Annotated in this window: 50 protein-coding genes, 2 tRNA genes and 1 pseudogene (2 of these 53 only partly in view); 32 read left to right on the top strand and 21 right to left on the bottom strand. The window is 64.7% G+C overall.

The genetic code is table 11. The features are described 5' to 3' along the window. Nucleotides 1-483, bottom strand: partial view of a response regulator gene (locus tag DOM45_RS04330; RefSeq protein ID WP_110598303.1) — the 5' portion only. Its footprint begins 165 nt before the window's first position; only the first 483 of its 648 coding nucleotides appear in the window; its start codon is at nt 481-483; its stop codon lies beyond the left edge, outside the window. A gap of 382 nt (nt 484-865) precedes the next feature. Between DOM45_RS04330 and DOM45_RS04325 the strand changes: the two genes are divergently transcribed. From DOM45_RS04325 to trpC, 5 genes are all read left to right on the top strand, one after another. Continuing rightward, nucleotides 866-941, top strand: a tRNA-Ala gene (locus tag DOM45_RS04325). Nucleotides 942-1,197: 256 nt separating this feature from the next. After that, nucleotides 1,198-1,554, top strand: a complete 357-nt coding sequence (locus DOM45_RS04320; RefSeq protein ID WP_110598302.1) for a hypothetical protein — start codon at nt 1,198-1,200, stop codon at nt 1,552-1,554. A 356-nt stretch (nt 1,555-1,910) separates the two neighbouring features. Continuing rightward, complete coding sequence (locus tag DOM45_RS04315; protein WP_110598301.1) at nt 1,911-2,498, top strand: anthranilate synthase component II; 588 nt, start codon at nt 1,911-1,913, stop codon at nt 2,496-2,498. A 22-nt stretch (nt 2,499-2,520) separates the two neighbouring features. Further along, on the top strand, nt 2,521-3,540 hold the full coding sequence (trpD, locus tag DOM45_RS04310; RefSeq protein WP_110598300.1) for an anthranilate phosphoribosyltransferase: 1,020 nt from the start codon (nt 2,521-2,523) through the stop codon (nt 3,538-3,540). A 34-nt stretch (nt 3,541-3,574) separates the two neighbouring features. Continuing rightward, nucleotides 3,575-4,387, top strand: coding sequence for an indole-3-glycerol phosphate synthase TrpC (gene trpC / locus DOM45_RS04305; protein WP_110598299.1), 813 nt, complete (start codon nt 3,575-3,577; stop codon nt 4,385-4,387). 102 nt (nt 4,388-4,489) lie between these two features. Here trpC and DOM45_RS04300 read toward each other — a convergent pair whose 3' ends face one another. The 4 genes from DOM45_RS04300 to ydiJ all read right to left on the bottom strand — a co-directional run bounded on the left by DOM45_RS04300 (nt 4,490) and on the right by ydiJ (nt 10,890). Then, on the bottom strand, nt 4,490-6,289 hold the full coding sequence (locus tag DOM45_RS04300; protein WP_110598298.1) for a cation:proton antiporter: 1,800 nt from the start codon (nt 6,287-6,289) through the stop codon (nt 4,490-4,492). A gap of 86 nt (nt 6,290-6,375) precedes the next feature. Next, the gene (gene trxC, locus DOM45_RS04295; RefSeq protein WP_110598297.1) at nt 6,376-6,819 is read right to left on the bottom strand and encodes a thioredoxin TrxC; all 444 of its coding nucleotides are present in this window, start codon (nt 6,817-6,819) and stop codon (nt 6,376-6,378) included. 190 nt (nt 6,820-7,009) lie between these two features. Continuing rightward, nucleotides 7,010-7,633: a LysE family translocator gene (locus DOM45_RS04290; RefSeq protein WP_110598296.1), complete on the bottom strand. Its 624-nt coding sequence runs from the start codon at nt 7,631-7,633 to the stop codon at nt 7,010-7,012. 110 nt (nt 7,634-7,743) lie between these two features. Then, entirely contained in the window at nt 7,744-10,890 is a 3,147-nt protein-coding gene (ydiJ, locus tag DOM45_RS04285) for a D-2-hydroxyglutarate dehydrogenase YdiJ (protein WP_110598295.1), read from the bottom strand. A 318-nt stretch (nt 10,891-11,208) separates the two neighbouring features. Here ydiJ and serS point away from each other — a divergent pair, with 318 nt between their 5' ends. From serS to DOM45_RS04265, 4 genes are all read left to right on the top strand, one after another. After that, complete coding sequence (gene serS / locus DOM45_RS04280) at nt 11,209-12,486, top strand: serine--tRNA ligase (RefSeq protein ID WP_110598294.1); 1,278 nt, start codon at nt 11,209-11,211, stop codon at nt 12,484-12,486. A 555-nt stretch (nt 12,487-13,041) separates the two neighbouring features. Then, nucleotides 13,042-13,869: a uroporphyrinogen-III C-methyltransferase gene (gene cobA, locus DOM45_RS04275; protein WP_342588714.1), complete on the top strand. Its 828-nt coding sequence runs from the start codon at nt 13,042-13,044 to the stop codon at nt 13,867-13,869. A gap of 180 nt (nt 13,870-14,049) precedes the next feature. Next, the gene (locus DOM45_RS04270; RefSeq protein ID WP_110598292.1) at nt 14,050-16,002 is read left to right on the top strand and encodes a DUF294 nucleotidyltransferase-like domain-containing protein; all 1,953 of its coding nucleotides are present in this window, start codon (nt 14,050-14,052) and stop codon (nt 16,000-16,002) included. Further along, on the top strand, nt 15,999-16,724 hold the full coding sequence (locus DOM45_RS04265; RefSeq protein WP_110598291.1) for a 3'-5' exonuclease: 726 nt from the start codon (nt 15,999-16,001) through the stop codon (nt 16,722-16,724). Before DOM45_RS04270 ends, DOM45_RS04265 begins: the two co-directional genes overlap by 4 nt. A 96-nt stretch (nt 16,725-16,820) precedes the next feature. Here the strand turns inward: DOM45_RS04265 and DOM45_RS04260 are convergent, their stop codons facing one another. Next, nucleotides 16,821-18,452, bottom strand: a complete 1,632-nt coding sequence (locus DOM45_RS04260) for a BCCT family transporter (protein ID WP_110598290.1) — start codon at nt 18,450-18,452, stop codon at nt 16,821-16,823. A 373-nt stretch (nt 18,453-18,825) separates the two neighbouring features. On the opposite strand from DOM45_RS04260, the gene DOM45_RS04255 reads away from it, so the two are divergent. The 15 genes from DOM45_RS04255 (at nt 18,826) to DOM45_RS04185 (ending at nt 33,475) form a co-directional block, all read left to right on the top strand. Continuing rightward, complete coding sequence (locus DOM45_RS04255) at nt 18,826-20,625, top strand: acyl-CoA dehydrogenase C-terminal domain-containing protein (RefSeq protein ID WP_110598289.1); 1,800 nt, start codon at nt 18,826-18,828, stop codon at nt 20,623-20,625. A 339-nt stretch (nt 20,626-20,964) separates the two neighbouring features. Beyond that, entirely contained in the window at nt 20,965-22,272 is a 1,308-nt protein-coding gene (gene urtA, locus DOM45_RS04250) for an urea ABC transporter substrate-binding protein (RefSeq protein ID WP_110598288.1), read from the top strand. 85 nt (nt 22,273-22,357) lie between these two features. After that, the gene (gene urtB / locus DOM45_RS04245) at nt 22,358-23,992 is read left to right on the top strand and encodes an urea ABC transporter permease subunit UrtB (RefSeq protein ID WP_110598287.1); all 1,635 of its coding nucleotides are present in this window, start codon (nt 22,358-22,360) and stop codon (nt 23,990-23,992) included. Then, nucleotides 23,989-25,080, top strand: a complete 1,092-nt coding sequence (gene urtC / locus DOM45_RS04240; protein WP_110598286.1) for an urea ABC transporter permease subunit UrtC — start codon at nt 23,989-23,991, stop codon at nt 25,078-25,080. The genes urtB and urtC overlap by 4 nt, the downstream gene beginning before the upstream one ends. Next, the gene (gene urtD, locus DOM45_RS04235; protein WP_110598285.1) at nt 25,077-25,934 is read left to right on the top strand and encodes an urea ABC transporter ATP-binding protein UrtD; all 858 of its coding nucleotides are present in this window, start codon (nt 25,077-25,079) and stop codon (nt 25,932-25,934) included. The genes urtC and urtD overlap by 4 nt, the downstream gene beginning before the upstream one ends. Next, entirely contained in the window at nt 25,934-26,644 is a 711-nt protein-coding gene (urtE, locus tag DOM45_RS04230) for an urea ABC transporter ATP-binding subunit UrtE (RefSeq protein WP_110598284.1), read from the top strand. Before urtD ends, urtE begins: the two co-directional genes overlap by 1 nt. Next, nucleotides 26,641-27,576: an urease accessory protein UreD gene (locus DOM45_RS04225; protein WP_110598283.1), complete on the top strand. Its 936-nt coding sequence runs from the start codon at nt 26,641-26,643 to the stop codon at nt 27,574-27,576. Before urtE ends, DOM45_RS04225 begins: the two co-directional genes overlap by 4 nt. A 109-nt stretch (nt 27,577-27,685) precedes the next feature. Continuing rightward, complete coding sequence (locus DOM45_RS04220) at nt 27,686-27,988, top strand: urease subunit gamma (protein WP_110598282.1); 303 nt, start codon at nt 27,686-27,688, stop codon at nt 27,986-27,988. 131 nt (nt 27,989-28,119) lie between these two features. Then, on the top strand, nt 28,120-28,479 hold the full coding sequence (locus tag DOM45_RS04215; protein WP_110598281.1) for an urease subunit beta: 360 nt from the start codon (nt 28,120-28,122) through the stop codon (nt 28,477-28,479). After that, complete coding sequence (gene ureC, locus DOM45_RS04210) at nt 28,479-30,185, top strand: urease subunit alpha (RefSeq protein ID WP_205909391.1); 1,707 nt, start codon at nt 28,479-28,481, stop codon at nt 30,183-30,185. The genes DOM45_RS04215 and ureC overlap by 1 nt, the downstream gene beginning before the upstream one ends. A gap of 92 nt (nt 30,186-30,277) precedes the next feature. Beyond that, nucleotides 30,278-30,892: an urease accessory protein UreE gene (ureE, locus tag DOM45_RS04205; protein WP_110598280.1), complete on the top strand. Its 615-nt coding sequence runs from the start codon at nt 30,278-30,280 to the stop codon at nt 30,890-30,892. Between the two features lie 6 nt (nt 30,893-30,898). Next, complete coding sequence (locus DOM45_RS04200) at nt 30,899-31,582, top strand: urease accessory protein UreF (RefSeq protein WP_110598279.1); 684 nt, start codon at nt 30,899-30,901, stop codon at nt 31,580-31,582. Nucleotides 31,583-31,605: 23 nt separating this feature from the next. Beyond that, nucleotides 31,606-32,268, top strand: a complete 663-nt coding sequence (gene ureG, locus DOM45_RS04195; RefSeq protein ID WP_110598278.1) for an urease accessory protein UreG — start codon at nt 31,606-31,608, stop codon at nt 32,266-32,268. Between the two features lie 32 nt (nt 32,269-32,300). Then, entirely contained in the window at nt 32,301-32,906 is a 606-nt protein-coding gene (locus tag DOM45_RS04190; protein WP_110598277.1) for a HupE/UreJ family protein, read from the top strand. 131 nt (nt 32,907-33,037) lie between these two features. Continuing rightward, nucleotides 33,038-33,475 carry a hypothetical protein gene (locus DOM45_RS04185; protein WP_110598276.1) on the top strand — a complete coding sequence of 146 codons (438 nt, stop codon included), beginning with the start codon at nt 33,038-33,040 and terminating at the stop codon, nt 33,473-33,475. Between the two features lie 273 nt (nt 33,476-33,748). On the opposite strand, the gene DOM45_RS04180 is transcribed toward DOM45_RS04185, so the two are convergent. The 4 genes from DOM45_RS04180 to DOM45_RS04165 all read right to left on the bottom strand — a co-directional run bounded on the left by DOM45_RS04180 (nt 33,749) and on the right by DOM45_RS04165 (nt 36,938). Continuing rightward, nucleotides 33,749-34,573: a DUF1206 domain-containing protein gene (locus DOM45_RS04180; RefSeq protein ID WP_110598275.1), complete on the bottom strand. Its 825-nt coding sequence runs from the start codon at nt 34,571-34,573 to the stop codon at nt 33,749-33,751. 93 nt (nt 34,574-34,666) lie between these two features. Further along, nucleotides 34,667-35,413: an amino acid ABC transporter ATP-binding protein gene (locus DOM45_RS04175; protein ID WP_110598274.1), complete on the bottom strand. Its 747-nt coding sequence runs from the start codon at nt 35,411-35,413 to the stop codon at nt 34,667-34,669. Continuing rightward, the gene (locus DOM45_RS04170) at nt 35,410-36,084 is read right to left on the bottom strand and encodes an amino acid ABC transporter permease (RefSeq protein WP_110598273.1); all 675 of its coding nucleotides are present in this window, start codon (nt 36,082-36,084) and stop codon (nt 35,410-35,412) included. The genes DOM45_RS04175 and DOM45_RS04170 overlap by 4 nt, the downstream gene beginning before the upstream one ends. 101 nt (nt 36,085-36,185) lie before the next feature. Beyond that, nucleotides 36,186-36,938 (bottom strand): amino acid ABC transporter substrate-binding protein, encoded by a 753-nt coding sequence (locus tag DOM45_RS04165; RefSeq protein ID WP_110598272.1) that lies wholly within the window; start codon nt 36,936-36,938, stop codon nt 36,186-36,188. A 1,008-nt stretch (nt 36,939-37,946) separates the two neighbouring features. Here DOM45_RS04165 and DOM45_RS04160 point away from each other — a divergent pair. Continuing rightward, entirely contained in the window at nt 37,947-38,618 is a 672-nt protein-coding gene (locus DOM45_RS04160) for a hypothetical protein (RefSeq protein WP_110598271.1), read from the top strand. A 137-nt stretch (nt 38,619-38,755) separates the two neighbouring features. On the opposite strand, the gene DOM45_RS04155 is transcribed toward DOM45_RS04160, so the two are convergent. Continuing rightward, a tRNA-Leu gene (locus DOM45_RS04155) sits at nt 38,756-38,840 on the bottom strand. Nucleotides 38,841-38,979: 139 nt separating this feature from the next. Between DOM45_RS04155 and DOM45_RS04150 the strand changes: the two genes are divergently transcribed. From DOM45_RS04150 to DOM45_RS04130, 5 genes and pseudogenes are all read left to right on the top strand, one after another. After that, entirely contained in the window at nt 38,980-39,735 is a 756-nt protein-coding gene (locus DOM45_RS04150) for a ComF family protein (protein WP_240612286.1), read from the top strand. A 40-nt stretch (nt 39,736-39,775) separates the two neighbouring features. Then, on the top strand, nt 39,776-40,762 hold the full coding sequence (locus DOM45_RS04145) for a serine/threonine protein kinase (RefSeq protein ID WP_110598947.1): 987 nt from the start codon (nt 39,776-39,778) through the stop codon (nt 40,760-40,762). Nucleotides 40,763-40,896: 134 nt separating this feature from the next. Continuing rightward, nucleotides 40,897-41,454 carry a GTP cyclohydrolase I FolE gene (gene folE, locus DOM45_RS04140; protein ID WP_110598270.1) on the top strand — a complete coding sequence of 186 codons (558 nt, stop codon included), beginning with the start codon at nt 40,897-40,899 and terminating at the stop codon, nt 41,452-41,454. Nucleotides 41,455-41,522: 68 nt separating this feature from the next. Beyond that, entirely contained in the window at nt 41,523-41,975 is a 453-nt protein-coding gene (locus DOM45_RS04135) for a hypothetical protein (RefSeq protein WP_110598269.1), read from the top strand. Between the two features lie 254 nt (nt 41,976-42,229). Next, nucleotides 42,230-43,684, top strand: a pseudogene (locus tag DOM45_RS04130) (NAD-dependent succinate-semialdehyde dehydrogenase); the annotation flags it as partial. Nucleotides 43,685-43,756: 72 nt separating this feature from the next. Here DOM45_RS04130 and purH read toward each other — a convergent pair. The 8 genes from purH to dsbD all read right to left on the bottom strand — a co-directional run bounded on the left by purH (nt 43,757) and on the right by dsbD (nt 52,595). Beyond that, nucleotides 43,757-45,358, bottom strand: coding sequence for a bifunctional phosphoribosylaminoimidazolecarboxamide formyltransferase/IMP cyclohydrolase (purH, locus tag DOM45_RS04125; protein ID WP_110598268.1), 1,602 nt, complete (start codon nt 45,356-45,358; stop codon nt 43,757-43,759). A 110-nt stretch (nt 45,359-45,468) separates the two neighbouring features. Next, the gene (gene fis, locus DOM45_RS04120; protein WP_205909390.1) at nt 45,469-45,714 is read right to left on the bottom strand and encodes a DNA-binding transcriptional regulator Fis; all 246 of its coding nucleotides are present in this window, start codon (nt 45,712-45,714) and stop codon (nt 45,469-45,471) included. 59 nt (nt 45,715-45,773) lie between these two features. Beyond that, on the bottom strand, nt 45,774-46,808 hold the full coding sequence (gene dusB / locus DOM45_RS04115; RefSeq protein ID WP_110598266.1) for a tRNA dihydrouridine synthase DusB: 1,035 nt from the start codon (nt 46,806-46,808) through the stop codon (nt 45,774-45,776). A 188-nt stretch (nt 46,809-46,996) separates the two neighbouring features. Beyond that, nucleotides 46,997-47,896, bottom strand: a complete 900-nt coding sequence (gene prmA, locus DOM45_RS04110) for a 50S ribosomal protein L11 methyltransferase (RefSeq protein WP_110598265.1) — start codon at nt 47,894-47,896, stop codon at nt 46,997-46,999. Between the two features lie 83 nt (nt 47,897-47,979). After that, complete coding sequence (gene accC, locus DOM45_RS04105) at nt 47,980-49,323, bottom strand: acetyl-CoA carboxylase biotin carboxylase subunit (RefSeq protein ID WP_110598264.1); 1,344 nt, start codon at nt 49,321-49,323, stop codon at nt 47,980-47,982. Between the two features lie 21 nt (nt 49,324-49,344). Then, nucleotides 49,345-49,812, bottom strand: a complete 468-nt coding sequence (accB, locus tag DOM45_RS04100; RefSeq protein WP_110598263.1) for an acetyl-CoA carboxylase biotin carboxyl carrier protein — start codon at nt 49,810-49,812, stop codon at nt 49,345-49,347. A gap of 80 nt (nt 49,813-49,892) precedes the next feature. Further along, nucleotides 49,893-50,336, bottom strand: coding sequence for a type II 3-dehydroquinate dehydratase (aroQ, locus tag DOM45_RS04095; RefSeq protein ID WP_110598262.1), 444 nt, complete (start codon nt 50,334-50,336; stop codon nt 49,893-49,895). Between the two features lie 252 nt (nt 50,337-50,588). After that, on the bottom strand, nt 50,589-52,595 hold the full coding sequence (gene dsbD, locus DOM45_RS04090; RefSeq protein WP_110598261.1) for a protein-disulfide reductase DsbD: 2,007 nt from the start codon (nt 52,593-52,595) through the stop codon (nt 50,589-50,591). Nucleotides 52,596-52,883: 288 nt separating this feature from the next. Here dsbD and DOM45_RS04085 point away from each other — a divergent pair, with 288 nt between their 5' ends. After that, complete coding sequence (locus tag DOM45_RS04085) at nt 52,884-53,915, top strand: DUF2333 family protein (RefSeq protein ID WP_110598260.1); 1,032 nt, start codon at nt 52,884-52,886, stop codon at nt 53,913-53,915. Nucleotides 53,916-54,197: 282 nt separating this feature from the next. Here the strand turns inward: DOM45_RS04085 and ppa are convergent, their stop codons facing one another. Then, on the bottom strand, nt 54,198-54,728 hold the full coding sequence (gene ppa, locus DOM45_RS04080; RefSeq protein WP_110598259.1) for an inorganic diphosphatase: 531 nt from the start codon (nt 54,726-54,728) through the stop codon (nt 54,198-54,200). Between the two features lie 199 nt (nt 54,729-54,927). On the opposite strand from ppa, the gene DOM45_RS04075 reads away from it, so the two are divergent. Next, nucleotides 54,928-56,643 (top strand): bifunctional protein-serine/threonine kinase/phosphatase, encoded by a 1,716-nt coding sequence (locus DOM45_RS04075; protein ID WP_110598258.1) that lies wholly within the window; start codon nt 54,928-54,930, stop codon nt 56,641-56,643. 121 nt (nt 56,644-56,764) lie between these two features. Here the strand turns inward: DOM45_RS04075 and DOM45_RS04070 are convergent, their stop codons facing one another. Further along, nucleotides 56,765-57,127, bottom strand: partial view of a TRAP transporter large permease gene (locus DOM45_RS04070; protein WP_110598257.1) — the 3' portion only. The gene runs 921 nt beyond the window's last position; only the last 363 of its 1,284 coding nucleotides appear in the window; the start codon falls outside the window, past its right edge — the gene reads right to left on this strand; it ends in the stop codon at nt 56,765-56,767.

The raw sequence follows: 57,127 nt of genomic DNA, 5'->3' as shown, positions 1-57,127 counted from the left end.
GTGAATGATCATGGTCGCGATCTGCAGTTCACGATGGGAGAGCTGGTCGAATGGGCTCTGGCGGCCCTCGCTGCGGGCCAGCACCACGCGTTGGGCGATGTCCGGGCTGATGAAGCGCTTCCCCTCCGCGACCCGGCGCACGGCCTCGATCATCAGATCCAGTTCGGTGCCCTTGCTGATGAAGCCGGTGACGCCGGAATCTATCAAGCGTTGCGCCGTGCTCTCCTCGACATGCCCTGTCAGTACGATGATCCGGGTGTCGGGCTGAGTCTTGAGGAGTTTCAGAATGGTCTCCAGACCGCCGATTCCCGGCATCCGAATGTCGATCATCGCGATATCCGGCGCATGTTCCCGGCAGCTCTGTAACGCACTTTCTCCGCTGTCGGCTTCGGCAACGACCTCGATGTCGGGTTCGCTGGCCATGACGCGCGCGATGCTCGTGCGAACCAGATGGTGATCGTCGGCTACTAATACCCTGATCAAGATGACTCCTGGATTCCCGCTGCCCCTGAAGGCCCTGCCGTCGACTGCTGTGCCAGCGGCCGGCGGCGAGCCTTCTTTATGATTGGTGTTGCGCTCTCATTCCACGAGCCGGCGAAAGCCTGAACAACGCCAATATCTTTATCATCGGAACCTGTCCGTTTACGAAGGGAAGTTCCACTTCCGCGCTGTCAAGTAGTGTGACATGTTCTTGGACCAAATACTCCATGTTCGGCGGTGAATTTGCGACCGACAAAGTCTTGCGCCGACCCGCTTCCATGGCGGTCGCCACGACACCGACAGGGTTACCTCTTGATGAGCAGGGCTTGACCTGAGGGAAGGGGACTTTTATAGTGCGTCGCGTCCATCAGGGCAGCATGTTTCTGGGGCCTTAGCTCAGCTGGGAGAGCGCAACACTGGCAGTGTTGAGGTCAGCGGTTCGATCCCGCTAGGCTCCACCATATTCTCCATGAAAAAGCCGCTNNAGCGGCTTTTTCATGCCTGAAACCGCGATATCCCTGCCCGATTCCGGCTGTGCCCCCCTGCGTCCTGACCGGGGTCCCGGTTGACCGGCGTCTCTCCTCCTCCGGAATGAATTGGTCCGCTTGATGGCGGCTCCTTATCCATTTGATGGAGTGTGCCTCTCGCACAATGTGCCAGATGGCCAGCGGGTATCGGTGACCGCTTCTGATTGGCCGTGATGGTTTGGGGGGGAGGATGCGAGAGTTCGTTTTCGATGTTGTGATCCGGCCGGCGGCAATGTCCCGACGACGCTGGGAAGCACTGGTGCCCGCGTTGCCTGGTCTGGTGGTCGAAGCCTCGTCCGACATGGAGGCTTTCGAAGGATTACAGATGCAGCTCGTTCCTTTTCTGGCCGAGCGGCTCGCCAGTGGCGAAGGCATACCAATGCAATCCCGAATCGGCCACTACATGGATCGCTATGGCCTGGTTTTCTGGCAGTTCCTGCGAGTCCACCTGGGCCCAAGACGGTCGGGCCAGTCGGCGGTCGAGCCCATTTTTCCCGACATCGACGACTTGTTGATGGATCTCGATACGGGCGTCCACGAGGAGTAACCCGCTACCCGGAGGGTGAGCCTGGCCTGTGGATGAGATGTCGCGGCGCAGAGGTGGCGGTATTACCCGCCCGCGATGCCCGGCAGGGCGGCGTTGACAGTGATCGGCGCTCCACGGCACTATACGGCCCATGAACATGAATCCGACGCACAGACCGAACCAGTGGTGGTGGCGCCTTTGATCCAAGGGCGGCATGCCGACGTCTGTAAAAAATGCCGTCCCTCGGGGCGGCATTTTTCGTTTGTCTGCTGCGCTTCGTGGGGTTTGGCATAGGTGGAATGATCGACTTGGGTAATCACCTGGGTAAGCAATCACGGCCTTTACTCGATCTAGTATGAATATCAGGAGCTTGCACCATGTCAGTCCTCATGATCGACAATTACGACAGCTTCACCTTCAACATCGTCCAGTACCTGGGAGAGTTGGGGGCAAATGTCGTGACCGTGCGCAACGACGAGACGGATATTGCCGGCCTCGAGCGGCACGAGCCGAGCCATCTGGTGGTGTCGCCCGGTCCGTGCACGCCCAATGAAGCCGGGATCGCCATGGAGGCGATCCGTCACTTTGCCGGCAGGATTCCGATACTGGGTGTCTGCCTGGGGCACCAGGCCATCGGCCAGGTCTACGGCGGCGACGTGGTGCGCGCGCCGCAGGTGATGCATGGCAAGACGTCCCGCGTTCGTCACCACGGTGAAGGGGTTTTCGAGGGCCTCGAGGATCCGCTCGAGGTGACCCGGTATCACTCGCTGGTCGTGGATGCCGCGACGCTGCCCGACTGTCTCGAAGTCACCGCCTGGGTCGGCGACGACGATCCGACGCCAGGATTGATCATGGGCTTGAAGCACAAGACGCTGGATATCGAAGGGGTGCAGTTTCACCCCGAATCGATTCTATCTCGCCAAGGTCACGAGCTGCTGGCGAATTTCCTCAAACGACGCGGCTAACTGGAACAGGCGAGGAGCCAACATGCAAATGCGGGATGCCATTGGCGCGGTCATGCGTCGCCAGGACCTCAGCTATGAGGATACTCACGCCATCATGCAGGCGATCATGACGGGAGAGGCCACCGAAGCGCAGATCGGCGGCTTTCTGATCGGCCTGGCGATGAAAGGCGAAACCGCCGACGAGATCACGGCGGCGGCGCAGGTCATGCGCGAGCTGATGCAGCCGGTATCGATCGACTGCGACAACGTCGTCGATATCGTCGGCACCGGCGGCGATGGCGCCAACCTCTTCAACGTCTCCACCGCATCGAGTTTCGTCGTCGCGGCTGCCGGCGGCCACGTCGCCAAGCACGGCAACCGCGGCGTCTCCTCTTCAGCCGGCAGCGCGGATCTGTTCGACGTCGCGGGGATCTATCTCGACCTCGACGCCGCGACCATCGCCCGCTGTATCGAGCAGGTGGGCGTCGGATTCATGTTCGCGCCGCGTCACCACCAGGCGATGCGTCATGCCATCGGCCCACGCCGGGAGATGGGGGTGCGCACGGTCTTCAACATTCTGGGGCCTTTGACCAACCCGGCGGGCGCCCCCAACCAGCTGCTGGGTGTCTACGCGCCCCATCTCGTGCCGCTGGTGGCGCAATCGCTACGCAAGCTGGGCAGCCGGCACGTGCTGGTCGTTCATGCCGAGGATGGTCTGGACGAAATCTCGGTGGCGGCGCCGACCCGGGTGGCCGAACTTCGCGATGGCGAGATCCGCGAATACACGATCACTCCCGAGTCGCTGGGCATCGAGCGTCAATCGCTCGAATCGCTGAAGGTCGTGACCGCCGAGGATAGCCTCAAGCTGGTCAAGGAGGCGCTGGTGGGCAAGGGCGTGGCCGGCGATATCGTCGCGCTCAACGCGGGGGCTGCGCTGTTTGCCGCTGGCATCGCCGATTCGCTGAAAGAGGGCGTGTTGATGGCCCAGGACGCCCAGGCTTCCAAACTGCCGCTGGAGAAGCTCAAGGAGCTTTCCGATTTCACTCGTGTCTTCGCCGAGTGAGCTCTCGCCGAACAATGCCAACAGGAACCGCTACATGACCGATGTCGCCGATAGTGAACTGCCGACCATCCTGGCCAAGATACTGGCGCGCAAGCGCGAGGAGATTGCCGAGCGCCGACCTGTCGTCAGCGAGCAGGCGTGGCTGGAGCGGGCGAAATCCCAGGCGGCGCCGCGAGGTTTCGTGGCCGCCCTCGATGCCTGTATCGAGGGCGGTGACCCCGCCGTCATCGCCGAGATCAAGAAGGCGTCGCCCTCCAAGGGTGTCATTCGCGAAGACTTTCGACCCGCGGAGATCGCGGTCGACTATGCCGCGGCAGGCGCGAGCTGCCTGTCGGTACTGACGGACGCCGACTATTTTCAGGGTCACGAGGATCACTTGATTGCCGTGCGCAATGCCTGCGAGCTGCCGGTGATCCGCAAGGATTTCATCATCGACGGCTATCAGGTCGCGGAAGCTCGAGGCATCGGTGCCGACTGTATCCTGTTGATCGTGGCGGCGCTGAGCGATGGGCAGCTCAAGGATCTCCATCAGCAGGCTACGGCGCTGGGCATGGACGTGCTGGTGGAGGTGCACGACATCTTCGAGCTCGAGCGGGCGCTGATGCTGGATCTGCCGCTGGTGGGCATCAACAACCGCGATCTGCGCACGTTCGAGACCTCGCTGAATACTACCTTCGAACTGCTGAAGCGAATTCCCCAGGGCGTCACGGTCGTCACCGAGTCCGGCATCCACAGCCGTGACGATGTCGAACGGATGCGGGAGTTCGACGTCAACGCCTTTCTGGTCGGCGAGGCGTTCATGCGCGAGGAAGAGCCCGGTAGCGCGCTGCGCCGGATGTTTTTCTAGCCGCTGACGACGTCGTCGCCGGCATTCGAGCGCCGCTCCCCGAGACCGGGGAGCGGCGCTTTGCATCGGTGGGGACCAAGGGTCGCCACTTGACTGGAGCGATCAGAACTCGGGCGAGTCGGGGAAGATCAAGCTGATCAGGGTATCGCCCGCTTTCGGATTGAGCGGCTTGGCCGAGGTGGCGATGCGGATGCGGCCGCTGGCGGAGAGCGTGAACAGCGTCAACAGCCGGTCCTGATGGATGCGACGGTAATCCTCGATGTCGAAGTTGTCGCTGATCTTGGCGTGGCGCATCACCGCGCCCTGGCCGATCAGGCTGGAGAGGCGGGTGAAGGTGGTGTGGCCGTCGAACAGCAGCGGCAGGTGGGCCAGTGCCTGCTGATGGTGGCGACGGGCGTTGCGGGAGGATTCCACCGCCAGTCGAAAGACGTTGCCGTGACCGAGAGTATGTTCGAAGTGCAGCGCGGCGAGATTGTTGAGCTCGCGGTAGGGCGACAGCGGCAGTAGATGACCGATGCCCGTCAGCCCCAGATGCTGGGCGGCATGCTCCGACAGCGGGTTGCCGTAGTAGGTAGGGAGGCTGGCCATCCGTGCCTCCTGAATCGCATCCCAGTTATGGTCGCACAGTCGCACCGCGAAGCCGGCTTCCTGCAGCGCGCTGCCAAAGGCTCGCGCCACCGGATTGGCGCCGATGATCAGGAAGCCCGACGCCGTTGGCGCGTCCACCTTCAGAAACCGAGCCAGCGGACGCGAGAACAGGCTCTGCACCACGACGGTACTGATGATCACCAGGAAGGTGATCGGGACCAGCAGTTCCGCGCCCGGCACGTCCAGCGCCTCGAGCCGGATCGCGAACAGCGAGGCCACCGCCGCGGCGACGATGCCGCGGGGGGAGAGCCAGGCCAGCAGCGCCTTCTCCCGCCAGTTGAGCGAACTGCCCCAGGTACAGACCCACACCGCCAGCGGTCGCGCGACCCACACCAGCACGACCAGGAACGCCCACGCCTCCCACGACAGCAGGCCCAGTTGTGCCAGGCTCAGCCGCGCGGCCAGCAGGATGAACAGTCCCGAGATGAGCAGGATCGACAGCGTCTCCTTGAACTCCAGGATCGGCTGCGTCGGCACCCCGCGCATATTGGCCATCCATACGCCCATGACGGTGACGGTCAGCAGGCCGGACTCGTGGAACAGCAGGTTCGAGGCGGTGAACAGCGTCAGCATGATCATCAGGGTGCCGAAGCTGTGCAGGCGCTGCGGCAGCCAGTAGTGGCGCAGCACGCTCCCCCATAGATAGCCGCCCGCCGTCCCCAGGCCGAAGCCGATCACTGCGGTCTGGGCGAAGCTCACCAGGGTGTGGGTCGCTGCGCCATTGGAGAGTCCCAGCGCGACGAACTCGTAGACGAGGACCGCGCCGATGGCGCCGATCGGATCGATCAGGATGCCTTCCCAGCGCAGGATCTGGCTGACGTGCTCACGGGCGCGCAGCGACTGCAGCAGCGGCAGGACCACCGTCGGTCCGGTCACGACCAGTAGCGCGCCCAGGACGCTGGCCATCTCCCAGGAGAGTCCGAGGATCAGGTGCGCGGCCACGATGGCCAGCAGCGCGGTGATCAACGCACCCCAGGTCACCAGCCGGCTGACGGTGCGGCCGTGGCCCCGCAGCTCCCGGAAGTCGAGGGTCAATGCGCCCTCGAACAGGATCACCGCGACCGCCAGGGAGACCAGCGGAAACAGCAGGTCGCCGAGCACCGCATCGGGGTCGAGCACCCCGGTGATCGGCCCGGCGGCGATACCGGCGATCAGCAGCGGGAGGATGGCCGGCACCCGGATCTGCCAGGCGAGCCATTGGCAGCCCAGCGCCAGCAGGCCGATGCCGGTCAGGGCAAGGGCGGCGTTTTCCATGGGGTCTCTCCGGTGCGTGGCAAAAGGCGCGCAGACTAGCGGCGGCACTGCATGGATGCAATGCCGAATCGTGAGCCGGAGGGGGTTCAGGGTGTGACGAGTTGTCGCCGGGCCCAGGCGACGATGTCCGCCTGCCCCATGGCGCCCGCCTGGCGCGCGATCTCGCGGCCGCCGCGGAACAGGATCAGCGTCGGGATGCTGCGGATGCCGAAGCGCGATGCAATATCGGTGGCCGCTTCGGTATCCAGCTTGGCCAGGCGCAGGTGGGGCTCGAGCTCGCCCGCGGCCTTGGCGAACCCCGGCGCCATCGCCTTGCAGGGGCCGCACCAGTCGGCCCAGAAATCGACCAGCAGCGGCAGATCGCTGCGCGACAGGTGGCGGTCGAAGTTGGCGGAGTCCAGCGCCAGTGGCTCGCCGGTGAACAGCGCGTTGTGGCACTGTCCGCAGCGGGGAGCTTCCGTCAGGCGCACGCTGGCGACGCGATTGACGGCATGGCAATGGGGGCAGACGAGGTGAAGCGTGTCGGACATGATGTAACGGGCTCCGGATGAAAGGTTTGCCGCCGAACCTGGAGAAAGCGGAGCGCGGCGGCTCGGGTGGTCAGCGGCCGTTGAGTCATGCGGTTGCAGGGTACCGCTTCAGACGGTCTCGTGGCCGGTGATTCGGGGCGTCATCGCAATGGCCAGAACGACAACCTCGCTGCACTCGGGTGCCGCAACCTCAGCGCAGCGTGATCAGTCGGCCGCCATAGCCGATGAAGACGGCGCCAGCGCAACGCTCGATCCAGTGCCGTGTGCGCCGATACAGGGCGCGCAGGCGCGGCGTGGTGGAGGCGAGTGCGATCAGGCTGTACCAGCACACGGAGATCGTCAGCATCGCGCCGATACAGACGATGCCCATCCACATCGGGGCATGGGCCGGCAGCGTCGAGGCGAACAGGCTGCTCACGAACAGCGCCGTCTTCGGGTTCGACGCGCCGGTGAGCAGACCCCGGCGATAGACCTGGCCGTCGGGCAGCACGAGATGCCTATGGGGCGTGTCATCGCCTGGGCCACGGAAGCTATGCAGAATCAGTCGGCTACCGAGAAACAGAAGATAGGCGCCACCGAACAGCTTGAGCGTGAGGTAGAGCCACGGCGCCAGCGCAAACAGCAGTGCAATGCCGAAGTAGCCGAACAGCCCCCAGGCGAAGGTGCCCGAGGCGAGCCCGGCGACGGCGATCATCGCCGCCCGGCGTCCGTGGACGATCCCGGTCTGCAGCGTCAGGAAGAAGTTAGGCCCCGGGGTGACGGCAGCCACTGTCCAGATGGCGATGAAATTGATCAGGATCCAACTGCTCGACATGAAGCGCGCTCCTATCTAGAACGTGAAGCGACCGGGCATGAGTCGGCCAAGTATGGCACGGGATCAATGCCGCAGGCATTCGCCAATGGCTTATCCGCCCGGTCTCGTCGTCACGAGGCGGCGCCGGCGATCCTGACGCGCTTCAGCAAAGCCTGCAGTGGGTGGGGCAACGCCTGATCGGAGAGCCGCTTGACCTGGCTGCGGCAGGAGTAGCCCGTCGCCAGCAGCCGGCCGGTGTTGGCCTGGTTCTCGACCGGCTCGCGCCACGAGAGGTCGTAGATCGTCTCCGAGGTCTGGCGGTGACGCGCCTCGTGGCCATAGGTGCCGGACATGCCGCAGCAGCCGGTGTCGACCAGCTCCAGCGCGAGGCCGAAGCGCTCGAACAGCTGCTGCCAGCCCCTGGGGCTGCCCGGAGCGTTGGTCTTCTCGGTGCAGTGACTCAGTAGGCGGTAGCCGGGATCGACCTGGTCGATGCGCTCGCTGCTCCAGCCCTGCGGCAGGACCGATCGCCCCAGCGATAGCAACCACTCCTGCAGCAACAGCACCTCCGGCACCGCCTGCGGCCCGAGTGTCTTGACGTACTCCTGGCGATAGGTGAGCGTCATCGCCGGATCGATGCCCACCAGCGGTACGCCGAAGCGCGACAGCGCCCTGAGCCGGTCGGCCTGCCGCTCGGCGACCCGCTCGAAGCGGCCGAGAAATCCCTGCACGTGCAGCGGCTTGCCGTTGGGCCCGAACGGGGCCACGAAGACCCGGATGTCGAGGCGTGCCAGCAGTTCGACGACATCCATCACCAGCCGCGACTCGAAATGGCTGGTGAAGGCGTCCTGCACCAGCACCACGCTGCGGCTTTTCTGGTGCGCCGTCAGCCGGCCCAGCGTCAGCGGCGTGGCTTCGGCAATGCCCCAGGCATCGAGCGTCTTGTCGAGTCTGGCGCGGGAGAGTCTCGGGCTGTCGACGATGCCGAGGCCGCTGGCCAGGAAGCGGTCGACCAGCCGGTTGCCGAGCAGCGCGTTGTAGAGCGGCGCCACCGAGCGAAGGTGCGGCACCACGAACTCGAGCCCGCCGATCAGGTAGTCGCGCAGCGGTCGCCCATAGCGGCTGTGGTAGCTTTCGAGAAAGCGGGCGCGGAAGTCGGGCACGTCGACCTTGATCGGGCACTGGCCGGCGCAGGACTTGCACGCCAGGCAGCCGGCCATGGCGTCGTAGACCTGGTGGGAGAAGTCGGTCTCGCCGCGCTGCCGGGCAATCGCCCGCCCGATCTTGCCGGGCTGGGCCAGCAGCCAGGCGCCGAGGCCGTTGCGGCGCTGGGCCCGGCTCACCTCGGTCACGTCCACCCCGGCTTCGCCCTGGCGGCGTAGCCACTCGCGCATCAGGCTGGCGCGGCCCTTCGGCGAGTGCACCCGCTCGCGGGTCGCCTTCCACGACGGGCACATGGCATCGTCGGGATCGTAGTTGTAGCAGGCACCGTTGCCGTTGCAGTAGACCGCGCTGGCGTTCTCCTGCCACACCCGCTCGTCGATCTGGCGGTCCAGCTCGCCGCGGGTGGTCACCCCGTCGATGGTCAGAAGCCCGGGGTCGTGACCATCGACGATGCCGGTAGTGCCTTCCGCCAGCGGGGTCGCGATCTTGCCCGGATTGAACTGGTTGTACGGATCGAAGGCGGCCTTGACCCGCTGCAGCGCCGGATAGAGCTCGCCGAAGAAGCGCGGCGAGTACTCGGACCGGACCCCCTTGCCGTGCTCGCCCCACAGCAGCCCGCCGTAACGCTGGGTGAGTGCCGCCACCTCGTCGGAGATCTCGCGGATCAGGCGCGCCTGATCCGGATCCTTCATGTCGATGGCCGGGCGAACATGGAGCACGCCGGCATCGACATGGCCGAACATGCCGTACGCCAGGCCGCGTGCGTCCAGCAATTGGCGGAACTCGCCGATATAGTCGGCCAGGCATTCCGGCGGTACCGCCGTGTCCTCCACGAACGGGATCGGACGCTGTTCGCCGCGGGCGTTGCCGAGCAGTCCCACCGCCCGTTTGCGCATGGCATAGACCCGGCCGATCTGCGCACGGCCCTCGGCCAGAGTGTAGCCGAGCCGCTCGACGCTGGTGTCCGCGCCCAGGTGATCGGTGAAGGCGCGTACCCGCTCGGCCAGCCGGGCCGGATCGTCGTCGTTGAACTCGACCAGGTTGATGCCACGAATCGGCGTCCCGCGCTCGCCGCTGTCAGCGACGGAGGCAGGGAAGAATTCCGCCACGCTATCCCAGACGAAATCCTCCATCGCCAGCGTCAGCACGTGGTCGTCGATCGTCTCGATCGAGGTCGGATCGCCTACCGACATCAGCGCCTTGGCATCGCGCAGCGCCTCCATGAAACCCGCGTAGCGCACGTTGACCAGGGTCGAGTGCCGGGGAAGCGGCAGGACATTGAGCGTGGCCTCGTTGAGCAGCGCCAACGAACCTTCCGATCCGCACAGCACGCTGTTGAGGTCGAAGTGCCCCTGGTCGTCGACCAGATGGGCCAGGTCGTAGCCGGTCAGGCAGCGATTGAGCGGCGGGAAGATGGCATCGATCCGCTCGCGTTCGGCGTCGGCGATGCCGCTGACCGCGCGATGGATCTCGCCGATCCGGTCCTGACGCTGGCATGCGCTAGTCAGCGCGGCGGCGTCCAGCGGTCGACTCTCGAACCGTTCGCCACCGGGTACCACGACATCAAGCGCGAGGACGTGGTCGCGGGTCTTGCCATACTCGCAGCTGCCCTGGCCGCTGGCGTCGGTGGAGATCATGCCGCCGATGGTGGCGCGGTTGGAGGTGGAGAGTTCCGGGGCGAAGAACAGCCCGTGGGGCTTGAGTGCTGCGTTGAGCTGATCCTTGACCACCCCGGCCTGGACGCGCACGCGGCGGTTCTCGACGTCGATCTCGACGATCCGGTTCATGTGGCGGGAGACATCCACCACCAGGCCGTCGGTCAGCGACTGGCCGTTGGTGCCGGTGCCGCCCCCACGGGGCGCGAGCGCGATGTCGCGATACGCCTCCTGGGCCATGAGCCGGGCGATCCGCTGGAGGTCGGCGGCATCGCGAGGATAAAGGACTGCCATCGGCAGACGCTGATAGATCGAGTTGTCGGTAGCCAGTACGGTGCGGTTGGCGGCATCGTCGGCGATATCGCCGCTGAAGCCGGCCGTCGCCAGCTCGGCGAGGAATCGGCGATAGCGCTCGGGCAGCGTCAGTTCCGCGCTGTTCGGGTCGAGGCGTGTCATCATTGTCATGTATCAAGCCATCACGTCGGGCCGGTCAGACGGCCTTCATCGGATGGCGATCCATCCGATGGGTTATCGATTGCCGGCGCCGCGGGCATGGCGGGAGCCGGTTCATGGCGCCACGGGCGCTCGGGGGGCCACAGTCTAGCGTGCCAGGCGGCGATGTGGCACGAATCCCTTGAGGCGCATGGTGCCGGGGAGGGGTTTTCCCTACAATATTCCCCTCGCAAAGAATGACCATCAACACGTTCGTCTGTCGTCGTGCGTCTTCGGTCGATTCCTGTCGTCACGGTCTTCGATTTCAACCAACGGAATTTCGTCATGCTCGATCCCAAGCTGTTGCGCAGCGATCCGCAGTTAGTCGCCCAGCGCCTGGCCCTGCGGGGCTTCACTCTCGACATCGCGCAGCTCGAGTCGCTCGAGTCCCGCCGTCGCGAGCTGCAGACGCGGACCGAGCAGTTGCAGAACGAGCGTAACGTGCGTTCCAAGTCTATCGGCAAGGCCAAGGCCGCCGGCGAGGACATCCAGCCGCTGCTGGCGGAGGTGGGCCAGCTCGGCGACGATCTCGATGCCGCCAAGCGCGAGCTCGGCGAGGTGCAGCAGGCCTGGGAGGATCTTGTCGCGGGGCTGCCCAACCTGCCCCATGAAGACGTGCCGCAGGGCGCGGACGAGAGCGACAATGTCGAGCTGCACCGCTGGGGCGCCCCGCGCGAATTCGATTTCGAGGTGCGTGACCACGTCGATCTCGGGGCCCGATTCGGTTATCTCGACTTCGAGCTGGCGACCAAGCTCACCGGCTCGCGTTTCGCCGTGATGCGCGGGCCGATCGCCCGGCTGCATCGGGCGCTGGCGCAGTTCATGCTCGACACCCAGACCCGGGACCACGGCTACGAAGAGTGCTACGTGCCCTACATGGTCAACGCCGAGACGCTGACCGGAACGGGCCAACTGCCCAAGTTCGGCGAGGATCTGTTCAAGCTCGGCGACAGCGACTACTACCTGATCCCCACCGCCGAGGTGCCGCTGACCAACTTCGTCCGCGACGAGATCCTCGAGCACGATGCGCTGCCGCTGAAGCTGACCGCCCACACGCCGTGCTTCCGGAGCGAGGCGGGTGCCTACGGCCGGGATACGCGCGGGATGATCCGCCAGCACCAGTTCGACAAGGTCGAAATGGTGCAGGTGGTCGACCCCGAGACCAGCTACGAGGCGCTGGAGGCGATGCGCGGTCACGCCGAGGCGATCCTGCAGGCGCTGGAGCTGCCGTATCGCGTGGTGACCTTGTGTACTGGCGACATGGGCGCCAGCGCGACCAAGACCTACGATCTTGAAGTGTGGTTGCCGAGCCAGCAGACCTATCGCGAGATCTCCTCGGTCTCCAACTGCGAGGATTTCCAGGCGCGGCGGATGCAGGCGCGCTTCCGCAGCCCCGGGCAGAAGAAGCCGCAGCTGGTACACACCCTGAATGGCTCCGGGCTGGCGGTAGGGCGCTGCCTGCTGGCGGTGCTGGAAAACTACCAGAACGCCGACGGCAGCGTGGACGTGCCGGCGGCGCTGTCGCCCTACATGGGCGGCTTGACGCGTCTCAACGTCGCGTAGATGGGGCGTGTGCCCTGGTCAATGGAGGGTGACCAGGGCACTTTTGGTTATAACCCTAAAAAAAAGCGTTCCTTCGTTTGCCGGTGTCGTGCTCTTACACTTTCGCTATAAGCATGATGTCGTTTTCGGCTTTTCGATCTAAGGCCGATCCTTCCCACTTCTATGACGGCTCGATTCTTGACCGACTCCCTGACTCTGCAGTACGACCCGATGCAGCTCGACGTGCACCTGATCGGTGGCGGCAGCGAGACGCTGGCGCTGGCTCAGCGTGTCGCCGGGCTGATGCCGCGGGTGACCGTGCATGCCGGCTCGACGATGCCGGCGCTGGCAGCGCTTTGCCAGAGCCAGGGCTGGGCGGTGCGCAGCGACGAGCTGCTGCCGCGGGCTGGCCAGCTATGGCTCGTAGCCAGTGGCGACGCCGCGCGTGATCATCAGGTGGCCACGCGGGCGCGGGAGGCCGGTGTGGCGGTCTTCGTGCCGTCGCATCCGGCGCTTTGCAGTGTGCGCCTGCCGCCACGGGTAACCACTCGGGACGCGGCCGAGAACGCGGCAGGGCTGGCGCCGGAGAGCTGGCGACGCGGCCACGTCTCGCTGGTCGGGGCCGGGCCGGGGGATCCGGAGCTGTTGACGCTGAAAGCCCTGAGGCAGCTGCAGCAGGCGGATATCGTCATCCATGACCGGCTGGTCAGCCAGGAGATCCTGGCCCTGGCCAGGCCCGATGCCAGGCGTTTCTACGTCGGCAAGGCGCGGTCCCGGCACAGTGTGCCCCAGGAGGGCATCAACCAGGCGCTGGTCGATTGGGCCAGGGCGGGTAATCGGGTGGTTCGGCTGAAGGGCGGCGATCCGTTCATCTTCGGTCGTGGCGGGGAAGAGCTCGAGGCGCTGGTCGCCGCCGGGATCGAATTCGATGTCGTGCCGGGGATTACCGCCGCTTCCGGCTGTGCGGCCTATGCCGGTCTGCCGCTGACCCATCGCGACCACGCCCAATCGGTGCGTTTCGTCACCGGCCATCTCAAGAACGGCAGTTGCGATCTCGACTGGCCGGCGCTGGCCCGCGGCGGTCAGACCCTGGTCTTCTACATGGGCCTGGGTGCGCTGACGCTGATTCGCGAACGGCTGGTGGCACATGGGCTGGAAGCGGACACCCCGCTGGCGCTGATCGAGCAGGGCACCACCGCCAATCAGCGCGTGCATCTGGGCACGCTGGCACGGCTGCCGGATAGCCTCGCCGGGCACCAGCCCCGACCGCCGACGCTGATCGTCGTCGGCAGCGTGGTCGAGTTGGCCTCGCGTCTCGACTGGTTCAAGCCGACCGATAGCGGCAGCCTGGGCTGGGTCGAGGGCAAGCACCCCACACCGCTCTCCAAGGCCGACAGCGCCTGAAGCCAGCCGCCGGCGGCGACCCCGGCACTCGGGGTTCACGAGGCGCGATGGCTGGTCTTTTCTCCCTCTGGTCGACACTTGCGACGTTTCCATCGATAGATCAACCGGATAGCGGCCAAACCGTCGTTGACGCCATGTTGCGGCGCTTCGACAATGAGAGCTCGCGACGGGGAGAGGCGCATGAACGTTGAGCAGTTGGATATCCGTGGCCACATGGCGCAGTTCGCGCCGTTCGACGATCTTCCCGATGCGCTGCTCGATCGCATCGCCGGAGAGGTCGAAATCCGCTATTTCCAGGCCGGCAGCGAACTGCTGGTCAAGGATGAGCCGGTCGAAGCGCTGTGGTACATCCGCAGCGGGGCGGTGGAGATGTACCAGCGCAGCGGCCGGCTGTTCAATCGCCTGAGCGAAGGCGACATCTTCGGTTACTCGGATCTGCTGCGCAGCAACCGTCGGGTGCGCTACCCGGTCAGCGCCATCGAGGACACGCTGATCTATTTCATCCCCGGCGATGTGTTCGAGGCGATCTGCGAGGAGGACGACGACTTCGCCGAGTTCGTGGAGACCGGTGGCCAGCGTCTCAAGGTGACGGTGGAACAGCAGCGCGACGACAGCGGCCTGATGACGACCCGGGTGCGCAAGCTGATCAGCCGGCAGCCGCAGATGGTCGAAGCCTCCATGTCCCTGCAGCAGGCGGCCCGGCAGATGCGCGATGCCAACGTCACCTGCGTGCTGGTGGTCGATGTCACCGAAACTCATTCCGCCTATACCTTCACCGGCCCCGACGGCCGGCACTGGCAGCTCAACGGCATTCTGACCGACCGCGATTTCTGCACCCGGGTGCTGGCGGAGGGCAAATCGGCCCAGACCCCGGTGGGCGAGGTCATGTCGCGGAGAGTCATCGTCATCCAGTCCGATGAATCGGTCTACGAGGCGATGCTGTGCATGTTGCGCAATCAGGTTCACCACCTGCCGGTACTGCACCGTCGTCAGCCGGTCGGCGTATTGCACCTCTCCGATATCGTTCGCCACGAGACCCACAGCAGCCTGTTCCTGGTCAACAACATCTTCGTTCAGAACACGCCCGAGCAACTGGCAAGGCTGGCGCCGGAGGTGGGCACGGGGTTCGTGCGCATGGTCGCCGACGGCGCCAACTCCGAGATGGTCTGCCGGGCGCTGGCGACGATCGGACGGGCGTTCACGCAGCGCCTGATCGAGTTGGCGGAGGCCGAGCTGGGCCCGGCACCGGTGCCCTACTGCTTCATGGTGCTGGGATCGATGGCGCGGGAGGAGCCCACCATCAATGCCGATCAGGACAACGCGCTGGTTCTTCATGACGACTACGACCCCGAGCAGCATGGGGAGTACTTCGAGGCGCTGGCGAGGTTCGTCTGCGACGGCCTGGACGCCTGTGGCTATCCGTACTGCAAGGGCGACGTGATGGCGACCAATCCGCGCTGGCGAAAGCCGCTGCAGGTGTGGAAACGCTATTTCACCGAGTGGATGGACGAACCCAACGGCGAGCGGCTGCTGCACAGCTCCATCTTCTTCGACCTGGCGCCGGTGCATGGCGAGACGCCCATGGTCGAAGCGTTGCAGGACCTGATCGCCGAGCTGGCGCCGCAGCGGCCGGTCTTCCTGGCCGCATTGGCGCGCAACGCCAAGAATCGCACGCCGCCGCTGGGATTCTTCCGGCAGTTCGTCATGGAGCAGGATGGCGAACACCGCAAGTCGATCAACCTCAAGCGCCGGGGAACCGCGCCGCTGACCGATCTGGTGCGCGTGCATGCGTTGGCCTGCGGCTCCAAGGCGCAGAACAGCTTTGCTCGCCTCGATGACATCGCCCAGACCAAACTGCTGGCCGATGGCGTCACCGAGCGTCTGCGTTACGCCTTCGAGTTCATGTCCATGGTCCGTATTCGCCATCAGGCCGATGCGATCGAGCGGGGCGTGGAGCCCGACAACAGCGTCGACCCCGAGAACATCGGCAGCCGGGAACGGCACCATCTGAAGGATGCCTTCGAGGCGATCAGCAACGCCCAGAAATTCCTCTCCTTCCGTTACACCATGCCGTCCAGGTCGGGCTCCTCCAGGACGAGCGGTGGCTCCGAAGAGCAGCGGAGCCGCCGATGACCTTCCGTGCCGGCGCAAGCAGGCCGTCCCAGCCGACCTGGCCGGACTACATGGCCTCCCGCGCGAAGCAGACTCGCGAACCCCGGTTGGCCGATTTCTTTACCCGGGGAACGCTCGACCCGGACACCCCGATCGGCCAGGCGCCGCTGGTCGCGATGGACTTCGAGACCACTGGCCTGGATAGCAGCCGCCACGACATCGTCAGCGTCGGGGTGATGCCGTTCACCCTGTCCCGAATCCGCCCGGCGGACGGCCGCTACTGGGTGCTGTCGCCGCGCCGCAAGCTCAGCGACGAATCGGTGGCCTTTCACCACATCACCCATGCCGAGGTGGCGGGCGCCCCCGATTTCGCGGCGATCATCGATGAGCTGCTGGCTTTGCTCGCCGGCCGGCTGGTCGTCGTGCACTATCGCCAGTTGGAACGAACGTTCCTCGACGCGGCGGTACGCGAGCGGTTGGGTGAGGGGCTGCTGATGCCGATGATCGATACCATGTCGCTGGAAGCGCGGATTCACCGCCAGTCGTGGTGGGCAAGGCTGCGTCGCTGGGCGGGACGGCCGATGGCGTCGATTCGGTTGCACGAGAGTCGCCAGCGCTATCATCTCCCGGCGTACACTGGGCACCATGCGCTGGTCGATTCGCTGGCGACGGCGGAGCTGTTGCAGGCGCAGGTTCTTTACCATTACGACTGGGAGACCCCGGTCGGTGCGCTGTGGCGCTGACCCGGACAGGGCAGGGCGATCCTGGCGGCGGATGCAAAAAAAGGGCGGCTCTCTGAGCCGCCCTTTTTTCGTGATCCATCTTCCGGGGAGAAGTCGTCAGCCGCGAGGCTCGGACCGCAAGCCCTGGATAATGGCGTAGCACGCTGCCAGCAGGACGATCGTGAACGGCAGGCCGGTAGTGATGACCGCCGCCTGCAGCGCCGTCAAGCCGCCACCCAGCAGCAGCGCAATGGCGATCGCACCCTCGATCAAGGCCCAGAACACGCGCTGCGGCGTCGGTGCGTCGACCTTGCCGCCGGCGGTGATCGAGTCGATGACCAGCGAACCGGAGTCGGACGAGGTGATGAAGAACACCATGACCAGGATGATGCCGACGAACGACGTGATGGAAGTCAACGGCAACTGGCCCAGCATGGTGAACAGCTGCAGTGGCAATTCGGCGTTCTTGACGCCCTGGAAGCCGTCGCTGACCAGCTGGTTGATGGCGGTATCGCCGAAGGCGGTCATCCACAGCACGGAGACGATGGTCGGCACCAGCAGTACGGCGATCAGGAATTCGCGCACCGTGCGACCGCGGCTGACGCGAGCGATGAACATGCCGACGAACGGTGACCAGGAGATCCACCAGGCCCAGTAGAAGGCCGTCCAGCCATGCACGAAGTTGCTGTCTTCACGGCCGAACGGGTTGGAAAGCGCCGGCAGATTCTTGAGGTACGACCCCATGTTCTCGACGAAACCGGTGGCGATCAGCAGGGTCGGGCCGACGAAGATCACGAACAGCAGCAGCAGGAACGCGAGCGCCATGTTGATCTGGGACAGGCGTTGCACGCCCTTGTCGACACCCAGCATGACCGACATGAGCGCGACCAGTGTGATGCCGATGATCAGCAGTACCATGGTGACATCGTTGTTGGGCGTACCGAAGAGATAGTTGAGGCCGGCCGACGCCTGCGACGCACCGAGGCCCAAGGATGTCGCGAGGCCGAACAAGGTCGCGAATACCGCCAGGATATCGATGATGTGTCCCGGCCAGCCCCAGATCCGCTCACCCAGAATGGGGTAGAAGATCGAGCGCATGGTCAGCGGCAGGCCCTTGTTGAAGGAGAACAGCGCCAGCGACAGGGCGACCACCGCGTAAATCCCCCACGGGTGCAGGCCCCAGTGGAAAATCGTGGCGGCCATGGCCAGCGACTGCGCTGCGGCCTGGTCACCCTGGGCACCCCCCAGCGGCGCCCACGAGTCGCCGGTGATGGAGGTATCGAAGTGGGTCATGGGCTCTGAGACGCCATAGAACATCAGCCCGATACCCATGCCCGCCGCGAACAGCATGGCGAACCAGCCGGCATAGCTGAAATCGGGTTTGGCGTGCAGACCACCGATCCTGACCTTGCCCAGCGGGGTGAAGATCAGCACCACCGACAGCAGCACGAAGATGTTGGCGGCGAACAGGAACAGCCAGCTCAAATGATCGGTCAGGAAGCTCTTCGCACCGTTGAAGATCGGACCCATCTGCTCCGGCAATGCCAGAGTGATGATGACGAAGAACAGGATCAGCAGGGACGAGACCGAAAAGACCTTGCCATGCAGATCGACGTTGAGACCAAACTTGCTGGTCTGAATATTGTCCTGGCCAATCACATAATCGGTGTCGATGAGATTGGCGGGACCCTCGGGAGCCGGTATGCCCTCCTGCGGCGCATCCGGCTGATTGTTGGCGTCTTGAGCCACTAGCCGTCTCCATTGTTTGATGAGTCAGTTCGAGGTCGCCCTCGCGTGGCGACGATTCCCTTGCGCTCCCTTGCGTCGTCCGGGCGTCTTGCCAGGCTGTGCCACCCGGTCGAGGCAGAGCACATAGTCTGGCGTATCCGCGGGAACACGCAAGTTTCCCAATTATCCTGAATCAAGTTGGTGCGTCCAACCGTCTCGGCGAGAATCCGCAAGTTTCCCATCGAGGGTCTCGCGACAATAGCCGCTTTCCCTTGCTGATTCTGTTCTGGCGACGACGCGAAGAGTAGACCAAGGTCAGAGTGAAACGCGCCGGCATTATCGCTTACAGTCGCAGGCATATTTAAACGAATGTTTGAATTCTTGAGGGGGTCGAATGGCAGACTATCGCGCGCCGCTCATGGACATGCGGTTCGTCCGTGAAGAGGTGTTCCGGGCCGAACAGGAGTGGCAGGCCATGTCGGCGACCGCCGATTTCAATGCCGAACTCGCCGATGCCGTGCTCGAGGAAGCGGCTCGTCTGGTCGAAGCGGAGCTGTTCCCGCTCAATCAGCGTGGAGACCAAGAAGGCTGCGTGATGTCGGATGGCGCGGTGACCACACCGGGCGGTTTTCGCCAGGCTTTCGCGGAGCTGGCGCGGGGCGGATGGTGCGGGCTCGGCGGCAATCCTGCCCATGGTGGACAGGGCCTGCCCAAACTGTTGACCCAGTCCTTCGACGAACTGCTCTACGCCAGCAATACCGGCTTCGCGTTATACCTGACGCTCAACAACGGTGCCGGCCTGTTGCTTGACGCCTATGCCGACGACGCGGTCAAGTCCCGCTATCTTCCGCGGCTCTACGCCGGTGAGTGGCTGGGCACCATGTGCCTGACCGAACCGCACTGCGGCACCGATCTCGGGTTGATCAAGACGCGGGCAGTGCCGAGCGATGATGGCCGTTATTCGGTGACCGGCAGCAAGATCTGGATCACCGGCGGTGAGCACGATCTGACCGACAATATCGTCCATTTGGTGCTGGCCAAGCTGCCGGATGCGCCGCCGGGCGCCAAGGGCATCTCGCTGTTTCTGGTTCCCAAGCGCCGGGTGCTCGAAGACGGCTCGCTGGGAGAGGCGAACGGCGTGGTCTGCGGCGGACTCGAGCACAAGATGGGCATCAACGGTAGCGCGACCTGCGTGATGCATTTCGAGGGCGCCGAGGGCGTGCTGATCGGTGAACCCCACCAGGGGCTGGCGGCGATGTTCACGATGATGAATTACGAACGACTCTCGATCGGCATACAGGGTCTGGGCCTGGGCGACGTCGCCTACCAGAGCGCCATCGCCTTCGCCCGCGAGCGTCGCCAGAGCCGGGCCCCGGGTGGTGCCGCCGAGCCCGATCAGGCCGCCGATCCGATCCTGGTTCATCCCGATGTGCGACGCATGGCACTCAACGCCCGTGCCTGGAACGAGGGCGGCCGTCTGTTTGCCGCCTGTGTCGCCCGTGAACTCGATCGTGCCAAGTATCATTCCGATCGCGAAGTTCGCGAGGCGGCCGACGAACTGGTCGCGCTGCTCACCCCGGTGGCCAAGGCGTTTTTGACCGACCGGGGCTTTGCGACCACGGTCGAGGCGCAGCAGATCTATGGCGGCAGCGGTTACTGCGTCGAATGGGGCGCCGAGCAGTACGTGCGTGATGCGCGAATCGCGATGATCTACGAGGGCACCAACGGCATTCAGGCCATGGATCTGATCGGCCGCAAACTGACGCGCAACCGGGGGGCTTATGTCGAGCGTCTTGTCGATCGGATCAGGGCGGATCTCGAGGATGATGATATCGACACGCCTGACGTGCATCCGTTCCGGGAGGCGCTCGAGCGTGAGTTGATCCGGCTCGAGCGGGTCACCGCGGCCGTGATCGATGCCGCCAGCAAGGACGCGGCGGCGGCTGGGGCGGCCGCCAATGATTACCTGCACCTGCTCGGCTACGCGGTCTACAGCTGGCTGTGGTGGAAGGCGGCCGGCGCGGCCCAGCGAGGCCTGACCCAGCAAGGGCCGTCCGGTGAGGATTTCTATCGGGCGAAGTTGATCGTGGGGCAGCATTTTCTGACTCGCCAGCTACCCCATTCCGAGGCGTTGGAGCGCCAGATAGCGGCGGGGCCGTCGGGGCTGATGGCGCTGGAACGGGACTGGTTCTGACGTCACCTGGGGGGTCGACCCTGGTTATCGGGCCAAGCTGCACCAACGCAGAGCGACACCTGCTCGCGCGCGAGTTTCATGCGCAGCAATGGTGCGAGCCGAGGCGCTTGAGGGGGGCTGGCGCGCCTTTTGCGGAAATCGCCTCTGATTCTTCGATCTTTTTTTGCACCAAATCGTTGCCGTTGACCGAAGTTCTCGCTCTTTTTTCTGGTTTTTGTATACAAGGTTGAGGTGGTGAAAGTTTAGGGCACGAAAAATGCATGGGGTTTTCCGATCGATGGCTACGCCGTCACGGGCGAGCATTCCCGATCATCAGGGGATCATGACCAGGAGAATCCGATGACAACAACATCCCTTCGCAAGTTGATTGCCGGTTCCAGCATCGCGCTGGGGCTGGCCGGTTTCGGTGCCGCCGCGGTGGCCCAGGACGAGGGCCCGATCCGGGTCGGCATCCTGCATTCGCTCTCCGGCACCATGGCGATCAGCGAGTCGACGCTGAAAGACGAGATGCTGATGCTGATCGCCAAGCAGAACGAGGCCGGTGGGCTGCTGGGTCGCAAGCTCGAACCGGTGGTCATGGATCCGGCCTCGGACTGGTCGCTCTATGCCGAGCAGGCGCGCGACATGCTGACCGGCGATGATCGCGTCGACGTCATCTTCGGCAACTGGACGTCGGCGTCCCGCAAGGCGGTGCTGCCGGTGGTCGAGGAACTCAACGGGCTGCTGTTCTATCCGGTGCAGTACGAGGGCGAGGAGTCCTCCGAGAACATCTTCTACACCGGCGCGGCACCCAACCAGCAGGCGATCCCGGCTGTCGACTACCTGATGAGTCAAGGCGTCGAGCGCTGGGCGCTGCTGGGAACCGACTACGTCTATCCGCGCACCACCAACAAGATTCTGGAAGCGTATCTCAAGGCCAATGGCGTCGCCGCCGACGACATCATGATCAACTACACGCCGTTCGGCTTCAGCGATTGGCAGTCGATCGTCTCCCAGGTCAAGGATTTCGGCAGCCAGGGCAAGAAGACCGCGGTGGTGTCGACCATCAATGGCGACGCCAACGTGCCGTTCTACAACGAACTCGCCAACCAGGGTATCTCGGCGGGAGACATCCCGGTGGTGGCGTTCTCCGTCGGCGAGCAGGAACTGACCGGTATCGACACCGCGCCGCTGGTCGGCCACATGGCGGCGTGGAACTACTTCATGAGCGTCGACAGTGATGCCAACTACGACTTCATCGATGATTGGGTCGCTTACACCGGCAACGACCAGGCGGTGACCAACGATCCGATGGAAGCGCACTTCATCGGCTTCAACATGTGGCTAGAGGCCGTCGAGCAAGCGGGGACCACCGATGTCGACGCGGTCAAGGATTCGATCATCGGCGTCACCGTGCCCAATCTGTCCGGCGGTGCGTCGACCATGATGCCCAACCACCACATCACCAAACCGGTGATGATCGGCGAGATCCAGAATGACGGCCAGTTCAGCGTGGTCTGGCGAACGCCGACGACCGTTGCCGGGGATGCCTGGTCCGACTATCTGCCGGAATCCAAGAACCTGATCAGCGACTGGCGGGCACCGCTGCGCTGCGGCAAGCTCGATGTCGAAAGCATGCAGTGCCAGGACGGTCCCGGCGCCGACTAAATCAGACCGGTTCGACACCGGTGTCCGCCCGGGCATCGGTGTCGCTCGTTTGGCCCGGCGATAGAACGCGTCCGAGGACGATCCCATGAGAGCCACCGTAGAACATGACGGCCGCGCCCCGACGCGCAGGTCGACGATCACCGTGCTGCTGTGCCTGCTGATGGCATGGAGCCTCAGCATCATCAGTCAAGGCGCTTTCGCCGCGACCTCCAGTGAGCCGCGAGCGCTGCTCGAAGCGCTGGATACCGGCAATTTCCAAGCCAAGGGGGCGGCCGCGCAGGCGATCGCCGAGAGTGACGTTGAGCAGAAGACGCGCTGGTTGCAGGCGCTGCTGGATGGCCGTCTCGGCAAGGAGCGTCGTGGCGATCGCTTTTATATCGTCACCGACGATAGCGGCCGCGAATGGCCGATCATCGACGCGATTACCTTCGAGGATGCCGGCACCGGCACCCGGCGCACGGTCGATATCTTCAAGATCAACAACGATCTGCGTACCCAGCTCGAGGGGCTGATCGCGTCGCTGTCGCTGAGCGCGGGCGATGAAGCGTCGCGTCTCTCGGCGGCGCGGCGATTGATCGGAGAGATCACCGAGGACAATGTCGCCAGCGTTCGCCGGATGCGCGACGAGGAGGAGAGCGACGCCGTTCGCCAGCCGCTCGATGTCGCGCTGGCGCTCTACGACGTGCAGAACGGCGACGCCGAGGCGCTCGACACGCTGCGTGGCAATCTCGATACGCGGGTGCGTAACACGCTGGTGCCGATCGCTGCGGGCGACTCGCCCCTGGCGGCCGAGGCGCAATCGGTGCTTGGCGGCATCGAGAGCAAGCGCGCCTGGTACGACCGCGCGCAGACGCTGTTCTTCGGCCTGAGCGCCGGTTCGATTCTGGTGCTGGCGGCCATCGGCCTGGCAATCACCTTCGGTGTCATGGGCGTGATCAACATGGCCCACGGCGAGCTGATCATGATCGGCGCCTACACCACCTGGCTGATCCAGCAGGCGCTGCCCGGCCAGCCCGGGTTGGCGCTGGCGCTCGCCATCCCCGGTGGATTTCTGGTTGCCGGGGCGTTCGGCGTGGTGATCGAACGCACCGTGATCCGCTTTCTGAAGGGCCGCCCGCTGGAGACGCTGCTGGCGACATTCGGCCTCAGCCTGATCCTGCAGCAGCTGGTGCGCAGCGTGTTTTCGCCGCTCAACCGCCGAGTGACCTCGCCGGAGTGGCTGCAGGGCGCCTGGCAGATCAACGAGGCGCTCGCCTTTACGCTCAACCGGCTTGGCGTGCTGCTGTTCTGCCTGGCCGTGTTCGCCGCGCTGTGGGCACTGATGCGCTTCACCCGCCTCGGGCTAGAGGTGCGCGCGGTTACCCAGAACCGTGCCATGGCGAGGGCGATGGGCGTGCGCGCCACGCGCGTCGACATGCTCACGTTCGGCCTCGGCGCGGGCGTCGCGGGGCTCGCCGGCGTGGCGCTGTCGCAGCTGACCAACGTCGGTCCCAACCTGGGCCAGAGCTATATCGTCGACTCCTTCCTGGTCGTCGTCTTCGGCGGCGTCGGCAATCTGTGGGGAACGCTGGTGGCGGGCATGTCGCTGGGCGTGATCAACCAGGTGCTGCAGCCCTGGGTCGGCGCGGTGCTGGCCAAGATCATCGTGCTGGTCGGCGTGATCCTGTTCATCCAGAAGCGCCCGCAGGGCATCTTCGCACCCAAGGGGCGGACCTCATGACGACCCAAGCCACCTTGCCCGGCCGCGATCGGTCGCGCCAGGCGTTCCTCTCCCGCTCGACGCTGGTGACCAGCCTGGTGCTGATCGTCGGCATGCTGCTCGTGCTGATTCTCAACGCTCTGCCGGCGTCGAACGCGCTGCACGTCAGCGGGGCGACCGTCGCACTGCTGGGCAAGTATTTCACCTACATGCTGCTGGCACTCGCCGTGGACCTGATCTGGGGCTATCTCGGTATTCTGAGCCTCGGCCATGGCGCCTTCTTCGCCCTGGGCGGTTACGCCATGGGGCTCTACCTCAACGCGCAGACCTCGGTATTGCCGGGCTGGCAGGCGATGATGACCTACTTTCCGGTAGCGGCACTCATGGTCCTGCTGGCACCGGGTCTGCTGGCGCTGGTGTTCGGCTGGCTGGCGTTTCGCTCCCGGGTCACTGGCGTCTACTTCTCGATCATTACCCAGGCGCTGACCTTCGCGCTGATGCTGGCGTTCAATCGCAACGAGATGGGGCTGGGCGGCAGTACCGGCCTCACGCGCTTCTACGAGCTGCTGGGCTTTTCCCTGAGCAGCGAAGGCATGACCGTGGCGCTGTTCTTGGCCTCCGGTATTGCCGTATTGCTGGCGTTCTGGCTGTGCCGGGCGATCACCGTCTCGCGGCTGGGCCGGGTCAGCGTGGCGACGCGGGATGCCGAAGCGCGAGTGCGTTTCATCGGCTACCGGGTCGATCACGTCAAGCTGGCGCTGTTCGTGGTGTCGGCGATGATCGCTGGCGTTGCCGGGGCGCTCTATGTGCCGCAGGTCGGCATCATCAACCCCAGCACCTTCGCGCCGCTGTTCTCCATCGAGGTCGTGGTGTGGGTTGCCCTGGGCGGTCGCGCGACGCTCTACGGCGCCCTGCTAGGTGCGCTGGTGGTCAACTATCTGAAGACGGTGCTGACGGGGGCGATGCCGGACGCCTGGCTGTTCATTCTTGGCGCGCTGTTCGTGCTGGTGACGATGGTGTTGCCTCAGGGCATCGCCGGGGTGATCGCGAAGTGGCGGGGTCGGCGGCACGCAGCGGTGCAGCCTGGGCAGAGGGAGGCAAGCGCATGAGCGGTGTGGAGAGTGCCCGCTTCGGCAGGCTGCGCGAGCTGGCCCGGCCAGACCGGGTGTTCGACTTCATGGCCCCGGCCCAGTCGCCGGTGGACGTGCGTCACGGACCGATCCTCTATCTCGAGGACGTCAGCGTCAGTTTCGATGGCTTCCAGGCCATCAACGGCTTGAATCTGACCATCGACGATGGCGAGCTGCGCTGCATCATCGGCCCGAACGGGGCCGGCAAGACGACGATGATGGACATCATCACCGGCAAGACACGTCCCGACACTGGCCAGGTCTGGTTCGGCAGCCGCCACAACCTGCTGGCCCTGGACGAGCCGCAGATCGCCAATCTCGGCATCGGCCGCAAGTTCCAGAAACCGACGGTGTTCGAAGCGCTCGACGTGACCGAGAACCTGGAGCTGGCGATGGCGGGTGAGCGGCGAGTCTGGAAAACGCTGTTGGCGCGGCTCGACCACGAAGGGCTGGCGCGGATCGACGAGGTGCTCGAGACGATCGGGCTGAGCGAGGAGCGTTATCGTCTTGCCGGCGTGCTCTCCCATGGCCAGAAACAGTGGCTCGAGATCGGCATGCTGCTGATGCAGCGACCGCGCCTGCTGCTGGTGGACGAGCCCGTGGCCGGCATGACCGAGCCGGAAATGCACCGTACCGCCGAGCTGCTGACGCGCCTTGCCGGCCAGCAGTCGGTGGTCGTGGTCGAGCACGACATGGGCTTTGTGCGTTCGATCGCGCGGCAGGTCACGGTGCTGCATCAGGGGAGTGTCCTGGCCGAGGGCACCATGGATGAGGTGTCGAACGATTCGCGGGTGATCGAGGTCTATCTCGGCGGTGACGAGGAGTCGGCCTGATGCTGAGCGTGGAAAATCTGAACCAGTACTATGGCGAAAGTCATATACTGCGCGATCTCACCCTGGACGTGCCCGCGGGTCGCTGTACCTGCGTGATGGGGCGCAACGGGGTCGGCAAGACGACGCTGTTGAAGACGATCATGGGCGAGGTTGCCGCCCGTGGCGGCGACGTTCGCTTCGACGGCGAGGATCTGCTCAAGCGCCGCCCCGAGGCGCGTGCTGGCCTGGGCATCGGCTATGTGCCCCAGGGCCGCCAGATATTCGCCACCCTGAGCGTGGAGGAGAATCTCAAGATCGGGCTGCCGTCGCGGCGCGTTCGTGGCCAGGGGAAAAGAGTCGGCAAGATTCCCGAGCGCATCTACGAGCTATTTCCGGTGCTCAAGGAGATGCGCTATCGTCGAGGTGGTGATCTTTCCGGCGGGCAGCAGCAGCAACTGGCGATCGGGCGAGCGCTGGTGCTCGACCCCCGTCTGCTGATCCTCGACGAGCCGGGCGAGGGTATCCAGCCCAACATCGTCGCTCAGATCGGGGAGGTCATTCGCAAGCTGAATCGCGAGGATGGCCTGACGGTGCTGCTGGTGGAGCAGAAATTGCCGTTCGCGCGTCGCTACGCCGATGGCTTCGTGATCATGGATCGGGGGCAGAAGGTGGCCGAGGGAGATATCGGATCATTGAGCGACGACCTGATCAAACGACATCTAACGGTATGACGGCCGAGATCCCAAGGCCGTTGCAGGGAGCGGCGTCACCGGCGCCGGCGGATTCCGGGCACCGTTTCGATGCCGGGCGCCGCTGGGATGCCTCGCTGTCGTTGGCGTTCGCGTCGCGCCCCCATGGTCGGGAAGGCGCGGCTCGAACGCGCTTGGTCCGGGCGCGGCACCATGGGCCGCTAAGGGTCCAGCGGCCGTTCTATCCGGAGCCGCACCAGGTCGGCCGAGTCGACCCCTGTCACGTCTATCTGCTGCACCCGCCAGGGGGCCTGGTCAGCGGCGATGCGTTGACGGTTGACATCCGGGTCGAGCCTTCTGCCCATGCCGTGCTCACCACGCCGGCGGCGACCAAGCTCTACCGCGCGGACAGCCACGCCGTCGCCTGGTCGCAGACCAATCGATTCGCCGTCGAGGACGATGGTCTTCTCGAGTGGCTGCCCCAGGAGACCATCGGTTTCGATGGCTCGCGAGGCGAGCAGCTCACCGAGATCGCCTTGCAGGGCAGCGCCCGCTGCCTGGGGTGGGAAATCATGGCGTTGGGGCGCCCGGCGAGCCAGCTGCCGTTCGAGAGTGGTCGCATCGAGCAGCGCTTCCGACTGAGCCGGGATGGCCTGCCGCTGTGGCTCGAGCGCCAGCCGCTGGATCCGGCGCACCGGCGATTCGTCGGGCGTTGGGGGCAGGGCGGCGCGACGGTCCAGGCCACGCTGTGGGCGGCGGGAGTGGAGGATGCCGGCGGAGCGGTTGGCGCCCTCAGAGCGGCACTGCCGGCGCGGCCAAACTGGGCGGTGACGCAGCGTCACGGTGTGCTGCTGCTGCGCTATCTGGGCAGCTCCCGCAACGAAGCCTGGGATCTGTGCTGCGCTGCCTGGCACGTGCTTCGGCCCTTGCTGGCCGGTCGGGGCGTTTGCGAGCCGCGCATCTGGCGGACGTGACGACCCCGTGGATAGCCCCGTTCGTGGCACATCGAAGCCGGCGCTTGCCCGGCGGCAGGGCCGAAAGACCGAACTTTGAACAACGCGCAAGAGCCAGGGAGCCGTCGCGATGGAATTGACCCCGAGAGACAAAGACAAGCTGATGCTGTTCAGCGCCGCCCAACTGGCCGAGCGGCGGCGCGCCCGTGGGCTCAAGCTCAACTATCCGGAAGCGATGGCGCTGATCAGTTTCGAGATTCTGGAGGGCGCGCGGGATGGCAGGAGCGTGGCCGACCTGATGGGATATGGGCGCGAGATACTGACGCGGGATGACGTCATGGATGGGGTGGCCGACATGATTCACGAGGTGCAGGTCGAAGCGACATTCCCGGACGGTACCAAACTCGTCACGGTTCACGATCCCATCGTCTGACGCGGCGCTTCCGGGCCGGGCGCGGTGTCGGCGCGGTTTCGCATGCTGCCGGTCGGCCAACGTCGACGGCCTTGCCATGAGCCGTCCGGGTGCCGTTCCGGCGAAGAACAATCGACAACAAGGGAAAATCGATGATTCCCGGTGAAACGCAGATTCAGGATGGCGAGATCGAGCTCAATGCGGGACTCGAGACGATCACGCTGGCGGTGGCCAATACCGGTGACCGGCCAGTCCAGGTCGGCTCCCACTACCACTTCGCGGAGACCAACCCGGCTCTGGTTTTCGACCGCGCCATGGCGCGTGGCTATCGTCTCGACGTGCCGGCCGGTTCGGCGATTCGCTTCGAGCCGGGCCAGAGTCGCGAGGTGACCCTGGTGCCCTATGCCGGCGCGCGTCGGATCTACGGTTTCCGCGGCGAGGTGATGGGGGCGCTGCCCACTGCCGCGCCAGGGGCGCCTGACGACAATGGCGATCAAGGGGGAACGAACTGATGGTGACGATTACCCGGCAGGCGTACGCGGACATGTACGGCCCCACCGTCGGCGATCGCGTGCGCCTGGGCGACACCGAACTGTGGATCGAGGTCGAGCGCGACGCGACGGTCTACGGCGACGAGGTCAAGTTCGGCGGTGGCAAGGTCATTCGGGACGGGATGGGCCAGAGCCAGCGCGTGGATGACAGTGTCATGGATACCGTCATCACCAACGCGCTGATCCTCGACTGGTGGGGGGTGGTGAAGGCGGATGTCGGCCTGCAGCAAGGCCGGATCGCCGCCATCGGCAAGGCCGGCAATCCGGACGTCCAGCCTGGCGTCGACATCGTCATCGGGCCGGGCACGGAGATCATCGCGGGGGAGGGCAAGATCCTCACCGCCGGCGGTATCGATGCACACATCCACTTCATCTGCCCGCAGCAGGTCGAAGAAGCCTTGATGAGCGGCGTCACCACCATGCTCGGCGGCGGTACCGGTCCGGCGACCGGCACCAATGCCACCACCTGTACCCCCGGCGAGTGGCATCTCGCCAGGATGTTGCAGGCGATCGACACCCTGCCGATGAACATCGGCCTGCTCGGCAAGGGCAACGCCAGCCTGCCGGAGGCGCTGGAAGCGCAGATCGTCGCCGGAGCGATCGGGCTCAAGTTGCACGAAGACTGGGGAACGACACCGGCGTCGATCGACAACTGCCTGAGCGTGGCGGAGCGCTACGACATCCAGGTCGCGATTCATACCGACACGCTCAACGAGTCCGGCTTCGTCGAGGATACGATCGCCGCGTTCAAGGAGCGCGGCATCCACACCTATCACACCGAAGGTGCCGGCGGCGGCCACGCCCCCGACATCATCACCGCCTGCTCGAAGGATTACGTGCTGCCGTCGTCGACCAATCCGACCCGGCCTTACACGGTCAATACCATCGACGAGCATCTCGACATGCTGATGGTGTGCCACCACCTCGATCCGAACATCCCGGAAGACGTGGCGTTTGCCGATTCCCGCATTCGTCGCGAGACCATCGCCGCCGAGGATATCCTCCACGACATGGGGGTGATCTCGATGATCTCGTCGGACTCCCAGGCCATGGGGCGGGTGGGAGAGGTGGTCTGCCGTACCTGGCAGACCGCACACAAGATGAAGGTGCAGCGCGGCCTGCTGCCGGAAGATGCGGCGCTGGGCGCGGACAACTTTCGCGCCCGCCGCTATATCGCCAAGTACACCATCAACCCGGCATTGACCCACGGCATCGCCCACGAGGTCGGCTCGGTGGAAGCCGGCAAACTGGCCGACCTGGTGCTGTGGAGCCCGGCGTTCTTCGGCGTCAAACCGGCGTTGATCGTCAAGGGCGGCATGATCGCGGCGGCGCCGATGGGCGATGCCAACGCGTCGATCCCCACACCGCAGCCAGTGCATTACCGGCCGATGTTCGGCGCCTTTGGCAAGGCGGCCAGCGCGACCCGCTTCAGCTTCGTCAGCCAGGCCGCGCTGGATGCCGGGATCAAGGAGCGCCTGGGTCTGGAGAGCATGCTGTCGGCGGTCAGGAACGTACGGGGCGTTCGCAAGTCGGACATGAAGCTCAACGACGCCTGTCCGCATCTGGAGGTCGATCCGCAAACCTACGAGGTGCGCGCCGACGGCGAGCTCTTGACCTGTGAGCCGGCCTTCGAGTTACCGCTGGCCCAGCGTTATCATCTTTTTTGATTCGACTATTCATCCGCCGGCCGGGCTCGTTTTCGGTTATCTATGTCGAGGTCATCTCGAGTCCGGTAGCGGCTATCACGAGGCAGATAGACATGTGGAAATTGATTGAACGGCTGGAGGCGACGTCCGACGCTATCGCCATCGACAGCGTGACGTTGCCGTTCGAGCTGCGAATGCGCGGCCGACTCAAGGCGACCAGCGACCGGGGCCACGAGATCGGCATTTTCCTCGATCGCGGCCCGGTGCTGCGCGATGGGGCCTTACTGCGTGCCGAAAGCGGCGAGGTGATCGAAGTTCTCGCTGCCGCGGAACCGGTGGTGACGGCGAAGGTGCCGCTCGGGCTGGCATTGGCGAGGCTCTGCTATCACCTGGGCAATCGTCACGTTCAGTTGGCGATCGGCACGGCCGGCGAGTGTGGCTGGGTGCGTTTTCCGCCGGATCATGTGCTGGAAACCCTGGCAGTGAGGCTGGGAGCGACGCTCGAGCATCACCAGGCGCCGTTCGACCCCGAGCCGGGCGCGTATGCCGAGGGCGAGGGGGCTCGCCATGGACACGCCCACTCCCATGCTCACGGTCATTCCCACGGCCACGACCACCCCCACGGCCACGACCACCCCCACGATCACGGCGCCGTCGGGAACCTCGGTCAGGTCTATGACTTCCAGCAGCACCTCTCGCACCGCCACGGCCACAAGCATGAGCATTGAGGTTTGATGGCCGAATCGAGGCGCGACCCGCTGGCCCTGCTGGGGCTGATACAACTGATCAGCCCGGCGCTGCCGATCGGCGCCTTCGCCTGGTCGCAGGGGTTGGAGAGCGCCTTCGAGCTTGGCTGGGTACGTGACGAGGAGAGCCTCGGCGAGTGGTTGTCGGGCGTTCTCGACGATGGCCTGACACGTTGCGAGCTGCCGGTGCTGGGCAGGCTGCAGGGCGCCTGGAGAACCGGCGACCGCGAGACGCTGCAGGTCTGGAACGACTGGCTTCGGGCCAATCGGGAAACCCAGGAGCTGGCGGACGAGGACGTGCGTCTGGGGCAGGCGCTTGCGCGTCTGCTGGGGGACCTGGCGCTGCTGCCCGAAGATGGCTGGCTGCCCCAGCGTCCGGCGTACGTCACCCTGTTTGCCTGGGTGGCGCATCGACGAGGGATCGGCATCGAGGATGCCCAGCTCGGCTTCGCATGGGCCTGGCTCGAGAACCAGCTGGCCGCCGCCTGCAAGGCGCTGCCGCTGGGCCAGACCGCGGCACAGCGGCTGGTCGAGCGGCTGCGACCCGAACTGGTGAGCGCCGTCGAGACCGCCAACCGGCTGCACGACGAGGCGCTCGGTCCCATCCTGCCGGGACTGGCCCTGGCGAGTGCGCTGCATGAAACACAGTATTCGCGTCTGTTTCGCAGTTGAGATATTGGAAGGAGAGGAAAGCGATGAAGCATTGTCTACGCGTGGGGGTCGGCGGGCCGGTGGGTTCCGGCAAGACGGCACTTCTCAAGCAGCTCTGTCTGGCGCTGCGTGAACACTACGATATCGCGGTGGTGACCAACGACATCTATACCCGGGAAGATGCCGACTTCCTGCTGCGTCACGATGCACTGGCCGCCGACCGTATCATCGGCGTGGAGACCGGCGGCTGTCCCCACACGGCGATCCGCGAGGATGCCTCGATGAATCTCGCGGCGATCGACGACCTGCACGCCCTCCATCCCGATCTGGAGCTGGTGCTGGTGGAGTCCGGTGGCGACAACCTGGCTGCCACTTTCAGTCCCGAGCTCTCGGATCTGACGCTCTACGTCATCGACGTCTCGGCTGGCGACAAGATCCCGCGCAAGGGCGGCCCCGGAATCACCAAGTCGGATCTGCTGATCATCAACAAGATCGACATCGCCGACTACGTCCATGCCTCCCTCGAAGTGATGGAGCGCGATGCCAAGAAGATGCGTGGCGAGCGTCCCTTCGTCTTCACCAACCTGCATGACGGGGTCGGTGTCGAGACCATCGTTCGTTTCATCCTCGATCGGGGGATGCTGCCGGAGCGGCGCGGCGAAGAACGACGTGCCATCCAGGACCAGCAACTGCTGACAGCCAACTGATCTCTCATCCGTTACCTGCAAGGAGATTCGTCATGACCGCATCCACTCCCCCGGCTCGTGGCCTGGCCTGGCTCTCCGCACCGCTCTTGCTGCTGGTCGGCTCGGCGGCCATGGCGCATCCCGGCGCGCTACCGCATACCCATGGCGGCAGTCTCCTGGCCGGGCTGATGCATCCGTTGACGGGGCTCGACCATCTGCTCGCCATGCTGGCAATCGGCTTGTGGAGCTGCCGCCAGTCCCCGACGTTGTGCCGTGCCATGCCGCTGCTGATTGCCCTGGGCATGATCGCGGGGGCGGGACTGGCCTGGGCCGGCGTGCCGCTGCTCGGCGTCGAATTCGGCATCGCCTCCAGCGTCCTGCTGGCGGGCGTGATGCTGGCCTGTCTTGTCAAGCTGCCCACCGCGGTTGGCGGCACCCTGGTCTTTGCCTTCATCCTGCTGCATGGCCATGCTCACGGCAGCGAGCTGGCACCCGGGGCATCGGCACTGCTCTACGCCGTTGGCTTCGTCATCGCCAGCGTCGCTATCACTCTGGTCGGCCGTCTGGTCGGCAACTGGCTGATGCAGCGTGACAGCCGCTGGCTTCGCGGTATCGGTGCCGTCATTGCCGCTGCGGGTGGGGCGCTGTTGTTGGGGTGAGAGCGCAAGGGGCACTGCATCCGTTTCCAGAACAGCGGCGTATACAGGGATAGACGGCCACAACCGTCATGTTAGGGAAGACCCAGGAGCGCGACGCCGCGTTCGATCATGGAAACCCGCAGGAGCCCCTCATGAAAATCTCCATCCGTCACCGTTTCGGTATCGCTACCGGTTTGATGTTGGCCGTGTTGAGCGGTGCAGCCATGGCCCAGACCGCCATGGACGATAGCGCGCCCAACAGCAGCAGCGATCAGATGGGAATGGCAAGCAAGGACAGCACCAATCGCGATGCGATGGTGAACGGCATGCCGTCATCACCGCATAAGTCCGCCCATGGTTCTTCCATGGATGACAGTGCACCCAACAGCAGCAGCGATCAGATGGGAATGGCGAGCAAGGACAGCGCCAATCGTGACGGGATGGTGAAAGGCATGCCCCGTCGAGGCGACGCTGCCCCCATGTCTCCGACGATGGACAACAGTGCCCCCTTGAGTGGCAGCGATCAGGATGGCGCCGCTGGCAAGGACTCTGTCAATCGCCAACCTCTCAATACGGGGCCAGCTCAATAAGCGGGAACCAGAGTTCGTGCGATGACCCCCGTCTCGTTCTTTCGAGATAGGCTTATCGATCGTTTGAGACCGCCACGGCGGTCTTTTTTGTGGCCCGCCATCCCTGGCGGCCACCCTTCGGGCCGCCCATGGCGTCAAAAACCGCTCCCGACGGTTTGTTGTGGCCTGCCATCCCTGGCGGCCACCCTTCGGGCCGCCCGAGGCGTCAAAAACCGCTCCCGACGGTTTTTGTACGCCGCCGTTGGTGGCTTGCCGGCCCCGGCAGCGAATCGGTCAGGTTCCGCTCCGTGGGTGCCTGACCCGACGATAGCCGGCATTGATGAAGCAGTAGCCCCCGTACGCCATCAGGCCGACCGCGGCGGCGCCCAGAAGCCAGTCGCCGAAGGGTTGGTGGGCCAGCAGGTTGAGCGCGGCGCCCAGGCCTTGGGCATCACTGGGCGACAGGTGCCAGGCTGCCAGTGCGATCAGACTGCCTATCAGGACGAAGGTGACGCCACGGGCTGCGAGACCGAGGCGCGCGATCGCCTCGAGCAGTGGCAGCGGCGGGTTGGGCCGGCTGTCCAGGTGCCAGTTCTTGCGATAGGAACGCCGCCAGGCGCGCACCATCTGGTGGATGCCGACGCCGATGAAGATGACGCCGAGCATGACCAGTAACCAGCGTCCGCCGGGAATGCCCAGCACCCGTTCGGTATGCTGTGAGGTCCCGCCCCCCTGGCCCTGGGCCAGGCTCTGAAAGACCAGAGTGGCACACCGCCAGGCCAGCGTGGCATACAAGCCGCCGCTGACCGCGAACCCCAGACGTTGTATCCATCCCTGCCAGTCGTTGCCCTTGCGCTCCGTGTCCAAAATCGCCTGAGCCAGGCGCCACAACACATAGGCGATGAGCCCCAGCCCCAGCAGCGCCAGTAGCGCACGCCCGAACGGCCACAGCGCGATCTTGCGAATGACGTCGGAAGCGCCGCTCTCGCTGCCCCCCAAGCCTATCGCCGTCAGCAGCGCGAGCCAGCCGATGGTGAGGTAGATCATGCCCTTGGCGACATAGCCCGCCGAAGCCGTGTGCCGCAATCCATCCCGTAGGCTAACGTGGTTTCGCTTCATGCTGTTCCTTGTGATTGGCCGGATACTAGCCTAGAAGAGAAAGCGGTTTCGCGACACGTCGCCAGGGGGAAGTCGTTGCCCGGGGCGGGGCGGTCAGCTCTTGTTTGCCGCCAGGATCTTGCGCAGGAACTGCTGGGTACGCTCGTCCTTGGGATGGCTGAACAGCTCCGAGGGAGGTGCCTGCTCGATGATGCCGCCCTGATCCATGAACACCACCCGATCGGCGACCTCGCGAGCGAACTGCATCTCGTGAGTGACGACGATCATCGTCTGGTGCTCGGCCGCAAGCTGCTTCATCAGTCCGAGCACTTCTTCCACCCACTGCGGGTCCAGCGAGGATGTCGGTTCGTCGAACAGGATGACCTCGGCATTGGCGGCCATGGCCCGGCCGATGCCCACGCGCTGCTGCTGTCCGCCGGAGAGCGCGGCGGGGTAGGCGTCGGCCTTGTCGGCCAGCCCGATGCGCCCGAGAATCTCCCTTGCCCTGGCGTACGCCTCGCGCTTGGCGATGCCATCGACCACGATCATGCCTTCGGCAATGTTCTGAAGGGCGGTCTTGTTGGCGAAGAGAGCATAGTTCTGGAATACGAAGGCGGTACGCCGCCGTAGGGCGAGGATCTGGTCACGCGTCGCGGTCGTGGCATCGAGGCTGAGATCGCCGACGGTCAGTTGGCCGGCATCAGGCGTCTCCAGGAAATTGATGCAGCGCAGCAGTGTGGATTTGCCGGTGCCCGAGGGGCCGACGATCACGATGATCTCGCCGCGCTCGAGCTGAAGATCGACGTCGTCGAAGACGATGTGACTGCCGAACTGCTTGCGGATGCCCTTGAGTTCTATCATCGCTGATACGCCCGGTTGAGTCGTTGTTCCAGCCATTTCTGGACCCAGGAAAGTGCCTCGACCACGATCCAGTAGATGACCGCCACGACCAGAAAGGCCTCGAAGTAGAGAAAGCTGCCAGCGGCTTCCTTCTGGGTGGCACCCATCAGCTCGGTGACGCCGAGCGTGAACGCCAGCGAGGTCGACTTGATCATGTCGATGAAATAGTTCATCAACGTCGGCGTTGCCACCCGGGTCGCCTGGGGCAACACGATGCGACGCATCAGTTGTGCCCGGGTCATGCCGATCGACAGGGCGGCTTCGGTCTGGCTACGATCGATCCCCACGATGGCCGCACGGATCGACTCCGCCATGTAGGCCGAGAAGTGGAGCGTCAGTCCGAGGATGGTGGCGGTAACGCCGTTGATCGCGACGAGGAACGTCAAGACCTGCGGTAGCCCGTAATAGAACAGGAACAGTTGCACCAGCAGCGGCGTACCGCGGAAGAACGAGATGAACAGCAGTGCGAAGGCGTTGAGGCCCGGCACGCGACTGACCCGGATGACCGCCAGCAGGCAGGCGAGCACCAGCGCACAGGCCATGCCGGCCGCCGCCATCTCCAGCGTCAGTGGCAGGTAGCTGAGAAGAATGGGCACCAGGCCCAGCATGTAGTCGATATCGAGTGCGTGCATGACGTTTGGCTCAGGGCTGGGCGCTCCGCGTTTGGCGAGCTCGGATAACGGAAAGGCCCATGACGCCTGTCGGCGTCATGGGCCATCACTGTGAGCATCGATCAGGGCTGGGTAATGTCGCTGCCGAACCACTTCTCTGAAATGTCTCTCAGCTGACCGCTGTCACGCAGTTGCGCGAGTGCGTCGTTGATACGTTTCTGGAGAGCCTCGCCGTCCGCGTCGTCGCGGAAGGGGTAGGCGTTCTCGATCTGGGAGAAGGGCTGTCCGGCCAGTTGCAGCGGCAACGGCTTGTCCTTGATTACCTGGGTAGCGCTGACACGGTCCATGACGAAGGCATCGGCACGGCCCAGTGCCACATCCTGCTCGATGTTGGAGTCGTAGGTCTTGATGTCGATATCATCGGCGTATGGTAGCTCGTCCAGCAGCTGCTCGTAGTTGGAGCCGAGGTTTACCGCAACCGTCTTGCCCTTGAGATCCTCGACCCCATGGATGGCGTCGTTGCCCTTGCGAACCACCACCTGGGCGCCGTCGTAGACGTAGGGCTGGCTGAAAAGATACTTCTTCTGGCGCTCCGGCGTGATGGTGATCTGGTTGGCGATGGTATCGATGCGGTTGGAGTCCAGCATACCCGCCAGACCGGAAAAGCTGGCCGTGACGAACTCGACGTCGTCGCCGGTGATCTCGCCGATCGCATTCATGAGATCGACTTCGAACCCCTTGAGTTGATCGTGCTCGACGTAGGTGAAAGGGTAGTAGCCTCCCGACATGCCCACTCTCAAGGTATCCGCCTGTGCCAGGGTTGCACCGGTCAGCCCCAGCGCGAGAGACAGTGTGGCCAGCCGAAGAGACGCCATTGAAATCGATCGTATTGTCATGAGCGAAAAGATTCCCGGAGAAGGTGATGAGGAGATCCGGCTTTGCACGCGCCGGATTTGGCAACAGGATAGCCCAGTTTTGAAATTGGTAATAAGAAAAATAATTTATATATCCTTTTGTTTTACGCTATCGCTGGTTTCCGGAAACCGTACCCATCGACGGATGGCGCGTTCATGAAAGGCGCAGTGACCTGGATCCCGCTCGGCGAACGAGATCAATCTATACTTGGCTTTGCCGTTTGTACTGTATTGATCTAACATTTGCGCGATTCTTTCTGTGAAGGCTGCCGCAGGGACGTGACCAAGGGATGTGCGCTTCGCGTTGGTTAGTGGCAGGGGCCAGGGAATGAGCCGACAGGCTCAGGAGCGCGGAAAGTTTCGGCGCATGACCGTCAGCGATGTCATGCGGCCTCTTTCGCCTCCGGCGTTGGGGTTCATGGCGCAGGGGGTAAGTGTCTCGGGGAAGCCGGCGTCCTTCCGTCGGTTTCCCACCTCGATTTCGATATCAGCCGAGTGTCTCTTCCGCTGCGCGGCCACAGGACGCCATGCGGGGCCCTTCCGCACGCCCGCTTCCAGAATCATCACCTTCACCCGGAATGGGCTCTATTTGAAAAAGCTTGACGGGCCGACAACTCTTGTATAACTTTGAGTTCGTTAGCTGACTTACCGCACCCAAGGATGGGTTGAAGGATGTCAAAGGTGAGTTGGAGTCGCAGTCAGGGACGACTGTCAGCCCGTTGGATTCAGGGAGATGAAGACAGGGCTCAAGCATTACCGTGAACTCGCTCCGTCAGGATGACGAAGACAGGGCAGGATGCCTGGGTTCGGCGGTTGATTTAAAGGCGGGCCGAGAGGCCCGCCTTTCGTGTTTCTGCTCACCGGTCGAGTCGACGGCGCTGGTGCCACAAACTGGGTTATATCGCCCGCCAGGTTTCTCCTCTACATTGGCGCCTTTGCGATCCCAGCAGGCAGGAGCCGATCCCGACCATGGAGTGGTTGTCGGAACACAGCAAGGCGATAACCGCCGTCACCAGCATATTGACGCTGTTCGTGTGGTTCTTCTACGCCCAGATTCTCTATCGGAATTTTGCCCGTACCCGGCGTCCTCGTATCATCATCAATCGCGGCCACGGCAACGATCTGACGTCGCTGTGCCTGATCAGCAACATGAGTTCCGAGCCGATCTTTCTCGAACACATCATCGTGACGCTACACACCAGTCGAGGGTCGTTGACCCAGGACATGATCGACTGTGAAGGCGATCATCGCTCGGATGACCAGGCGTCGCCAGGTTCAGCGGGTACGGACTCCGGTGAAGGAGGGGAGAGGTTGGAGTCGAGCCAGGGCCCCATGTCGTGCGGAAGCTTCAGCCACGTCGGCACCTTCGAGACCATCTTGCAGCGCTTGTGCAGGACCCACGACTTGACGCTCGAGAACAATCGTCCCACGGACGACATCGTTTTTCACTTTCTCGATATTCGTGTCGTCGCGATCTACGGCAGTGAGGACCATCCGATCGGAGCCGAGCGTCGCTTCCGTCTTCATATGACGGACGACAAGGCCTGCACGCTGGCTCCCGCCTCGGTCGATACCAAACGCTACGCCAGTCGGCTTCAGCGGTGGCGGGTCAGGCAGTGGGTCCGTCGACTCGACGGCTGAGTCGTTGCTGGTACTTCGAGGGCGACCGATCGCGCGCTGCCGCAACGGCGCATGCGTTCACCGCGCCATCCTGGCCGAGCCGGGATCGGATAGAATCCGTTCGGAAAATATAAGCTATTGATCTTGGGGCTATTCGATGGTGCGGATGGGGAGACTCGAACTCCCACACCTTTCGGCACTAGAACCTAAATCTAGCGTGTCTACCAATTCCACCACATCCGCATTCTGACAGGCGCGCTCATTGTACTGTCGCCTTGATCGATGTCAATCGTTGCGCCCTGGGCGTCGCTCGGCGGCCGCGCCCGCTTCAGTTTTCATCGCCGTGGTCGACATGATGATTGAAAGGGGCGAGGAAACGTCGATGCTGCGATGCCTGGAGATCCTGTGGCCGTTGACCCGCAAGTCGCTGGACGGGATCGGCGCGCAACTGAAGAGAGCGCTGCCGGGCTACTGCGCCTTCTGCAGTGCCGCCGCCGAGGAGGGGCTGCCCTGGTGCTCCGACTGTTTCTCGGACATGCCCTGGAATCAGGGCGGCTGTGAACTCTGCGCCGAGCCGCTGCCGACCACGCATGCCGGGACGCTTCGTCCGCGCCAGTGTGGGCGATGCCTGAAACATCGACCGCAGCAGACCGCGTCATGGGTGCCACTACGTTACGAGTCACGGGTGACGCGTCTGGTTCGGCGCTACAAGTTCGCGGCGGACCCGCGGGCAGGAGAGGTATTGGTACAGCTGATGCTGGCATCACTGGATCGAGCTCCCGAGCTGGGAAGCGCCATGATCGGTGTGCCGGGACAGCATGAGCGCACGCGGGAGCGCGGGTTCGACCACACCGCCTGGTTGACCGGACGCCTGGCGGCACGATTGGCGCTACCGGTCATCGCGGCCGAGCGGATTCGGGAGGTGCCCTCTCAGCGGGGATTGGACCGGCTCTCCCGGCGACGCAACGTGACGCGCGCGTTCGTCATCAATCGATCGTTGCCGGCTGTGGTCACCATCGTCGACGATGTCATGACGACCGGTGCCACGCTGGATTCGCTGGCCAGTGCCTGTCGAGAGGCCGGTGCCGAGAGGATCACGGCGCTGGCTTTCGCACGTACTCCGTCGGCGCGAATCTGATAGCATGCGCGCAAGCCTGCCGCTGCTAGCCGAGGTTCGTATGAGCGCTGATTCCCTGCATCCGTTCGAGAGGCTGACGCCACAGCTCGTGGTCGAAGCTGTCGAGTCTCTCGGGCTCTGGTTGCCCGGCGAGCCGTTCGCCCTCAACAGCTACGAGAACCGGGTCTATTCGCTGACCGATGACGACCGCCGGCGCTGGGTGGTGAAATTCTACCGGCCAGCGCGCTGGAGCGATGAGCAGATTCTCGAAGAGCACGCTTTCCTCCTGGCGCTCGCGGCGGCGTCGGTCTCGGTCGGCGCCCCCTGGGAGAGCGCCGAGGGCAAGACGCTGCACTATTTCGAGGGTTTTCGCTTCGCGCTGTTTGCGCATGTGGTCGGCCAGGCGCCGGAGCTCGATAATCCCTCCCATCTATTTGCGCTCGGCGAGCTGATTGGCCAGGTCCACGAGGTCGGTGCCCGCGAACCCTTCCGCCACCGGCGGCGGCTCGACCTGAACGCCATGGTCGACGAAAGCCGGCGCTGTGTCCTCGAGGCTCGCTGGCTGGATACACGCCAGCGGCGCCTCTATGGCCAGGTCATCGACGCCCTGGTACCGCTGATGGCGGACCACGCCTGGCCCGATAGCGCGCTCCAGCGCGTTCACGGCGATTGCCACCTCGGCAACATGCTGGGCCGGGACGAACGGTTCGCTCTGGTCGACTTCGACGACTGTCTGATGGCACCGGCGGTGCAGGATCTCTGGATGCTGCTGACCGCCCAGTCGCCGGGGGAGTGGCAGATGCAGCTGTCCGAGATCATCGAAGGCTACGAGATGAGCCGGGAGTTCGATCGGCGTCAGCTCGACTGGATCGAGACCCTGCGCACGCTGCGCCTGATTCGCCACAGCGCCTGGGTGACGGCGCGCTGGGAGGATCCCGCCTTTCCCCGGGCGTTTCCCTACGTTGCCGAGAGCGGATACTGGGATCAGCACATCCGTCATCTGGAGCAGCAGCGTGTGACACTCGATTCGCCGCGCTGGCTTGCCTGAACCGGTCATTAGTCGGTGCCGAGATAGTGGTGTCGGTGCAGTTTCGCTAGAATCGGCCCTCACCGAGAGTGAGGCCGGGGCGGTCGCGGCGGCGAGCGCGTTCGATCGATGATAACGATAGACAAGGCAGCAACATGACAGAGCAACTGGCAGGCCATTATCACGGTATTCTGGAAAAGCTGGGGGAGGATCCTCAGCGTGAAGGCCTGCGCGACACCCCGATGCGTGCCGCCAAGGCGATGCAGTTCTTGACCCAGGGTTACAGCCAATCGCTGGATGAACTGGTCAACGGTGCCGTCTTCGCCTCCGACACGGACGAAATGGTGCTGGTGAAGGACATCGAGATGTACTCGATGTGCGAGCATCACGTGCTGCCCTTCATCGGCAAGTGCCATATTGCCTACCTGCCCCAGGGCAAAGTGCTGGGGCTGTCGAAATTCGCGCGAATCGTCGACATGTACGCGCGTCGCCTGCAGATTCAGGAACATCTGACCCGACAGATTGCGGAAGCGGTGATGCAGGTGACCCAGGCGCGCGGTGTCGGCGTGGTGATCGAGGCCCAGCACATGTGCATGATGATGCGAGGGGTCGAAAAGCAGAACTCCAGCATGAAGACCTCGGTGATGCTGGGTAGCTTTCGCAAGAATCAGACCACGCGCCAGGAGTTCCTGATGCTGGTCAACGGCCGCTGAGAAACGGACTGCCTGACCCCGGGCGGGCTCCCGGCAACCGGTTCCGTATGGATAGCAAGGACAGCAGGATGGACGGTCGTCTTTCCCATTTCGACGATGAAGCGCAGCTCGGAGAGATCGAGTCCAGCGATGGCAAGCGCTACCCCTTCGACTTCTCCCAATGGCGCGGTCGTGGCTTGCCGAGCGCCGGAACGCCGGTGCGCTTCGAACTCCGCGACGGTCGGGCCATTCAGGTGTTCAATCACCCCGAGGCCCAGCGACGCGCCAGCACCATCCGTGGCGTTGACGGCAAGACCCGGCGCAAGGTGCTTTCGCACTGGGCGCTGGCCGCTTTTGTGGTGGCCGTCGTCGGCGTGAGTGCGGGGCGCTATGCGCCGGTGGTGGAAGCGGTGGCGATCGTGCTGGCGTGGCTGGGCCTGCGCCACGTGCATCGCGAACCCCAGCGCCTGACCGGGCAGTGGCTGAACGGTATCGCCATCGTGGTGGCCGTAGGCGTGACCCTGTGGTCCCAGTGGTGGTGAGCGCGCTCGCTTCGCGTTGGTGACTGGCCTCCGGCGTTGGCACGGCTTGCCCCGACGTTCGGCAGCGAGAGGGCGTGAATGTGACTGGCACGAGTGCCGTTAACGCGCCATCCTGTCCAGTACAACCGTGGTGGCTGACTCGTTTTCACCGGCGCCAGCCAGGACCGATCGCGTGGCACGCCGTTCCGTGGCAACGGTCGGGCGGATAGGGGGCATGCCCGCTATCGGCAAGCACATCCAGGAAGGAGTGAATCATGCAATCCGTTAAAGAGAGTGCGCTGTTCAGGCCCTTTGCCTACATCGACGGCAACTGGGTCGCTGCCGACAGCGGCGAGCAGATCGATGTCGACAACCCTGCCAGCGGCGAGATTCTCGGGCGCATGCCGCGCCTGGGGAGGGCCGAGACCGAGCGCGCCATCGAGGCCGCCGAGGCGGCACTGCCGGGCTGGCGCAATCACACGGCGCTGGAGCGTGCCGATATCCTGATGAAGTGGTACGAGCTGATGCTCGAGCACAAGGATGAGCTGGCCGCGATCATGACCGCCGAGCAGGGCAAGCCGGTCAAGGAGGCGGCGGGCGAGATCGTCTACGCCGCGAGCTTCATGCGCTGGTTCGCCGAAGAGGCTCGTCGTATCTATGGCGACACCATTCCTGCCGCCAACACCCGGCAGCGGATCGTCGTCACCAAGCAGCCGGTGGGCGTCGTCGGCGCCATCACGCCGTGGAACTTCCCCTCATCGATGATCACCCGCAAGGCCGCCGCCGCGCTGGCGGCCGGCTGCACCATCGTGATCAAGCCTGCCAGCCAGACCCCGTTCTCGGCGACAGCGCTGGCCGCGTTGGCCGAGCAGGCCGGTGTGCCGCGTGGCGTCTTCAACGTGGTGCCGGGCAAGGCCAGCGAGATCGCCAAGGCAATGACCGAGTCGTCCGTGGTGCGCAAGGTCACCTTTACCGGCTCCACCGAGGTCGGGAGTTCATTGATGGCCGGCGCTGCCCAGCATATCCAGAAGATTTCGCTGGAGCTCGGCGGCAATGCACCGTTCCTGGTGTTCGAGGACGCCGACCTGGACGCCGCGGTCGAAGGCGCCATCGCCTCCAAGTTCCGCAATGCCGGCCAGACCTGCGTCTGCACCAACCGCTTCCTGGTCCAGTCCAGCGTGATCAACGCCTTCAGCGAGAAGCTCGCGGCGGCGATGAACAGTGAACTGAAGGTCGGAGACGGTTTCGAGGAAGGGATCAATATCGGGCCGCTGATCGATGAAGATGCGGTGGCCAAAGTGAGTGAGCACGTCAAGGATGCCACTGACAAGGGCGCCCAGCTGCTGCTCGGCGGCCACGAGCACTCCCTCGGCGGGCGCTTCTTCTCGCCCACGCTGATCAGCCACGCCACGCCGGAGATGAAGGTGGCGCGCGAGGAGACGTTCGGCCCGCTGGCGGCGGTGTTCCCGTTCGAGACCGAGGAGGAGGCCGTGCGGCTGGCCAACGACACCCAGTTCGGGCTGGCGTCCTATTTCTACTCGAAGGACCTGGGGCGCGTATGGCGGGTCGCCGAGGCACTCGAGTACGGCATGGTCGGCATCAACACCGGGCTGATCTCCAACGCCAGCGCGCCCTTCGGCGGCGTCAAGGCGTCCGGGCTGGGCCGCGAAGGCTCCAAGTACGGGCTCGACGAGTATCTCGAGACCAAGTACCTCTGCATCGATCTGGGCGAANNGAACGAAGAACGCCAGCGACATTGTCGCTGGCGTTCTTCGTCTTGCGGTCAGGCTATTTTTCGCAGTTCAGTGCCGGAAGTGGCGCATACCGGTGAACACCATCGCGATGCCTGCCTCGTTGGCCGCGGCGATCACTTCCTCGTCGCGCATCGATCCACCGGGCTGGATGACGGCGGTGATGCCGGCGGCGGCGGCGTTGTCCAGGCCGTCGCGGAAGGGGAAGAACGCATCCGATGCCATGACCGAGCCGGTCACCGCCAGGCCCGCCTGCTCGGCCTTGATCGCCGCGATACGCGCTGAATTGACGCGGCTCATCTGGCCGGCGCCAACGCCCACGGTCTGGCGATTCCTGGCGTAGACGATCGCATTGGACTTGACGAACTTGGCGACTTTCCAGGCGAACACCAGGTCGTTCAGCTCCTGTTCGGTGGGGGCGCGCCGGGTGACGACCTTGAGGTCATCCGCGCCGATCATGCCGGTATCGCGGCTCTGGACCAGGAGACCGCCGTTGACGCGCTTGTAGTCCCACCCATCGCCAGTCTTCGCCGGCAGCTCTCCGCATTCGAGCAGGCGCACATTGGTCTTGCTGGCGACTGCCTCGCGGGCCTCGGCAGAGATGCGCGGTGCGATGATCACCTCGACGAACTGGCGGGCGACGATGGCGCTGGCGGTATCGCCATCCAGCTCCCGGTTGAAGGCGATGATGCCGCCGAAAGCGGATTCGCTGTCGGTCTCGAAGGCCAGGTCGTAGGCCTTGCGGATACCACCCTCGTCTTCCGGAACCACCGCCACGCCGCACGGGTTGGCGTGCTTGACGATCACGCAGGCCGGTTTGGTGAACGACTTGACGCACTCCAGCGCGGCGTCGGTATCGGCGACATTGTTGAAGGAGAGCGCCTTGCCCTGGAGCTGGCTGGCGGTGGCGATGCTGGCCTCGCTGCTCTCCGGCTCGACGTAGAAGGCCGCCTTCTGATGCGGGTTCTCGCCGTAGCGCATGCCCTGCTTCTTGGTGAACTGCAGCGACAGCGTGCGCGGGAAGTCGGGCTCGCCGCTGCCCACCCGCTGGCCGAAATAGTTGGCGATGGCGGCGTCGTAGGCGGCGGTGTGCTCGAACGCCTTGATCGCCAGGTCGAAGCGGGTCTTGTGACTGACGCCGCCGTCGTGGCTGGCCATGTCCTTCAGCACCCGCGAATAGTCCTCGGCGCTGACCACGATCGTGGTGTGCTCGTGGTTCTTGGCGCAAGCCCGAACCATCGTCGGTCCGCCGATGTCGATGTTCTCGACGGCGTCCTCCAGGGTGCAGTCCGGATTGGCCACCGTCTGCGTGAAGGGGTAGAGGTTGACGACCACCATGTCGATCGGGTCGATGCCATGCTCCGCCATGACCGCGTCATCCTGGCCGCGACGTCCGAGAATGCCGCCGTGAATCTTGGGATGCAGCGTCTTGACGCGCCCATCCATGATCTCCGGAAAGCCGGTGTGCTCGGAGACTTCGACGACCGCGATACCGTTCTCGTGCAGCAGGCGATAGGTACCGCCGGTCGACAGCAGCTCGACGCCAAGCGAGGTCAGCTCGCGAGCGAATTCGACGACGCCGGTCTTGTCGGACACGCTGAGCAGGGCGCGACGGACGGCGCGGGGGGCGGTAGAAGCAGGGGGTTGAGACATGCCAGTCCACTCTTGTGCGATGAGACGGCAGGCGCAGCCAGGAGACTCTCGAGTCGGCGGCGGCGTCGCGCGTCCAGGTGGCGCTTCGCTCGGGCGAAGCGAGAGAGAATTTACATCAGATCGTACTGCTTGAGCTTCTTGCGCAACGTGCCGCGATTGAGACCGAGCAGCTCGGCGGCTCGGGTCTGATTGCCTTCGACGTTGCGCATCACGACTTCGAGGAGCGGTGCCTCGACCTCCGCCAGCACCATCCCGTAGAGGTTGGATACGGATTCACCCTCGAGATGGGAGAAGTAGCGCTCCATGACACGCTCGACGCACTCTCGGAGAGTCGTGTGAGATAGCGCTTCGGGCATCTGGAGGGAGTCGGCCTCCGCGGTTGACTCACCATCGAGAGCTAAAGGTTGCCGGCTATTCATGCTGCGTGGATTCCGTTACCGATCGCGGCGGCGTCACCGCGAAAGAGTTCATGAAGAAACTCGAATTGTTGTTCGGCCTGCTCGAGACGATTGAAGCGGGAGCGGTATGCCCGGCTGGGATCGTGCGAGGCGAGATACCAGCCGACGTGCTTGCGAGCCACCCGGACGCCGAGATAGTCGCCATAGTGCTCGTGCAGGGCACGCAGGTGGCGCCCAATGGTGCTGGCGATCTCGTCCGCGCTCGGTGGGGCGTGCTCACGGCCGGTACGCAGGTAGTGCTCGATCTCCCGGAACAGCCATGGGTTGCCCTGGGCACCGCGCCCCACCATCACGGCATCGGCACCGGTGTAGGCGAGCACTTCGGCAGCGCGCTGCGGCGTGGTCACGTCGCCGTTGGCGAAGACCGGTATCGATACGCGCTGCTTGATCGCAGCGATGGTGTCGTACTCCGCGGCGCCGGTATAGCGCTGCTCGCGGGTTCGGCCATGGATGGCCAGGGCCGCGATGCCGGCGTCCTCGGCGAGGCTGGCGACACGCTCCGCATTGCGGGTCTCGGCACACCAGCCGGTGCGAATCTTCAGCGTGACCGGGATGTCCACCGCCGCGACCACGGCCCCCAGGATATCGGCTACCAAGCGTTCGTCTCGCAGCAGCGCGGATCCCGCCGCCTTGTTGCAGACCTTCTTGGCCGGACAACCCATGTTGATGTCGATGATCTCGGCGCCGGCTTCGGCATTGAGCCGTGCCGCCTCGGCGAGCATCTGCGGGTCGCCGCCGGCGATCTGCACCGATCTCGGCCCCGGCTCGCCGCGATGGATCATCCGCTGCCGGGATTTCCGGGTGTGCCAGAGCCGGCTGTCGGCGGTGACCATTTCGGACACCACGAGACCTGCGCCCAGCTCGCGACAAAGCTGGCGAAAAGGGCGGTCGGTCACCCCGGCCATGGGGGCCAGGATCACGCGATTGGGTAGCGTGTGGTGGCCGATGCGGGGTAACGGGCGATCGGTCTGCGGTGACACGGAATCACGCATCGTTACAGGGGCTCAGGCAAAACGGGGAGGCTATGATACCGGTCACCCCGGGTTTGTTGAAGCGCTGTTTGCCGACTCACGACCTAAGCCGCAAAGCGCGCCGGGAGTGCATGAACGCCGTTCAGGTCAGGCCGCTCGGGCATGAAATCGAGCAGCGAGGGACTTGCGGCGGACCGGACGAGCGACACTCAGGCCGCGCGATGCCCGGTGAGCAGCACCCAGCCTTCTCGCTCGCGGGGCTCGTCCATCGACAGGCCCTGGGCCCGGTAGGCGTCCAGCACGGTATCCGCCTGGGTGGCCAGAATGCCGGAGAGGGCCAGGTGGCCACCGGATTTGACCCGCTCGGCGATCGTCGCCGCCATGTCGACCAGGGGGCCGGCGAGGATATTGGCGACGACCACGTCGAACTGGCCCTGTCCGATCCTTTCCGGATAGTCCAGGATCAGGCGGGACTCATCGATTTGGTTGCGTTCGGCGTTGTCCCGGCTCGCCTGCAGCGCCTGGGGGTCGATATCGACACCGACGGCGGTGTCGGCACCGAGCTTGAGCGCGGCGATCGCTAGAATGCCGGAACCACAGCCGTAATCCAGCACCTGTCGCTGTGCGACATCCTGGGCGTCGAGCCAGCCGAGGCAGAGCGCCGTGGTGGGGTGCGTACCGGTGCCGAAAGCGAGGCCGGGATCGAGCAGCAGGTTGACGGCATCGGGGTCCGGGGCCTGGTGCCAACTGGGCACGATCCACAACCGGTGACCCATTTGCAGGGGCTCGAAGCCATCCATCCACTCCCGCTCCCAGTCGCGATCGGCCAACAGTTCGTACTCGATCTGCGGGGCGGGGTCGTCGGGAGATCCCTCGGACCAGGCTCGCTGGACACGCTCGATCATCGCCTCGACGCCGGGAAGATCGTCGTAGAGGCCGGTAAGTACCGTCTCTCGCCACAGCGGCGTGGTTCCCCGGTCGGGCTCGAAGAGCGGCTCGTCGTGAGCGTCCTGCAGGGTGATCGCGCTGGCACCCTCGGCTAGCAGCAGCTCTTCCAGCCACTCGGCCTGCTCGGGGGCGATGGATGCCTTGAGTTGTAGCCACGCCATGGGTCGCTCTCCGGAATGATGATGGTGACGAAAACGGGGCGGGCTATCGCTGGATAGACCGCCCCGCCGGGATGGGCTCGGGTTCAGCTCAGCCCGAGCTTTTTCTCCAGATAGTGGATGTTGACACCCCCGCGCTGGAAGGCGCTATCGCGAACCAGATCCTTCTGCAGGTCTATATTGGTCTTGATGCCCTCGACCAGCAGTTCGTCGAGTGCGTTTCGCATCCGGATCAGGGCGATATCCCGATCCGCGCCCCAGGTGATCAGCTTGCCGATCAGCGAATCGTAGTAGGGCGGTACGCTATAGCCGGTATAGATGTGGGAATCCATGCGCACGCCCAGGCCGCCGGGCGGGTGATAGAGGTCGATCTTGCCGGGGGAGGGCATGAAGGTGCGTGAGTCCTCGGCATTGATGCGACACTCGAACGCATGGCCTCGAAGCTCGACATCGGACTGCTTGATCGATAGCGGCTGACCGCAGGCGATACGCAGTTGCTCCTTGACGATATCGACGCCAGTGACCATCTCCGTCACGGGATGCTCCACCTGGACCCGGGTGTTCATCTCGATGAAGAAGAACTCGCCGTTCTCGTAGAGGAACTCGAAGGTCCCCGCGCCCCGGTAGTTGATCTCGATACAGGCATCGGTGCACGACTTCAGCACCTTGGCGCGCGCCTCGGGATCCAGGTGCGGTGCCGGCGCTTCCTCGAGCACCTTCTGGTGACGACGCTGAAGGGAGCAGTCACGGTCGTAGAGGTGGATGGCATTGCCCTGGCCGTCGGCCAGCACCTGTACCTCGACGTGGCGGGGGTTCTCGAGGAACTTCTCCATATAGACGGTGCCGTCGCCGAACGCTGCCGCCGCCTCCGAACGGGTCACGCTGGCTGCCTTGGCGACCTCGTCGTCGTTGCGCACGACGCGCATGCCGCGACCGCCGCCGCCGGCTGCCGCCTTGATGATCACCGGGTAGCCGATACGACCGGCGATGCGGCGAATCTCGGCGTCGTCGTCCGGCAGCGGGCCATCGGAGCCTGGCACCGTCGGCACGCCGGCGGCCTTCATGGCGTTGATCGCGCTGACCTTGTCACCCATGAGGCGGATGGTTTCCGCCCGCGGCCCGACGAAGGTGAAGCCGGAGCGCTCGACCTGCTCGGCAAAGTTGGCGTTCTCGGACAGAAAGCCGTAACCGGGGTGGATGGCGCTCGAGTCGGTGACTTCCGCCGCGCTGATCAGGGCGGGAATATTGAGATAGGACTGTGCCGAGGCGGCGGGGCCGATACAGACGGCTTCGTCTGCCAGGCGCACGTGCATCAGTTCCCGGTCGGCCTTGGAATGAACCGCGACGGTCTTGATCCCCAGTTCCTTGCAGGCGCGCAGGACACGGAGGGCGATCTCGCCGCGGTTGGCGATGAGTACCTTGTCCAACATGATGGTTTCGCTCGTGTGGCCTTAGTTGATGATGATCATCGGCTGGTCGAACTCGACCGGCTCGCCATCCTCGACCAGGATCGCTTCGATCACGCCATCCTTGTCGGCTTCGATCTGGTTCATCATCTTCATCGCTTCGACGATACAAACGGTATCGCCCTTCTTGACGCTCTGGCCGACTTCGACGAATGCCTTGGCGCCCGGCGCCGGCGACCGATAGAAGGTTCCGACCATGGGGGAGGTCACGGCGTGGCCCGTGGGCTGCACGGGGCCCGGCTCTGCAGGATCCGGGGCCGGCGTGGCCACCGGGCCGGGCCCTTGGGCCGCCGGTGCCATGGACTGCGGCATGTACATCGGCTGCTGCATGGCACCGAAGCCATTGGGATGACGGCTGATGCGAACCGACTCCTCGCCTTCCTGGATTTCGATTTCGCTGATGTTGGACTCTTCCAGGAGTTCGATGAGTTTCTTGACCTTGCGTATATCCATGGCGATGTCTCGGGTTGGTTGAATGTGAAAGTTGACGGTGACGGTGTCGTTTCAGCGAGTGTTCACGGGCGTGAAGGGCGTCAGTTGCGACCCAATTGCGAGAGTGCGGCTTCCAACGCGAGGGTGTAGCTCTCGGCACCGAATCCGGCAATGACGCCTCGGGCGACATCGGTGAAATAGGAGTGGGCGCGGAAAGGCTCGCGTGCGTGCACGTTGGAGAGGTGCAGTTCGATGAACGGGATATCGACGCCGGTCAGCGCATCGCGCAACGCCACGCTGGTGTGCGTGAAAGCGGCCGGGTTGAGCAGGATGAAATCGATGTTCTCCTGCCGGGCGCGGTGCACGCGCTCGACCAGCTCGTGTTCGGCGTTGGATTGCAGCCACTCGAGTTGATGGCCGGCGCTCAGGGCCCGCTCGGTCAGACGCACCCGGATATCCTCCAGCGTGGTCGTGCCATATACCGACGGCTCGCGAGTGCCGAGCAGATTCAGGTTGGGACCATTGAGAACCAGGAGTCTAGCCATGACAGTCCTTGCGCTGTTAACCCGTTCGTGAATTGCCGAGATCGCGTCACTTTGCTGCAAGATGGCGTCGTCGGCGCACCGTTTTTCGTTGGTGTCGAAGTTTGCCGAAAAAGACTGAGAGTGTCCACCCTGACCATCGAACGATGTTCGGTAATGCATGATCACGGATCACGGATCACGGATCACGGATCACGGATCACGGATCACGGATCACGGATCACGAGCCATGGGCCGCGAGCGGCTTGCCACCGGTCAAGAGTCTCGCGGCGGGCCGACAGGCCCGTCGTCCCGCAGCCGTTGCTGTAACGCTTCCAGGTGACTGGCCAGTGCCGGGGCATCGATCTCGCCCTGAACGCGAGCGTCGTGGAGCTCCTGCCCGCCGGCGAAGAACAGCAGCCCCGGTGGGCCGAACAGGCCGTAGCGGTCGAGCAGGTCTCGGCTGGCGGCCACGTCCCGGGTCACATCGGCGCGGAGCAGGGTGAAGTCGGCCAGGCGTTCGGCCACCGCTGGCGCGGGGAATACCCGCTGCTCCATCACCTTGCACGAGATGCACCAGTCGGCGCTGACGTCGACCATGACCGGCCGCCCCGCGGCGCGGGCCGAGGCCAGCGCCGCATTGAGCTGATCGAGATCGTCGACGGTCTGGAAGGCGGGGCGCGTCACGTCGGCAGCCGCCTCGGCATCCGTTCCGGCCAGGGGCCGCAACGGGTCTCCGCCGCCCTGGGCCGCGCCCCATATCATCGCCGTGCCCCACACCAGCAGCGCCCAGCCCGCCGCCTGGCGTGCCCGTGGCCAGCCGGCAGTGGTCCGCGTGTCCAGAGCGCCGAGTGCCAGCGCGCATCCCAGCGTCAACGCGCCCCACAGCAGCAGGCCGACAGGGCCCGGCAGCAAGCGTTCGATCAGCCAGATGGCGACGCCGAGCAGCATCACGCCGAACACGGCCTTGACGCCCTGCATCCAGGCGCCGGTACGCGGCAACCACTGTCCACCAAAGGTGCCGACCAGAATCAGCGGCACGCCCATCCCCAGCGCCAGTGCCAGCAGCGCCAACGCGCCGCCCAGCGTTTCGCCGGTGGTGGAGATGAAGACCAGCGCGCCGGCCAAGGGCGCGGAAACGCACGGCGACACTACCAGTACCGATAGGGCGCCGGCCGCTGCCAGTCCCGCCGGGCCGCTGCGCTGGAGCCGGTTCTGCCAAGCGTCGATCCGCTGGCCGACCGCACTGGGCAGGCGCAGGTCGAAAGCGCCGAACATCGCGATCGCGAACAGCGCGAACAGCAACGCGAAAGGGGTCAGGACCCAGCCCGACTGAAGCCGGGCCTGCAGATTGAGCGAGGCGCCGAACATGCCCATCAGGGTGCCGAGCAGGGTGAAGGTCACGGCCATGCCGGCAACGTAGCTCGCCGACAGTGCCAGTGCGCGCCCGCGTCGGGCGTTCTGGCCCACGATGATGGCGGTCAGGATCGGCAGCATGGGTAGCACGCAGGGGGTGAAGGTCAGCCCCAGCCCGGCGAGGAAGAAGAGACCCAGCGCACCCAGGCCGATGCCCGCGTCGAGCAGTGACCGGAACCGGCCGTCGGCACTGGCATGGGCGAGCGTCGGTGCGTCGCCGGCGGCAGGCATCGGAGCCGGGGTCGACCGGATGCTATCGGGGGGGCTGGCCGGGTTGGCCAGCGGGGCGTCATCGCCGGATGCCGAGAACGGATTGCCGGCGGCCTGTTCGATCGGCGACGACTTGGCGTCACGGGTCGCGTCGGTATATGCCGCTGGCGGTGGGCCGGCCTTGGCCTCCAGCGTCCAGTGTTCGGGGGGGTAGCAGAGTCCGGCGTCGGCGCAGCCCTGGAAGGTGAGGATGACGGGGATCGAACCTCCGGTATCGGCGGCGTCCTCGACCTTCGACAGCGGTGCGCTGATCTCGACCTGGTCGTGGAAGACATGCACGTCGCCCAGATACGGGTCGTGCTTGAACTCTCCCGGCGGCAGCTCGAGCGTGCCCAGCGTCACGCCGGGCTGGCGGCTCTCCAGCGCAAAGCGGTGGCGATAGAGATAGTGGCCGGGTTCATTGCGGATGCCGACATAGACGCGCTCATCGTCATGCCAGGCGTAAGCGTGGAACGCCTGGTCGACGGCCAGAAACTGCGCGTTGCCCTGGGCGAACAGGGGCTGGCGCTCCCGTTGGAGGAGATCGGCGTGGGCGGCGCCCAGCGGTGCTGACAGACAGCAGCAAAACAGCAAAACCAACCGGTAGAAACGCGACATGCTCTAATGGGTATCCCGACGACGAATGAGGCTTGGCCCTGACGATCTGGGCGGTGGTGACAAAGCCGCGTGAAACGACGCGTCTTTCGATCGCTTGGTGACGGAAAAGTGCCATCGATCGCGTCGGTGGGCTAGGCCCGGCATGCAGCGAAAGGCGGGCTGCGCGTCACGGGGAGCATGATAGGATAGAGTCATATCGTCTCCCAACCCGTTTCCGGTCGGGCCTGGCTGCCGCAGGCGGCCTTTCTCGACATGATTTCCAACCTCCCGAAATGACAAGGATCGTCCATGGCTCTATTTCGCAGGAACAAGGCGCCACTGTCGCGTACCGAGGTTCTCGAGACGCCCCAGTACGGCTGGATCTGGAAGCCGCTGGTGGCGCTGGTCGTCATCTACCTGCTGGTCTGTATCGTGCTCGGTATCTGGTGGAGCTGGACGCCCGCGCCCACGGACCCGAGACAGGCGGTCGAGATGCAGCGGGGCTTCCCCCAGAGTGTCGATACCGGCGGAGAGGCGCAACCGGTGCCGCCTGGCGAAGCCTTGTTGGCCACCAATATCTCGATTCTCGATACGCTGCTCCACAAGCCTGGCGGCTACCTGCGCAATGACGTCATGCCCCCGGGATTGTGGCTCGACAACATGCCCAACTGGGAGAAGGGCGTCACGCGGCAGGTTCGCGACGCGGTCGCCATGCTGGGCGGTGCGTTGAGCGTCGGCAGTGCGCCGTTGAACCAGGCCAACGAGTCGCTTGGCGGCGATCTGGACAGCTGGCGCTGGCCGGCGTCCGAGACCCTGCTGAAATCGGCGCGCAACAACCTGGGCGAAGCCTTCACCGCACTGGAAAACAGTGCCGGGCCGGGCGCCCCGACCCAGGATGCGGCCGCCTCGACCGAGCCGGCGGCAGCGCCCGACTCCGCCGCGCTGGCGGAGTGGCTGGGCCAGGTCCAGCAGCGGCTGCAGACCCAGACCCAGCACCTGGCCGCCAACGTCGGCCAGTCGCCGAATGGCGACCAGCAGACGGACAGCACGCCTTGGCTTCGCATCGACAACGTGTTCTTCGAGGCGCGCGGCACCACCTGGGCGCTGGCGCAACTGCTGCAGGCCGCCAGGATCGACTATGCCGACGTGATCGAGAGCAGCGGCGTCGGTGGCGATTTCGACCAGTTGGTGGCGGAGCTGGAGAGCTCTCAGGCCCGCGTCTGGAGCCCGGTGATCCTCAATGGCTCCGGATTTGGACTATTCGCCAACCACTCGCTGATGATGGCCAACTACACGGTGCGGGCTTCCCAGCTCGTCGAGAAGATCCGCAATCAGCTCTGATCGCCGGGTCCCAGAGGGTGTTTACAAATTCGACGAGCGAAGGCAGGAGAAGGCGAAATCGGTCGAAAAAAGGACCGGGCTGGCGTTCCAGTTGACACGGGGTAAATGAGCATTTTGACCGGGCTCGCGTACGAGGCCGATTTCAACGCCGTATCGCCGAGCGCAGGCATTTTGTAAACACTCCCTCAGAGCCTGCGCCACAACGTCAAACGCCGCCCCGGGCTGGATGCCGGGGCGGCGTTTTTCGTCAGTGCCGCGAACGGAGACCCGAGGGCGTGACGCTTACTCGTTCTCGTAGGCGCTGACGGCTTTCTCGATCGCCTTGCGGGCGGCGTCGGCGCCGTCCCATGAGTCGATCTTGACCCACTTGCCCTTCTCGAGATCCTTGTAGTTCTCGAAGAAGTGGGCGATCTGCTGACGCAGCAGCTCCGGCAGGTCGGTGACCTCGTGCACGTCGTCGTAGAGCGCGCTCAGTTTCTCATGGGGCACGCAGACCAGCTTGGCGTCCTCGCCGGCTTCGTCCGACATGTTGAGCACACCCACCGGGCGGGCGCGGATCACGCTGCCGGGCTGGACCGGGTAGGGCGTGACCACCAGCGCGTCGAGGGGGTCGCCATCATCGGCCAGCGTGTTCGGGATGAAACCGTAGTTGGCCGGATAGAACATCGGGGTGGCCATGAAGCGGTCGACCACCAGCGCGTCCATCTCCTTGTCGATTTCATACTTGATCGGCGCGTGGTTGGCGGGAATCTCGATCGCCACGTACACGTCGTTGGGGAGATCCTTTCCGGCGGGAATCTTGTCGAAACTCATCGTTGAGTCCTTGCGGTTTGCAGGTTGAACACCAGCGGGCGAAAATCCGGGGAATTATACGAATAGGCTAGGCCGATTACCAACCCGGGCCAAGAACCGCCATCCGAAAACCTCGACGCGGAGACGCCGATGTCACCGGAGGTGTCGGTCCCGGGACAGGAGCATCCGTCGCCTTCGTCGATCAACCGGGAGAAAGCCGTTGTCGAAAAGCTCACTGTCATTGACCTACGGTCAGGCCTTCGTCGCACCGGATCTGCATCGTCATCGTAGCTCGATGTCGGTTCAGATCCCCCAGGGCGAGCAGCTGGTCTCCAAGGGTGGCTGTGCGCTGATCAGCGACTCCACCTGGCGCAACTCGATCGCCAAGCAGGCCGGCGATCTCAGTGTGCGGGGGTTCCTCGCCGACTACTACTCGACTCCCGAGCACTGGGACATCAAGACCTCCGCGACCCGCGTACTGCGTGCCCTGAACAGCTGGTGTCACAGCCAGAGCGGTTATATCGAAGGGGGGAGTTACATCTGCTCGCTGTCGGCGATGATCTTTCATCAGCACGACGCTCACCTGTTCCACATGGGCGATACCCTGGTCTACCGCATCCGGGGCGCGGAGTTCGAGCAACTGACCCGGGATCACGTCACCGACCTGGGCGGGTATCGCTACCCCTCCCGGGCGCTGGGGATGGATGGCCACGTGGACATCGACTACTCGACCTTTTCGCTCAAGCAGGGCGATCTGTTCCTGTTCATGACCCAGGCGGTCCGCGGCACCCTGGTGCCGTCGGAGTACGTGCAACTGATCCGGGCCGATGTCAGCGATCTGGACGCCGCCTGCGAGCGGCTTGCCGAGGCGGCCAACCAGCGGGCGATCGAGCGCGGCTACAACGCCAACCAGTTCTGTTTTCAGCTGGTACGTGTCGACCGGCTCTCGGACGACGAACCGGACGAGCCGCCGCGGGTCTATCACCATCTGCCGGTGCCGCCGGAGCTGGCCAAGGGCGAACGGCTCGACGGCCTGGAGATCGTCGATGTGCTCTCCCGGACCGCCAAGGCGCGGCTCTACCGGGTGCGCGATGTGCGCAGCGGCCGCGAGATGGTGATGAAAGCGCCCAGCCCCGAGCTCTCCACGCGCAACGTCTATCTCGAGCACTTCGGCTTGCAGCAGTGGGTCGTCGAAAGGGTCAACTCGCCGTTCGTGGTCAAGGTGATGGAGCCGGCTCGGCCCCGCCGTTATCTCTACTATCTGATGAGCTACGTCGATGGCGAGACGCTGACCGAGTGGCTGGGACGGCACCCCCAGGCCAGTCTCGAGCAGCGTCTCGAGATCGCGCGGCAACTGGTCAAGGCCGTGCAGGCGCTACACCGCCACGACGTGCTGCACCAGCACATTCACCCCGACAACATCCTGATCGACCGGCATGGCAACCTGCTGCTGACCGATTTCGGCGCCTGCCACAAGCGCGAGGGCGACGCCCTGGGCGAGGCACGTCAACTCGCGCGTCAGGTCGGGCTGACCGAACACAGCGCGCCGGAGTATGCGCTGGACACCGAGGTCGGTCGGCGCAGCGACCAGTATTCATTGGCTTCCACCATCTACTGGATGCTCACCGGCCACCTGCCTTATACCCTCCTGCCCAATCATCTGCGTAGCCATACCGACCTGGAGCAGATGACCTATCGCCGCGCGCAGTTGAGCAACCCGGCGATCAGCGGCGATCTCGACGACGCGCTGCGCCGCTCGCTCGATCCGCTGCGGGCGCTGAGGTTCCGCCGGATCACGGAGCTTGCCTACCATCTCCGCCCCGCACCGAAAGGCGACGAAGAGGGGCGGCGGCCGTGGCGGGAGCCGGCTAACGTGTGGCAGGCCATCGCCACCGTGCTGCTGCTGCTGCTGATCCTGTCCTGGTGGCTGAAGTAGTCGCTCTCGATGGGTCGGGCAACGAGGTCGGAACGCGCGGGGAGTGCGGCTGCCCGCCAAGAGAGAGGGCGCCGTGACGGCGCCCTCGACAATGGCATGCTGTGATGGCTCGTCTCGTCCGCTAAGGCATTCCCAGCCAGTTCGGCAGGCCGAGCGAGAGGAAGGGCACGTAGGTCACCAGTAGCAGGAAGCCCAGCAGCAGGAACAGCCACGGCGTTGCGGCCCGGATCGTGCGGGTCAGCGGCATGCCGGTGACGGCCGACGCCACGAACAGGTTCAGGCCTACCGGTGGCGTCACCAGGCCGATCTCCATGTTGACCACCATGATGATGCCGAAGTGGATCGGGTCGATGCCCAGTTGGGTGGCGACCGGAAACAGGATCGGGGCCAGGATCAGGATGATCGCCGAGGGTTCCATGAACGACCCCGCCACCAGCAGCACGATATTCACCACCAGCAGGAAGGTGATCGGCGAGAAACCCTG

This window comes from Salinicola lusitanus, from assembly GCF_003206045.1.
GTDB classification, from domain to species: domain Bacteria; phylum Pseudomonadota; class Gammaproteobacteria; order Pseudomonadales; family Halomonadaceae; genus Salinicola; species Salinicola lusitanus.
Note: the sequence above shows the minus strand (reverse complement) of the source record. Positions and strands in the feature narration are given on the sequence as shown.

Excerpts from the sequence above, each read along its gene's own strand:
- DOM45_RS04320 (WP_110598302.1), top strand. The coding sequence starts at position 1,198 with ATGCGAGAGTTCGTTTTCGATGTTGTGATCCGGCCGGCGGCAATGTCC.
- DOM45_RS04315 (WP_110598301.1), top strand. The coding sequence starts at position 1,911 with ATGTCAGTCCTCATGATCGACAATTACGACAGCTTCACCTTCAACATC.
- trpD (WP_110598300.1), top strand. The coding sequence starts at position 2,521 with ATGCAAATGCGGGATGCCATTGGCGCGGTCATGCGTCGCCAGGACCTC.
- trpC (WP_110598299.1), top strand. The coding sequence starts at position 3,575 with ATGACCGATGTCGCCGATAGTGAACTGCCGACCATCCTGGCCAAGATA.
- DOM45_RS04300 (WP_110598298.1), bottom strand. The coding sequence starts at position 6,289 with ATGGAAAACGCCGCCCTTGCCCTGACCGGCATCGGCCTGCTGGCGCTG.
- trxC (WP_110598297.1), bottom strand. The coding sequence starts at position 6,819 with ATGTCCGACACGCTTCACCTCGTCTGCCCCCATTGCCATGCCGTCAAT.
- DOM45_RS04290 (WP_110598296.1), bottom strand. The coding sequence starts at position 7,633 with ATGTCGAGCAGTTGGATCCTGATCAATTTCATCGCCATCTGGACAGTG.
- ydiJ (WP_110598295.1), bottom strand. The coding sequence starts at position 10,890 with ATGATGACACGCCTCGACCCGAACAGCGCGGAACTGACGCTGCCCGAG.
- serS (WP_110598294.1), top strand. The coding sequence starts at position 11,209 with ATGCTCGATCCCAAGCTGTTGCGCAGCGATCCGCAGTTAGTCGCCCAG.
- DOM45_RS04270 (WP_110598292.1), top strand. The coding sequence starts at position 14,050 with ATGAACGTTGAGCAGTTGGATATCCGTGGCCACATGGCGCAGTTCGCG.
- DOM45_RS04265 (WP_110598291.1), top strand. The coding sequence starts at position 15,999 with ATGACCTTCCGTGCCGGCGCAAGCAGGCCGTCCCAGCCGACCTGGCCG.
- DOM45_RS04255 (WP_110598289.1), top strand. The coding sequence starts at position 18,826 with ATGGCAGACTATCGCGCGCCGCTCATGGACATGCGGTTCGTCCGTGAA.
- urtA (WP_110598288.1), top strand. The coding sequence starts at position 20,965 with ATGACAACAACATCCCTTCGCAAGTTGATTGCCGGTTCCAGCATCGCG.
- urtB (WP_110598287.1), top strand. The coding sequence starts at position 22,358 with ATGAGAGCCACCGTAGAACATGACGGCCGCGCCCCGACGCGCAGGTCG.
- urtC (WP_110598286.1), top strand. The coding sequence starts at position 23,989 with ATGACGACCCAAGCCACCTTGCCCGGCCGCGATCGGTCGCGCCAGGCG.
- urtD (WP_110598285.1), top strand. The coding sequence starts at position 25,077 with ATGAGCGGTGTGGAGAGTGCCCGCTTCGGCAGGCTGCGCGAGCTGGCC.
- urtE (WP_110598284.1), top strand. The coding sequence starts at position 25,934 with ATGCTGAGCGTGGAAAATCTGAACCAGTACTATGGCGAAAGTCATATA.
- DOM45_RS04225 (WP_110598283.1), top strand. The coding sequence starts at position 26,641 with ATGACGGCCGAGATCCCAAGGCCGTTGCAGGGAGCGGCGTCACCGGCG.
- DOM45_RS04220 (WP_110598282.1), top strand. The coding sequence starts at position 27,686 with ATGGAATTGACCCCGAGAGACAAAGACAAGCTGATGCTGTTCAGCGCC.
- DOM45_RS04215 (WP_110598281.1), top strand. The coding sequence starts at position 28,120 with ATGATTCCCGGTGAAACGCAGATTCAGGATGGCGAGATCGAGCTCAAT.
- ureC (WP_205909391.1), top strand. The coding sequence starts at position 28,479 with ATGGTGACGATTACCCGGCAGGCGTACGCGGACATGTACGGCCCCACC.
- ureE (WP_110598280.1), top strand. The coding sequence starts at position 30,278 with ATGTGGAAATTGATTGAACGGCTGGAGGCGACGTCCGACGCTATCGCC.
- DOM45_RS04200 (WP_110598279.1), top strand. The coding sequence starts at position 30,899 with ATGGCCGAATCGAGGCGCGACCCGCTGGCCCTGCTGGGGCTGATACAA.
- ureG (WP_110598278.1), top strand. The coding sequence starts at position 31,606 with ATGAAGCATTGTCTACGCGTGGGGGTCGGCGGGCCGGTGGGTTCCGGC.
- DOM45_RS04190 (WP_110598277.1), top strand. The coding sequence starts at position 32,301 with ATGACCGCATCCACTCCCCCGGCTCGTGGCCTGGCCTGGCTCTCCGCA.
- DOM45_RS04185 (WP_110598276.1), top strand. The coding sequence starts at position 33,038 with ATGAAAATCTCCATCCGTCACCGTTTCGGTATCGCTACCGGTTTGATG.
- DOM45_RS04180 (WP_110598275.1), bottom strand. The coding sequence starts at position 34,573 with ATGAAGCGAAACCACGTTAGCCTACGGGATGGATTGCGGCACACGGCT.
- DOM45_RS04175 (WP_110598274.1), bottom strand. The coding sequence starts at position 35,413 with ATGATAGAACTCAAGGGCATCCGCAAGCAGTTCGGCAGTCACATCGTC.
- DOM45_RS04170 (WP_110598273.1), bottom strand. The coding sequence starts at position 36,084 with ATGCACGCACTCGATATCGACTACATGCTGGGCCTGGTGCCCATTCTT.
- DOM45_RS04165 (WP_110598272.1), bottom strand. The coding sequence starts at position 36,938 with ATGGCGTCTCTTCGGCTGGCCACACTGTCTCTCGCGCTGGGGCTGACC.
- DOM45_RS04160 (WP_110598271.1), top strand. The coding sequence starts at position 37,947 with ATGGAGTGGTTGTCGGAACACAGCAAGGCGATAACCGCCGTCACCAGC.
- DOM45_RS04150 (WP_240612286.1), top strand. The coding sequence starts at position 38,980 with ATGCTGCGATGCCTGGAGATCCTGTGGCCGTTGACCCGCAAGTCGCTG.
- DOM45_RS04145 (WP_110598947.1), top strand. The coding sequence starts at position 39,776 with ATGAGCGCTGATTCCCTGCATCCGTTCGAGAGGCTGACGCCACAGCTC.
- folE (WP_110598270.1), top strand. The coding sequence starts at position 40,897 with ATGACAGAGCAACTGGCAGGCCATTATCACGGTATTCTGGAAAAGCTG.
- DOM45_RS04135 (WP_110598269.1), top strand. The coding sequence starts at position 41,523 with ATGGACGGTCGTCTTTCCCATTTCGACGATGAAGCGCAGCTCGGAGAG.
- purH (WP_110598268.1), bottom strand. The coding sequence starts at position 45,358 with ATGTCTCAACCCCCTGCTTCTACCGCCCCCCGCGCCGTCCGTCGCGCC.
- fis (WP_205909390.1), bottom strand. The coding sequence starts at position 45,714 with ATGCCCGAAGCGCTATCTCACACGACTCTCCGAGAGTGCGTCGAGCGT.
- dusB (WP_110598266.1), bottom strand. The coding sequence starts at position 46,808 with ATGCGTGATTCCGTGTCACCGCAGACCGATCGCCCGTTACCCCGCATC.
- prmA (WP_110598265.1), bottom strand. The coding sequence starts at position 47,896 with ATGGCGTGGCTACAACTCAAGGCATCCATCGCCCCCGAGCAGGCCGAG.
- accC (WP_110598264.1), bottom strand. The coding sequence starts at position 49,323 with ATGTTGGACAAGGTACTCATCGCCAACCGCGGCGAGATCGCCCTCCGT.
- accB (WP_110598263.1), bottom strand. The coding sequence starts at position 49,812 with ATGGATATACGCAAGGTCAAGAAACTCATCGAACTCCTGGAAGAGTCC.
- aroQ (WP_110598262.1), bottom strand. The coding sequence starts at position 50,336 with ATGGCTAGACTCCTGGTTCTCAATGGTCCCAACCTGAATCTGCTCGGC.
- dsbD (WP_110598261.1), bottom strand. The coding sequence starts at position 52,595 with ATGTCGCGTTTCTACCGGTTGGTTTTGCTGTTTTGCTGCTGTCTGTCA.
- DOM45_RS04085 (WP_110598260.1), top strand. The coding sequence starts at position 52,884 with ATGGCTCTATTTCGCAGGAACAAGGCGCCACTGTCGCGTACCGAGGTT.
- ppa (WP_110598259.1), bottom strand. The coding sequence starts at position 54,728 with ATGAGTTTCGACAAGATTCCCGCCGGAAAGGATCTCCCCAACGACGTG.